Genomic DNA, 55,946 nt, shown 5'->3' with positions numbered 1-55,946 from the left:
GTGGTGAATCGCCCGCAGAGCCTGCGCGATTGCAACGAGAAATTCTTTGCCACCCAGTTTCCGCAATGCACCCCACCGACCCTTGTCAGTCGGCGGTCCGACATTCTGCGGGAGTTTGCTCGCGAGCAGCGTGACATCATTCTCAAACCGCTGGATGAAATGGGTGGCGCATCGATTTTCCGCCACCGCGAAGGCGACCCGAACCTTTCCGTGATTCTCGAAGTACTGACCGAGCACGGTAGTCGCCAGATTATGGCGCAGCGTTACATACCGGCCATCAATGAGGGCGACAAGCGCATCTTGATGATTGATGGCGAGCCGGTGCCCTATTGCCTAGCGCGCATTCCAGCAGCGGGCGAAACACGGGGCAATCTTGCCGCCGGCGGACGCGGCGTCGCCCAGCCACTTTCTGAGCGTGACAAGGAGATCGCCGCGATTGTCGGGCCAGAGCTACGCAAACGCGGGCTGCTTTTCGTCGGACTGGACGTGATCGGTGATTTCCTTACCGAGATCAACATTACCAGCCCGACCTGCATTCGTGAGATCGACAATGCGTTCGATACCCGCATCGGCGAGCGCCTGATGGACGCTATCGCTGCAAAATTGAGCAGACCCAACGTTTAGTGGCAATGCGGTTGGCCTAGCCGACCGCCTCTCCACCGAACGCCCCCTGTGTTTGGGGCGACCCATCGCCACGCCTACCCACCAAAGCTGCCGCCTGGTTCATAGACTTTTACGGTCACGCTGGGCAGACTGCGCGCACTTCAAGCCGACTGAAATGCGATGAACGCCGCTACCCGCCAGCCCTCTCTTGCCGCTACCGGTGTCCGTCCGGCAGACCGTCTCGGCTTTACGATATTTCTCGCAGCCGCGCTTCATGGTGCCCTCATTCTAGGGCTCGGCTTCACGCTCTCCGAACCGAAGCAGACCAGCAAATCGCTGGAAATCACCTTGTCCACGTTTAAAAGCGAAGACAAGCCAAAGGAAGCAGATTTCCTGGCTCAGGACAATCAGCAAGGCAGCGGCACGCTGGAGCATAAGGCCTCGCCGAAAACAACCGAGCAAGCACCGTTCCAGGATACCCAGGTGCGCAAGGTGTCGCCCGCTTCGTCGCCACCGCCTAGCAGCCCTAGCGAGGCGCCAAAGACAGCCGTAGCAACCCGCGCACCCCAGCCGGACAAGACACCGGCAAAACCACAAAAGAACAAGCCGCAGCCGCAGGCGCAGCCGGCTCCCGTCTATGACAGTTCGCAGCTCAGCGCGGAAATCGCCAGCCTTGAAGCCGAACTCGCCCAACAGGTCGAGCAATATGCCAAGCGGCCTCGCGTCAGTCGTCAGAACAGTGCAGCCACCATGCGCGACATCAGCGCCTGGTACCGGGACGAATGGCGCAAGAAAGTCGAACGCATCGGCAATCTGAACTACCCCGACGAGGCGCGCCGTCAACGTATCTACGGCAGCCTGCGCATGCTGGTGGTCGTTGACCGAAACGGTGCGGTACAGGAGCTTCGAGTACTCGAATCGTCAGGCCAGCCGATGCTCGACCAGGCCGCTATGCGCATTGTCAGGCTTGCCGCACCTTTTGCCCCTTTTTCCGGTGAGCTGGCGCAGAACTTCGATCAGGTCGAGATCATCAGAACCTGGCGGTTCGAGCGCGGCGACCGTCTGTCAAGCCGCTGACAAGAGACGTCCGCGCCGCATCGGCCACGGTATCTAGCGCGGCTGCTTCACGGCCCAGCCCGCAACGCTTAAGCTAGCACCCATGAACGCGACCTCACCCAGCTACCTCAAGCATCACTTTCTGATCGCCATGCCGCATATGGCGGACCCCAATTTTGCCCAGACATTGATCTATCTGGTGGAGCACAACCGGGACGGCGCGATGGGGCTTATTGTTAATCGTCCGAGCGGATTGAACCTGACGGACATCCTTGAGCAACTCCGCCCGGATCAGCCAGGCGATGTCAGCACCCAGCATCTGACGATTTTTTCGGGCGGCCCGGTCCAGACCGATCGAGGCTTCGTGCTGCATCCGGCCGACGCCCAATTCCAGGCAACGCTCGATCTAGGCCCGCTCGGAGTGACGACGTCCCAGGACGTCCTCTTCGCCATCGCCGACGGCTACGGCCCCAAGCAGCATCTGATTGCCCTCGGCTATGCGGGCTGGGAACCTGGCCAACTGGAAGCGGAGCTGGCCGAAAACGCCTGGCTCAGCTGCCAGGCGCAGCCAGAGATTCTTTTCGACCTGCCCTATGATCAGCGTTTGACTGCCGCTGCCGCATCGCTAGGGGTCGACCTTAGATTGCTCAGCAGCCAGGTCGGCCACGCATGAGCGCGCTGCGTCTGCTGCTCGGCTTCGACTACGGCACCAAGCAGATCGGTGTCGCCGTTGGACAGGCGATCACCGGTCAGGCACGCGAGCTTTGCGTGCTCAAAGCGCAAAATGGCATACCCGACTGGTCACAAATCGAGGCACTGCTGCGTGAGTGGCAACCGGATGCACTAGTGGTCGGCCTGCCTTTAAACATGGACGGCAGTGCCAGTGAGATGAGCGCTCGTGCTGAGAAGTTTGCCCGCCGCCTCAACGGTCGCTTCAACCTGCCAGTGCATACCCATGACGAGCGCCTCACGACATACGAAGCCAAAGGCGAACGCCTGCGTGGCGGTCAGAGCGGCGGTTACCGTGAACGCCCTGTCGATGCGCTGGCCGCCGCTCTTTTACTCGAAGGCTGGCTGAGTGCCCAGCAAACCGCCTGAAGCGGTCCCAGGAGAAATCATGACCCTGCCCAACCCCGACCAGCTGCTCCCGGAAATGGCTTCCGCTCTGGACCGACACCTGAACAGCCGCGCCGTCAGCGAACCTCGCTTCATCGGCATCCGCACGGGCGGCGTCTGGGTCGCCCAGGCGCTGCTTGAACGGCGGAACAAGAACGAGGCGCTGGGAATTCTGGATGTCTCCTTCTACCGCGACGATTTCACCCAGAATGGCCTGCATCCCCAGGTCCGCCCCTCGGAGCTGCCGTTCGAAATCGAAGGGCAACATCTGGTACTGGTCGATGATGTACTGATGAGTGGTCGCACCATTCGCGCCGCGCTCAACGAGCTGTTCGATTATGGTCGACCCGCCAGCGTCAGCCTGGTATGCCTGCTCGACCTCAACGCCCGCGAGCTGCCAATCCGGCCAGACGTAGTTGGCGCGACACTCTCACTGGCGCCTGACCAACGGGTGAAATTGCTTGGCCCAACCCCGCTAACGCTCGAGTTCCAGACCCTCGCCTCCGCCAATTGAGACCCTCGCGATGACGCCAACCGACGCCAAGCGCCCACTCCAGCTGAACGACCATGGACAGTTGCGCCATTTTCTCTCGCTGGATGGACTACCCCGCGCGCTACTTACCGAAATCCTCGACACCGCCGACTCGTTCCTCGAGGTCGGCGCCAGAGCGGTGAAGAAAGTCCCGCTATTGCGAGGCAAAACCGTTTGCAACGTATTCTTCGAAAACTCCACACGCACTCGCACCACCTTCGAGCTGGCGGCCAAGCGGCTGTCGGCGGACGTGATCACCCTGAACGTCTCGACCTCCTCGACCAGTAAGGGCGAAACACTCACCGATACCCTGCGCAACCTCGAGGCGATGGCCGCCGACATGTTCGTCGTCCGTCACGCGGATTCCGGCGCCGCGCACTTCATTGCAGAACACGTCTGCCCGGATGTAGCGGTCATAAACGGCGGCGATGGGCGCCATGCGCACCCGACCCAGGGCATGCTCGACATGCTCACCATTCGCCGGCATAAGGGCGACTTCGAAAAGCTTTCAGTGGCCATCGTCGGCGACATTCTGCATTCGCGGGTAGCCCGCTCCAATATGCTCGCGCTGAAAACACTGGGCTGCCCGGACATTCGTGTCATCGGCCCAAAGACACTGCTACCCGTCGGCCTGGAGCAGTATGGCGTGAGCGTTTACCACGATATGAACGAAGGCCTGCGCGACGTCGACGTGGTGATCATGCTGCGCTTGCAACGTGAACGCATGCAGGGAGGGCTGCTGCCCAGCGAAGGCGAGTTCTATCGGCTCTATGGACTCACTACTCAGCGTATGGGGCTGGCCAAGCCGGACGCCATCGTCATGCATCCCGGCCCGATCAACCGCGGCGTTGAGATCGAGTCCGCGGTGGCGGATGGTGCCCAGTCGGTCATTCTCAACCAGGTCACCTATGGCATCGCGATTCGAATGGCGGTGCTGTCCATGGCGATGAGCGGACAGACCGCACAGCGGCAACTTGAACAGGAATATGCAGCCGAGGAGCAGAATTGATGCCTACCCACATCCTCGGTGCTCGCCTGATCGACCCGGCCAGCGGGCGCGACGAAGTCACTGATATTTACTGCCAGGACGGCAAGATTGCTGCGTTCGGCCAAGCCCCGGCAGGCTTCAACGCCGCCCAAACCATTGACGCACGAGGCCTGGTCGCAGCGCCTGGCCTGGTCGACCTATCGGTAGCGCTTCGTGAGCCTGGCTACAGCCGCAAGGGCAGCATCGCCAGCGAAACGCTCGCGGCAACGGCCGGCGGCATCACCAGCCTGTGCTGCCCACCGCAGACCAAGCCTGTACTGGACACTGCAGCAGTAGCTGAACTGATCCTCGATCGCGCCCGCGAGTCCGGTCATGCCAAGGTCTTTCCAGTCGGCGCGTTGACGCGCAATCTGGCCGGCGAGCAGCTGTCGGAACTGGTCGCGCTACGAGACGCGGGCTGCGTCGCCTTCGGCAACGGCCTGGCCAACTTCACCAGCAATCGCAACCTGGGCCGAGCACTGGAATACGCCGCCACATTTGACCTCACGGTCGTCATCCATTCACAGGACAGCGATCTGGCAGAGGGTGGTTTGGCCCATGAAGGCCCGGCGGCGGCCTTTCTCGGCCTGGCCGGAATTCCCGAAACAGCGGAAACCATTGCCCTGGCGCGTAACCTGCTGCTGGTGGAGCAAGCCGGTGTGCGTGCACACTTCAGCCAACTCACCACTGCCCGCGGCGCGCAGATGATTGCCGATGCGCAGGCTCGCGGCCTACCAGTCACCGCTGATGTGGCGATGTATCAGCTGATCCTCACCGACGAAGCGCTGCACGGCTTTTCCAGTCTCTACCATGTACAGCCGCCTCTGCGCAGTGCCGCTGACCGTGAAGGCCTTCGCCAGGCGGTCAAGAGTGGCGTCATCTCGGTGATCTCGAGCCACCATCAACCGCATGAAGCCGACGCCAAGCAGGCCCCTTTCGGCGAGACCGAGGCGGGCATCAGCAGCGCCGAAATTCTCCTGCCTCTCGCACTGACGCTGGTCGAAGATGGCCTACTGGATCTACCGACCCTGCTGGCTCGCCTGAGCAGCGGCCCGGCCACGGCGCTGCGGCTGCCAGCCGGCCGGCTGTCGATTGGCGGAGCCGCAGATCTGGTCCTTTTCGACCCGAGCAGTTCGACCCTGGCCGGCGAGCGCTGGCACTCTAAAGGCCGGAATTGCCCGTTCATCGGGCATTGCCTGCCCGGAGCTGTGCGCTACACCCTGGTTGACGGGCGAGTTGCCTTCCTCGGCTAGATCGCTCACCCAGCCTTTCGCAGCCGAGCAGGGCTGCGAACGGTCAGCGCACGATCTCAACGATCAAAGCGCTTTTCCATATTCTGCATCGACACCTGGCTATTGAGCGTCCAGAAGTCATAAAGGATGCCGATGAAAAACAGCCCACCCGTACAAAGATAGATCAGCCCGGTAATCCACTTGCCCTGGTACATCCGGTGTACGCCGAATACACCCAGGAATGTCAGCAGAATCCAGGCGACGGTGTAGTCGATCGGGCCAGGCTGAAAGCGCAGGTCGGCTTCACGGTCCATCGACGGGATCAGAAACAGGTCGATGATCCAACCGACGAAAAACAACCCGAGCGTGAAGAACCAGATGGTGCCGGTGATCGGCTTGCCGTAGTAGAAGCGGTGCGATCCTAGAAAGCCGAAAATCCACAGAAGATAGCCAATCAGGGTGCTATGGGTGTTTTGACGCATCTGAGCCTCGCTGTCCGATAGTGGAATTCCTTGAGCTTATCTGATTACCACTCATTGCAGCGCCTGCCGGGCGGACATGATTCAACTGAGTCACCATGATACTGTATATGCAACCAGCATCATGGTGATTGTTATGCAGTTGATCGAGAAGCTCAGCGTCCTGGCCGACGCCGCAAAATACGACGTGTCTTGTGCCAGCAGCGGTGCGCCCAAACGCAGTTCGAAGGGACGCAGTGGGCTCGGCGCCACGGATGGCATGGGCATCTGTCACAGCTTTACCCCGGATGGTCGCTGTGTGGCGCTGCTGAAAATCCTGTTGACCAACTTTTGCCTGTACGACTGCCAGTATTGTGTCAACCGGCGTTCCAGCGATGTTCCGCGCGCACGCTTCACCCCAGAAGAAGTGGTGACGCTGACACTGGACTTCTATCGCCGCAACTGCATCAGCGGCCTGTTTCTCAGCTCGGGAATTATCCGCTCGGCTGACTACACCATGGAGCAGCTTAATCGCGTGGCCAAGCTGCTACGCGAAGAGCACGAGTTTCGCGGTTACATTCATCTGAAGACGATCCCAGATGCCGACCCGCAACTCATTGCAGAGGCGGGGCGTTACGCCGACCGCCTCAGCGTCAACATCGAACTTCCGACCGAGGCCAGCCTGATTCGCCTGGCGCCGGAAAAACAGGTAGCGACCATCAAGCAAGCGATGCACGCCATTCATGAGGGCGAGACCGAAGCGAAAGCGGAACAGCGAGCGCCACGCTTCGCACCGGCAGGTCAGAGTACGCAGATGATCGTCGGGGCGGACGCCACCGATGACAGCACCATTCTGCATACCGCCCAATCACTGTATGGCGACTTCAGACTGCGCCGCGTCTATTACTCGGCATTCAGCCCCATTCCGCACAGTCCGAAGACAGTACCCTTCGAAGCACCGCCGCTGCTGCGCGAGCATCGCCTATACCAGGCCGACTTCCTGATGCGCAGCTATGGCTTCAAGGCGGGCGAATTGTTGACGGGCCCGGGCAACTTGCCGCTGGACATCGATCCGAAGCTGGCATGGGCACTGTCCAATCGCGAGCATTTCCCGGTTGATCTGAATAGCGCCGAACCTGCATTGATTGCGCGCATCCCCGGCATCGGCATTCTCAGCGCCAAACGGCTGGTCGCCCTGCGCCGACAGAAGCGAATCCGCTTTGAAGATCTAACCCGCCTTCGCTGCTCGCTGGAAAAAGCCAAGCCCTTCATCATCACTCAGGATTACCGCCCCAGCCTGGCCTACCGAGAATCGTCCGCCTTGCGCCAGCAGCTCAGCGAAGGCCCGGTGCAGATGGGGCTCTGGTAATGCTTCAGGTTCGTTTCGACGGTCGTTTCGATGGCTGGCGCCAGGCGGCTCGCGATTTGCTCCACCGCGGAATCGCCCCACATCACGTGGAATGGCTTGCTGGCGACGAGGCGGGTGGCTTGTTCGGCGGCCACGTTGCACCGGAGCCGATCGAGCCCAGCTCGCCGGTACGCATCCCTCGGCAGTTGCTCGCCGAACTGGAAACTGCGGCGCGCTTTCGAACAGCTGACCGCTGGAGCCTGCTGTATCGCATCCTTTGGCGGGTCGCGAAGGGCGACCAGACGGCCAGGCTGGTTGGCGATGCTGACGGCAGCGAACTGCACGCGCGAATCAAGACAATCCGCCGCGAAATGCACCATCTGCACGCCTTTCTCCGGTTCAGCCCGATTACGTGCCCGAGCGGCCCCGACTATGCGGCCTGGTTCGAGCCCGCGCACGACATCCTAACCGGCGCCGCGCCGCATTTCGCCGAGCGGATGGGCCTGCACTCTTGGTTGATCGCGACACCGGATGATGCAGTGTTGTGGGACGGGGACGTCATGCACTACGCCAATCCCTGTCCGGCCATCTGGCGCCGGTTGGCACAGACCGCCCAGGAGTCTGGCGCTGAGTTGTGGAAGACTTATTACGAAAGCACGTTCAACCCGGCGCGGCTCAACCGCGACGTGCTGCAGAACAATCTGCCGGTGCGCTTCTGGAAAAACCTGCCGGAAGGGCCGCTGATCCCGCAACTGATGAGCCATGCCCGGGCTGGAGCGCAACGTGACGGCCAGGCAGAGCGTGTCGCCACCCGTCCGGGCAAGCGCATCGAACGGACCGGACAGGCATGATCAGCGGAAGCTGCGACCCGTATCGTCGTCACTGACTTCCAGCGTCAACCCCTGAGATACGCTGGTGAGATGTTCACCGTCGGTTTCCGAACCCAGCTTGATCATCAACCGCAGATCGTTGGAGGAGTCGGCATGCGCCAGGGCGTCTTCATAAGTGATTTCGCCTTGCACGTAGAGGCTGTACAGCGCCTGGTCGAAGGTCTGCATGCCAAGGTCGGTGGAGCGCTTCATCAGCGATTTGAGCTCGTGAACCTCTCCTTTACGGATCAGATCAGCTGCAAGGGGGGTATTGATCAGCACTTCGATCACCGCGCGGCGGCCTTTGCCGTCGGGCGTCGGGATCAGCTGCTGAGCGACGATGGCTTTGAGGTTCAGCGACAGATCCATCCAGACCTGCTGGTGCCGATCAGCCGGGAAGAAGTTGATGATTCGGTCCAGCGCCTGGTTAGCGTTGTTGGCGTGAAGGGTCGCCAGGCATAGGTGGCCGGTTTCGGCGAATGCAACGGCGTAGTCCATGGTTTCCCGCGTCCGCACTTCACCGATGAGGATCACATCCGGCGCCTGGCGCAGGGTGTTTTTCAGCGCTACATCGAAGGAGTCCGTATCGATCCCGACTTCACGCTGGGTGACGATGCAGCTCTGATGCTGGTGAATGAACTCAATCGGATCTTCGATCGAGATGATATGGCCGCTGGAGTTCTTGTTGCGGTAGCCGATCATCGCAGCCAACGAGGTCGATTTGCCGGTACCGGTCGCACCGACGAACAGCACCAACCCCCGCTTGGTCATTGCCAGCTTTTTCAGCACTTCGGGGAGTTTCAGGTCTTCCAGCGTTGGTATGTTGGTCTCGATACGGCGCAATACCATGCCCGCGAGGTTGCGCTGATAGAAGGCGCTGACCCGAAAACGACCAATGCCGCGCGCGCTGATGGCGAAGTTGCATTCGTGGTTTTCCGTGAACTCGCGACGCTGCTGCTCGTTCATCACCGCGTGAACCGTTTCGCGGGTCATTTCCGGTGACATCGGTGTCTTGTTGACTGGCAGGATCTTGCCGTTGACCTTCATCGACGGCGGCACGCCAGCGGTAATGAACAGGTCGGAACCGCCTTTTTCCACCATCAGGCGCAACAGTTTCTCGAATTCCATCGTCGTTCTCGTAGTCCGGCGTAGCCGCGCTATAGCAAAGCGAAGAACCAGGCTTAGCGCCAGGCCCCGGTAGGTTTAGAAGTTTTCCGGCTGTTTGGCTTTTTCTTTGGCACTGTCACGCGAGACCAGCCCCTTGGCGAGCAGCCCTTTGAGGCAGGAATCGAGCGTTTGCATGCCCAGCGAACCGCCGGTCTGGATCGAGGAATACATCTGCGCCACCTTGTCCTCGCGGATCAGGTTACGGATCGCAGGGGTGCCAATCATGATCTCGTGCGCCGCCACCCGACCGCCACCGACCTTTTTCAACAGGGTCTGGGAAATCACAGCCTGCAGAGATTCGGACAGCATCGAGCGGACCATGGACTTCTCTTCAGCCGGGAACACGTCTACGACCCGGTCGATGGTCTTGGCCGCCGAGGTGGTGTGCAAGGTGCCAAACACCAGGTGGCCGGTTTCCGCGGCAGTCAGCGCCAGGCGGATGGTCTCCAAGTCGCGCATTTCGCCGACGAGAATGATGTCCGGGTCTTCACGCAGCGCCGAACGCAGTGCTTCGGAGAAGCCGAGCGTGTCTCGATGCACTTCACGCTGGTTGACCAGGCACTTCTTCGATTCATGAACGAATTCGATCGGGTCCTCGATGGTGAGGATGTGGTGGTACTTAGTGCTGTTCAGGTAGTCCAGCATCGCCGCCAGGGTGGTCGACTTGCCCGAACCGGTCGGCCCGGTCACCAGCACCAGCCCGCGAGGTACGTCGGTGATCTTGCGGAAGACCTCACCCATTCCAAGGTCTTCCATGGTCAGCACCTTGGACGGAATGGTCCGGAATACTGCACCAGCGCCGCGGTTCTGGTTGAAGGCGTTGACCCGGAAACGCGCCACGCCCGGTACTTCGAACGAGAAGTCAGTCTCGAGGAACTCTTCGAAATCCTTGCGCTGCTTGTCATTCATGATGTCGTAGATCAGCGCGTGTACCTGCTTGTGGTCCATCGCTGGGAGGTTGATCCGGCGCACGTCGCCATCAACGCGGATCATCGGCGGCAAGCCGGAAGACAGGTGCAAATCCGACGCACCCTGCTTGGCACTGAAGGCCAGCAGCTCTGTGATATCCATGGGACTCCCCAATTACAAGCAAGCAGGTAGAATGCCGCGCAGACCCTAAGGTGGCAGGCGCAGGTAATGTCCACGATAGCGACGAATATTGCAAAGGTCGGAACGCGCATCCGTGAGGCGGCGCAAGCTGCAGGGCGTGATCCCGACGGAGTGCTCCTACTTGCGGTGAGCAAGACCCAACCGGCCGAGGCCATCCGTGAGGCCAGCGAAGCAGGCCTGCGCGATTTCGGTGAAAACTATCTACAGGAAGCGCTGGAGAAACAGGCCAAACTCGCCGACCTTCCATTGGTCTGGCATTTCATTGGCCCCATCCAGTCGAACAAGACCAAGCTGATCGCCGAGCATTTCGACTGGGTGCACTCGGTGGACCGGTTGAAAATCGCTCAACGTCTTTCGGATCAGCGTCCCGAGCACCTGGCTCCGTTGAACCTCTGCCTGCAGGTCAACGTCAGCGGTGAGGCCAGCAAGTCCGGCTGCGAGCCGCAAGATGTTCACGAACTGGCTCAGGCCATCTCCGCATTGCCCCGTCTGCGTCTACGCGGCCTGATGGCGATACCCGAACCGACCGATGACCCAGCCGAGCAGCGCGCTGCCTTCGCCCGCCTGCGCCAGCTGCAAACCGAACTTCGGTTGAACCTGGACACTCTTTCCATGGGCATGAGCCAGGACCTCGAAGCTGCCATCGCCGAAGGGGCAACCTGGGTTCGGATCGGCACTGCACTGTTCGGTGCCCGCGCTTATCCTTCGAAAGCAGCCGCAGACGCCCCAACGCATGAATAAAGGAACCGTACTTTGAGCACTCCCCGTATCGCCTTCATCGGCGGCGGCAACATGGCCGCAAGCCTAATCGGCGGTTTACGCGCCCAGGGCGTTGCCGCCTCCTCGATTTGTGCCAGTGATCCCGGCGCGGATAAACGTAGCGAACTCGAAGCAGCCCATGGCATCGACGCTTTTGCCGACAACGCCCAGGCCATCGCAGGCGCAGACGTAGTCGTATTGGCAGTTAAGCCGCAGGTGATGCAAGCAGTCTGCCGTGATCTGGCCGCAAGCCTGCAAGCGAATCAGTTGGTTGTCTCGATCGCAGCGGGTATCGATTGCGCCAGTCTGCAGGCGTGGTTAGGTGAACAAACCCCGCGCGCGATCGTGCGCTGCATGCCTAATACCCCATCCTTGCTGCGCCAGGGTGTGAGCGGGCTGTTCGCCAACGATCAAGTGACCGACACGCAAAAACAGCAGGCCGAACAACTGCTTTCAGCGGTTGGGCTGGCGCTCTGGCTGGACAAGGAATCGCTGATTGATGCGGTGACCGCTGTGTCGGGCAGTGGCCCGGCGTATTTCTTCCTGATGATCGAAGCCATGACCGCGGCGGGTGAGCGAATGGGTTTGCCAGGTGACACCGCGGCACAACTGACCATGCACACCGCTTTGGGCGCCGCGCGAATGGCCTGCGAAAGCGATGTCGGCGCCGCTGAACTGCGACGCCGCGTCACCTCGCCGAACGGAACCACCGAAGCGGCGATCAAAGCCTTCCAGGCGGGCGGTTTCGAAAGCCTGGTCGAGCAAGCGATGGCTGCAGCCGCACGACGCTCGGCCGAACTCGCTGAACAATTGGGCAACTAAGGAGCCTTCATGTCGCAACTCTCGCAAGCCCTGATCCTGATCGTTCAAACGCTAGGCAGCCTGTACCTGCTGATCGTCTTGCTGCGCTTCATCCTGCAGCTGGTCCGGGCAGACTTTTACAACCCACTGAGCCAGTTCATCGTCCGCGCCACTCATCCGCTACTCAAACCATTGCGTCGCGTAATCCCCAGCATCGGCGGGCTCGACCTGTCGTCGTTGGTATTGGCGATCATCGTCCAGGTCCTGCTAATGGCAGCTATCCTGATGATCGCGTTCGGCACCATCGGCAATCCGCTGCAGCTGCTGGTCTGGGCGATCATTGGCGTGACCGGGCTGTTCATCAACATCTTTTTCTATGCGCTGATCATCAGCGTGATCCTGTCCTGGGTCGCACCTGGCAGCCACAACCCCGGCGCCCAATTGATCAGCCAGATTTGCGAACCGGCACTGGCACCGTTCCGCCGCCTGCTGCCGAACCTGGGTGGGTTGGATATCTCGCCGATTTTTGCGTTTCTGGCAATCAAACTGATCGACATGCTGGTCATCAACAACCTGGCGATGATGACGCACATGCCCAACATCCTGCGTTCGCTCATCTAAAACCGAAACCGCCCATAGCCTCGTTTAGCCTTTTGGGCGGTGGATCACAAAAGGCTCGATTGACCCGTACCCGGCGGCAGGGATAATCGCCCCCTACGCCATCAGGAAGCACCATGCTCATGGAACGACTCGACCGGCAGGTGGATGCCTATGTCTCCTGGAAACGCGACCTGATCCGCGAAATCACGCGTTATCGCAGCTGGCTGGCGCACAACCGACTGAACTCCGATGTGGTTGAAGCCAGACTGGACCGTGCACTCAAACTGTTGCGCACTGACCACATCACCCTTGCGTTTGTCGGCGAGTTTTCCCGCGGCAAGACGGAGCTGATCAACAGCTTGTTTTTCGCTGGCTATGGCCAGCGCATCCTGCCATCGCGTGCCGGCCGCACCACCATGTGCCCGACTGAGCTGTTCTTCGATCCACGTGCGGAACGTTCCTACATTCGCCTGCTGCCGATCGAGTCCCGCCTGGAAGACACCAGCATCGCGCAGCTCAAACGCACCCCGCACCTTTGGACCAACATTGCACTGGGTCCCGCTAACCCTGACGCCATGGTCGAAGCGTTCGGCCAGGTTGCCTCTACCCGGTCGCTGCCCGTGGAGCAAGCCATTCAGCTGGGCTTCCATCCCGACGCGCTGGAGGCGTCCGATGCCGACGGGGAAGTGATGGTGCCGGCCTGGCGACACGCCATGGTCAACTTCGATCATCCGCTGCTGCGCCAAGGCTTGCGCATTCTAGACACACCTGGCCTCAATGCCCTCGGCAGCGAGCCAGAGCTCACCCTGTCGATGCTGCCTAACGCCCAGGCGGTGATTTTTTTGCTGTCAGCCGATGCCGGGGTGACGGCAAGCGACATGGGCATCTGGGAACAGCACATTCGCCAACTCAACGACGGTGGACGAAACCGTCTGTTTGCCGTGTTGAACAAGATCGATGTTCTGTGGGACGACGTCTCCGGTGAGACCTTTGTCAGTGAGGCGATTCAACGGATGCAGGCCGCTACGGCGCAACAGTTGGGCATCGCCGTGGAGGATGTGCTTCCTCTCTCAGCCAAGCAGGCCCTACTGGCCAAGATTCGCGGCGATCAAAGCCTGCTTGAGCGCAGTCAACTGGTTGCACTGGAACATCTGCTCAGCGAGCGCATCCTTGCTCAGAAGGAGCATCTGCTGGAACAACAGGTGGTGCGCCAGGTACTCGCCTTGCTGCAAAACAGCCAGCACATCCTGACCCAGCGGCTGGCCAAGGTTCGCGAGCAATGCCAACTGCTCGATAGCCATCGCCAGGACAGCGGCCAGATGCTCCTCGAGCTGACGGCCCGTACCCGCCATGACCATAACCAGCACCACAAGCGCCTGCTGCAGCTGAAAACCAACCAGCGTCTACTGCAACGCCAGGGCGAGCTTCTGCGTTCGACGGTGCGCCCAGAACGTCTCGAGGAGCACCTTGCCCGACTGCGTCGCAGCCTCACAGGTAGCCTGACCACACTGGGCATCAACCTGAGCATCGTGCATTTCTTCCGCTCCGTAGAGCAGGATCTCGGTGCGCTTGAGCACGAGGCGGCATTGGCAAACAAGATGGTCTCGGCCATCTACCGGCGCCATAACGACGAAAACCCGCTGCACGGGGTAGACGCCCCGCTGTTCCGTCTGGCGCGATACCAGAACGAACTTAAAAGCCTGCAAAGCAAGGCCGACCAATTTCGCCTGCAGCTCAAGACTCTGCTCACCGAGCAGCGCACCTTGACCCGACGTTTCTTCGCCACCCTTGTACAAGAGGTGGTCATCATGCATCAACGGCTGCGCCAGGAAGCCGAGCATTGGGCCAACGAAGCGCTGCTTCCGCTGATGCAGCATTCGCTGGAACACAAGCAGCAGCTGGAAGCGCATATGCTGCGCCTCAAGAGCTTGGCGCAGGACAGTCAGCAAAGCAGCCAGCGCGGCCGCCTGCTGACGCGTTACAGCCTTGAGCTGGAGCAACAACTGGCCCAGGCCTGCGAAATGCTGCGACTGCTGCGAAAACCCGCACCGATCCGCCGCCAGGGCAAAGTCGTCAGTCTCACCAGGGCCAGCATCGGCTGACACCGAAGTTGCGATTGAGGATGAATTGAGGCGCGCTAACCTTTAGACTTTGCCGCCTTCTTCCAGTACGAGCCAGGGTCGATGCCCACAGCTATTCCAGCCGATTCCGTTGGTCTGGTGAGTCCGAAGGTCGCGCATTTCGCCGAGCCGCTGGCACTCGCCTGCGGCCGCACGCTGAACGCTTACCAGCTGATCTACGAAACCTACGGCGAGCTCAACGCCTCGTGCAGCAATGCCGTGCTCATCTGCCACGCACTTTCAGGCCATCATCATGCGGCCGGCTTCCATGACGCCGAAGACCGCAAGCCCGGCTGGTGGGATAGCTGCATCGGCCCGGGCAAAGCCATCGATACGAACCGCTTCTTTGTGGTCAGCCTGAACAATCTCGGCGGCTGCAATGGCTCGACCGGCCCCAGCAGCACCAATCCAGTAACGGGCAAGCCTTATGGCGCGGATTTCCCGGTCGTCACCGTGGAAGACTGGGTCAACAGCCAGGCACGCCTGGCCGACATGCTGGGCATCGAGCAGTGGGCCGCAGTGGTGGGCGGCAGCCTCGGTGGCATGCAGGCTATGCAATGGACCATGAGCTACCCGGAGCGCGTCCGCCATTGTGTGGCGATCGCCTCGGCACCCAAGCTGTCAGCCCAAAACATTGCGTTCAACGAGGTGGCGCGCCAGGCCATCTTGTCGGACCCGGAGTTTCACGGCGGGCATTTTCAAGAGAAGGGTGTAATCCCCAAGCGGGGCCTGATGCTGGCGCGGATGGTCGGGCACATCACCTACCTGTCCAACGACGCCATGGGCACCAAGTTCGGCCGTGGACTCAAGAGCGAAAAGCTGAATTACGATTTCAACAGCGTCGAATTTCAAGTCGAAAGCTATCTTCGCTACCAGGGCGAAGAGTTCTCCGGCCGCTTCGATGCCAATACCTATCTGCTGATGACCAAGGCGCTGGATTATTTCGACCCGGCGGCGACGCACGACGATGATCTGGCCAAGGCCCTGTCCACGGTGAAAGCGGACTTCTGCGTAATATCGTTCACAACCGACTGGCGCTTCTCACCGGAGCGCTCGCACGAAATCGTCGACGCGCTGATGGCGGCGCGCAAGAACGTTTGTTATCTGGAGATCGACGCCCCTCAAGGCCACGACGCCTTCCTGATTCCGATCCCTCGATATCTACAGGCCTTTCGCGGTTACATGAACCGCATCGCCGTATAAGGAACCTATATGCGCGCCGACCTGGAAATCATCCAAAACTGGATACCGGCGGGAAGCCGCGTGCTCGACCTGGGCTGCGGTAATGGTGACTTGCTGGCATGGCTGCGGGACAACAAGCAGGTGAGCGGCTATGGTCTGGAAATCGATCCAGACAACATTGCCGCCTGCGTCGAAAAAGGCGTCAACGTCATCGAGCAGGACCTCGACAAGGGCCTCGGCAACTTCGCCAGTGACAGTTTCGACATGGTGGTCATGACCCAGGCACTGCAAGCGGTCCACTACCCGGACAAGCTGCTCAAGGAGATGCTGCGAGTCGGACGCGAGTGCATCATCACTTTTCCCAATTTCGGTCATTGGCGCTGCCGCTGGTACCTGGCCAGCAAAGGCCGCATGCCGGTGTCGGATTTCTTGCCTTACACCTGGTACAACACGCCGAACATTCACTTCTGCACATTCGAGGATTTCGAGCGGTTGTCCCACGAACTTGGCGCCCGGGTGCTCGAGCGCCTAGCCGTGGACCGCCATCACAAGCACGGTGTGACGAGCCGCTTGTGGCCTAATCTGATTGGTGAAATTGGTATCTATCGTGTCACCGGAGCCGTCCGCTGACCGCTCATTGCTGGAGGTAATCCATGAGATCTCGTTTGATATGCCTGCTCGCCCTGCTCTTTGCGCTACCCGCCGTGGCTGAGCGCAAACATAGTGTCGGCGAATACGACGTGCACTACATTGCGTTCAATTCCGGCTTCCTGCAGCCTGACATCGCCGCCGCAGCTGGCCTCGTGCGCAGCAAGACTCAAGGCGTGGTCAACCTATCGGTGCTCAAGTCCGGCAAACCGACTGCAGCTCAGGTCAGTGGCACGGTGAAGAACCTGCTCGGTCAGGATTACCCGCTGGACTTCAAGCAACTAAAAGAAGGCGACCAGGCCATCTACTACTTGGCACAGTTCCCCTTCGGCTCGCGAGAAACCCTGCGCTTCAACCTGAATGTGCAGCCTGCCGGCGCCCCGGCGATCAATTTCGACTTCAGCCAAGAATTCTTCCCGGACGAATGATGCTCTTCAAAGAACTGGTGCTGGCCAGCCACAACGCCGGCAAGCTAAAGGAACTGCAGGCCATGCTTGGCGACGCCGTACGCGTACGTTCGATTGGCGAGTTCAGCGACATCGAACCGGAGGAAACCGGGCTTTCCTTTGTCGAGAACGCCATCCTCAAGGCACGCAATGCTGCGCGTATATCCGGCTTGCCTGCGCTGGCCGACGACTCGGGGCTGGCGGTTGATCACCTGGGTGGTGCGCCGGGCATCTACTCGGCGCGCTACGCAGGCGGCCAGGGCGACGCGGCGAACAATGCCAAACTGCTCGACGCCCTGAAGGACGTGCCGGACGCCGAGCGCGGCGCTCAGTTCGTCTGCGCCCTGGCATTACTGCGGCATGCCGACGATCCGCTGCCAATCCTCTGCGAAGGACTGTGGCAGGGCCGCATTCTGCACAGTGCTCAGGGGGAGCATGGCTTCGGCTACGACCCTCTGTTCTGGGTGCCGGAACGTGACTGCTCCAGCGCTGAGCTGGCGCCAAAGGACAAGAACCAGCTCAGCCACCGCGCCCGCGCCATGGCCTTGCTCAAGCAGCGCCTGGGGATCGCATGACCGCTGCTTCCAACGGCGGCGCTCCCGAGCCGCCTGCGGTATCGCGCCTGGAACTGCCGCCACTGGCGGCCTACGTTCATATCCCTTGGTGTGTGCGCAAATGCCCGTACTGCGACTTCAACTCCCATGCTGCCGGCGCCTCGCTACCCGAAGACGCTTATGTGCAAGCGCTGCTGGCGGATCTGGATGCCGATCGGGAGCAGATACAGAGCCGCAGGCTGACCTCCATCTTCTTCGGCGGCGGCACGCCGAGCCTGTTCTCCGCCAGTGCGTTGGAACGAATCCTCGAAGGCATGCGGCAGCGCGTCGGGTTCGCCGATGACATCGAAATCACCCTGGAAGCCAACCCTGGCACGTTCGAACAGGCGAAATTCCGCGACTACCGCAGCCTCGGCATCAACCGCTTGTCGATTGGCGTGCAAAGCTTCCAGCCCGCCAAGCTGAAGGCTCTTGGCCGCATTCACGATGGTGACGAAGCGATCCGGGCCGCCGATATGGCGCGCGCGGCGGGCTTCGATAATTTCAACCTCGACCTGATGCATGGTCTGCCTGAGCAGAGCCTGGAAGACGCGCTGAGTGATCTGCGCATCGCCATTGACCAGCAACCGACGCACCTATCTTGGTATCAGCTCACGGTCGAGCCGAACACCGAGTTCTGGAGCAAACCACCCCAGCTGCCGGAAGACGAGACCCTGTGGGACATTCAGGAAGCCGGACAGGCGCTGCTCGCCGCACACGGCTATGGTCAGTACGAAACCTCGGCTTATGCTCAACCCGGCAGGCAGGCGCGGCACAACCTCAATTACTGGACCTTTGGCGACTTCCTTGGGCTGGGCGCGGGTGCCCATGGCAAGTGGACCGCACCGAATGGCCAGATCCGCCGGCACTGGAAGACCCGCCTGCCGAAAGACTATCTCGATCCGGCGAAACGCTTCCGCGCGGGCAACAAGCAACTCGCGCGGGACGAATTGCCCTTCGAATTCCTGATGAACGTGCTGCGCCTCACCGACGGTGTCCCATCATTGTTGTTCACTCAGCGCACCGGTCTATCGTTGGACTTGCTGGCCGAGGGACGACGAGACGCGGAAGCACGCGGCTTGCTTGAACCCGACCCGCAGCGGCTGGTTGCGACCCCCAAAGGCCAGCTTTTTCTCAATGACCTGCTGCAACTCTTCCTGCCTTAAGGACCCTGCATGGATCTCGTACTCGACCTCATCGCCACCCTGTCGCGCTGGAGCCGCCACCACCTGTTCGATATTTCCCTGGCGATCATGGCGACCCTGTTTGTCCTGTTCGGCCCGGCATTGAACGCCTGGGTGCAGAAGAACATCGGCGGGCTCAATTTCGTCCTTCGCACCCTGGCGTTCGTGGTCTTCTGTGCACTGGTCTACGGCCTTGGCATCATCTATCTCAGCCCCTGGCTGGCCAAGGGGTTGGCGCAGTTCAACAACTACACCCTGGCGCCGGTACTTCTGCTCGTGCTGTTCATCATCGGCGTGGTCGCTGACCGAAACTGAACTAGTCTTCCCGCAAAAAACGGTCGAGGTCCACAGGCTCGCCGGGCATTCCGTGCAGCTGGTCGCGCAGATCCTCGAACATTGGATCGTAATCCGCGTGAAAGGCGAACAGCACATCCGTGTGCAAGTGCAAACCGCGCTTGCGCAGGCATTGACGGATGCGCTGCAGGAAATTGAAAGCCACGTCGCGGTGCATCTCAAACCGTTCGTCAATCGGTGTCTGATCGACCTTCCCATGCAGGTGGAACGAGGCCCATTCTGGCTTTTGCTGTGGCCCTTCGACGTGGTATTCGAGTATCAAGTGATACCCGGGAAAGCCGTCCGATGGCAATCGGCTGACTTCCACATGACCTGGTCTGAACACGACATCCCCCTTCATTCGATTCTTGACTCGCAACAGCTCTAGCTCGGCATCTTCCGTGCGTTATGCACAACCTTCACCGCCGAGCGCATCCTTGCACCCCCACCTCAGCGCTTTGTTGACCACTGTCATGACCATGTCGTGCAGATAGGCATTCAATGGCCTCGACTAAGCACGTTCCTTGAAGGAGACAGGTATGGTCACGGCCTCGAAACAATTGAAACTCAGTGCGCTGATCGCATTGGTGGTGGGCTCGATGATTGGCGGCGGAATCTTTTCGCTGCCGCAGAACATGGCCGCGAGCGCCAGCGCTGGCGCGATCCTCATCGGCTGGGGCATCACAGCCATCGGCATGCTCACCCTCGCCTTCGTCTTCCAGACTCTTGCCAACCGCAAGCCAGACCTTGATGCAGGCGTTTATGCCTACGCCAAGGCGGGCTTTGGCGACTATATGGGTTTCTCGTCGGCCTGGGGCTACTGGATCAGTGCCTGGATCGGCAACGTCAGCTATTTCGTCCTGCTGTTCAGCACCTTAGGCTATTTCTTCCCGATCTTTGGGGAGGGCAACACCTTGCCGGCTGTGATCGGCGCATCACTGGTGCTTTGGGGTGTGCACCTGTTGGTTCTACGTGGCATTCAGCAGGCCGCGTTCATCAATCTGGTCAGCACTATCGCCAAGATCGTGCCGCTGATCATGTTCATCGTCATTGCCGCCATCGCCTTTCGCCTGGAGGTATTCACGGCGGATTTCTGGGGCCGCGGCAATCTGGAGCTGGGCAGCGTCATGCAGCAGGTGCGCAACATGATGCTGGTGACCGTATGGGTCTTCATCGGCATCGAGGGCGCCAGCGTCTACTCTGCACGTGCCGAGCGACGCAGCGATGTCGGCAAGGCAACCGTGATCGGCTTCATTGGCGTGCTCGCGCTACTCGTGCTGGTCAACGTCCTGTCCATGGGAATCATGAGCCAGGCCGAGCTTGCGGGCTTGAAAAACCCTTCAATGGCCGGGGTACTGGAGCACGTAGTTGGACGCTGGGGCGCAGTGCTGATCAGTGTCGGGCTGGTGGTGTCACTGGCCGGTGCCCTGCTCTCCTGGACCCTGCTATGCGCGGAGATCCTCTTTGCCGGGGCACGCGACCACACCATGCCGAGCTTCCTGCGCAAGGAAAATGCGAATCACGTTCCCGTCAACGCGCTCTGGCTGTCCAACGGGCTGATTCAATTCTTTCTGATCATCACCCTGTTCAGCGCTTCGACCTATCTGAGCCTGCTCTACCTCGCCACTTCAATGATCCTTGTGCCCTATTTCTGGTCCGCGGCCTACGCGCTGCTGATCAGCATTCGGGGGGAAGGCTACGAGAATGCGCCTGGTGAGCGGCGGAAGGATCTGCTGGTGGCCGCCATTGCCACGCTGTATGCACTCTGGCTCGTTTACGCCGGTGGCGTGCAATACCTGCTGCTTTCTGCGCTGCTTTACGCGCCAGGCGCGCTGCTGTTCGCCAAAGCCAAGCATGAACGCGGCGAGCCGGTGTTCACCACGGTCGAGAAGCTGATATTCGCCGCGGTCGTGATAGGCGCGGGCATCGCGGCCTACGGTTTGTACGACGGTTTCCTTTCGCTTTAATCCTTTAGGCGCCAACTGCGCCTACTCCTCGACCATTGCCACGAGCGATGGCGAACCACTGAGCACCTACCGGTGCGAAGACCTGCAAGGAGAACTGCTATGACCCCGCAACCCCAGAAACTGGGTGTTCATTCCGAAGCCGGAAAACTGCGCAAGGTACTGGTCTGCTCACCAGGCCTGGCCCACCAGCGACTGACCCCAACCAACTGCGACGAATTGCTGTTCGATGATGTGATGTGGGTGAATCAGGCCAAGCGCGATCACTTCGATTTCGTCACCAAGATGCGTGAGCGAGGCGTTGAAGTCCTCGAAATGCATAACTTGCTGACCGAGACGGTAAGCAATCCTGAGGCGCTGAAATGGATCCTCGACCGCAAGATCACCGCCAACCAGGTCGGCATTGGCCTGCAGAATGAAGTACGCAGCTGGCTTGAGGAGCAACAGCCCCGGCTCCTCGCTGAGTACCTTATCGGCGGCGTCTCGGGCAGCGACCTGCCGGGCACGGAAAGCGGCGAAATCGTCAGCATGTTCCGCGACTATCTCGGCCATTCGAGCTTTATCCTGCCGCCGCTGCCCAACACGATATTCACCCGCGACACCAGTTGCTGGATCTACGGGGGCGTATCGCTCAACCCCATGCACTGGACAGCACGGCGTCAGGAAACCCTGCTCACCGCGGCGATCTATCGCTTCCACCCACAATTTGCCGACCAGGACTTCAAGGTCTGGTATGGCGGCCCGGAACTTGATCACGGCCTGGCCACATTGGAGGGCGGCGACGTGATGCCCATCGGCAATGGCGTGGTCCTGATCGGGATGGGTGAGCGCAGCTCCCGCCAGGCGATTGGCCAATTGGCCCAATCACTGTTTCGCGAGGGTGCAGCCGAACGAGTGATCGTCGCCGGCCTGCCTCGCTCGCGCTCGGCAATGCATCTGGACACGGTGTTCAGCTTCTGCGACCGGGATCTGGTCACCGTCTATCCCGACGTAGTGCAAGGCATCGTCGCCTTCAGCCTGCGCCCGGACGAAAGCAAGACCGGCGGCATTGATGTGCGCCGCGAAAGTTCGAGCTTTCTTCAGGTGGTGGCCGAGGCCCTCGGGTTACCCGCTCTACGCGTAGTCGAAACGGGCGGCGACAGCTATGAAGTCGAGCGCGAGCAATGGGACGACGGCAACAACGTCGTCGCGCTGGAGCCCGGCGTAGTCATCGGCTACGACCGCAACACCTTCACCAATACCATGCTGCGCAAAGCCGGTGTCGAAGTCATCACCATCAGCGCCAGCGAGCTGGGCCGAGGCCGCGGCGGTGGCCACTGCATGACCTGCCCGATCGTTCGCGACGCCATCGACTATTGATCACGGCGCCGGGCCTGGGCCCGGCAAGCCCCCGAAACACGAGGAATTCCACCATGCCCTTCAATATCCACAACCGTAGCCTGCTCAGCCTGATGCACCACAGCGAACGCGAGCTGCGCCACCTGCTCGACCTGTCCCGTGATCTGAAACGCGCCAAATACACAGGTACCGAGCGCCAGCATCTGAAAGGCAAGAACATCGCGCTGATCTTTGAAAAAACCTCTACCCGCACCCGTTGCGCCTTCGAGGTGGCGGCCTACGACCAGGGAGCGAACGTCACCTACATCGACCCCAACTCCTCGCAGATCGGCCACAAGGAAAGCATGAAGGACACCGCGCGCGTGCTGGGGCGCATGTATGACGCGATCGAGTACCGCGGCTTCAAGCAGGAGATCGTCGAAGAGCTGGCCCGCTATGCCGGTGTGCCGGTTTACAACGGCCTGACGGATGAATATCACCCCACCCAAATGATCGCCGACGTGATGACCATGCGCGAGCACAGCGACAAGGCGCTGCATCAGATCAGCTATGCCTACCTCGGCGATGCGCGCAACAACATGGGTAATTCCCTGCTGTTGATCGGTGCCAAGCTGGGCATGGACGTACGCATCGCTGCACCCCGCGCACTCTGGCCAAGCGAAGCGCACATCAAGGCCTGTCAGGATTTTGCCGCACAGAGTGGCGCGCGACTGACGCTTACCGAGGACCCGATCGCAGCCGTAGAAGGCGTCGACTTCGTGCACACCGATGTGTGGGTGTCCATGGGTGAGCCGGTCGAGGCCTGGGCCGAACGCATCGAGCAGCTGCTCCCCTATCAGGTGAACACCGCGCTGATGCAGGCCACCGGTAACCCGCGCAGCAAGTTCATGCACTGTCTGCCTGCGTTCCATAACAGCGAGACCAAGGTGGGCAAGGAGATTGCGGCCAAGTACCCGCACCTGGCCAACGGCATCGAGGTCACCGAGGACGTGTTCGAGTCGCCCTACAACATTGCCTTCGAGCAAGCGGAAAACCGCATGCACACCATCAAGGCAATCCTGGTTTCGACTCTGGCCGACGTCTGAACCTGCACCGCCCCTCTTCGACCGAAGAGGGGCCAAGGGCGAGGCGGTTCAGAGCCGCCTAACCCGTATGAGGAAGAACACACCATGCGACTAGTCATTGCTCTGGGCGGCAACGCCCTCCTGCGCCGCGGTGAGCCCATGACCGCGGAGAACCAGCGCGACAACGTCCGTATCGCTTGCGAACAGATAGCCAAGGTGGCGCCGGGAAACGAGTTGGTGATCGCCCACGGCAACGGCCCGCAAGTTGGGCTGCTGGCACTCCAGGGTGCAGCCTATGACGCGGGCAACCCTTTCCCCCTGGACGTGCTCGGCGCCGAAACCGAAGGCATGATCGGCTACATCATCGAGCAAGAGCTGGGCAATCTGCTGCCGTTCGAGGTGCCCTTCGCGACCTTGCTGACTCAGGTCGAGGTAGACGCTGCCGATCCAGCATTCAAGCACCCGAGCAAACCGATCGGCCCCGTCTACAGCCGCGAAGACGCCGACCGCCTGGCGCGGGAAAAAGGCTGGCATATCGCTGCCGATGGCGAACGTTTCCGCCGAGTTGTTCCAAGTCCGCGACCGAAACGAATTTTCGAGATCCGGCCGATCCGCTGGCTGCTGGAAAAAGGCAGCGTGGTGATCTGCGCCGGCGGAGGCGGCATTCCCACGGTTTACAAACAGGGGGGTCGGCTTGAGGGCGTCGAGGCAGTGATCGACAAGGACCTCTGCTCGGCGCTACTGGCCGAGCAGCTCGAAGCCGATCTGCTGGTGATCGCCACGGATGTCGACGGGGTCTACCTGGACTGGGGCACGCCGCAGCAGCACCGCATCAACGAGGCCCATCCCGACCAGCTGGAACTGTTGGGCTTTGCCGCAGGGTCGATGGGGCCGAAGGTTCAGGCAGCATGTGAGTTTGCCCGCAACACCGGAAAAGCTGCGGTGATCGGCTCGCTAGCCGACATCGAAGCGATCGTGCAGGGCCGCGCCGGAAGCCGCGTCAGCCTGTCGGCACAAGGCGTGTCATAGCCAAAAACCACAAGGGCGCCCGCGGGCGCCCTTGCTGCTCTCAGCCAGTGCTGCTTAGTTGCCGCGACGCAGCGCTGCCGGTGAGAAGTCACGCGGGCCGAGCCGGGCACTGAAGTCATACATCGGCTCGTTGTTATCCAGACCGTCAACAAAGTAGTTGTCGTCTTTCAGGTGATAGAGCGTTTCGACGGTGCTGTTGAACATCGGCACGTCGTAATAGCTGATTGGATGGCTTTCCTGCAGCCCGATCAGCTCGCCCTTTTCATCAAACAGGTCCACAGCCAAAATTGACCAGCTGTCCTCATCGACATAGAACCGGCGCTTGTCGTAGGGGTGACTGAAGCCCTTGCGCAGTGTGGCGTCGACGACCCAGACCCGATGCAACTCATAACGCAACAGGTCCGGATTCAAGGTTCGCGGACCGACGATTTTATCGTAGGGAATGCCCTTCTGATGCACCGCGTAGCTGTTGTAGGGCACCAGCATTTCGCGCTTGGCGACCAGCTGCCACTCATAGCGATCCGGTGCGCCATTGAAGGAGTCCACCACGTCCGCGGTGGCCAGGCCGCTGGTGTCGGGCTGCAGCGAATCGTAGGCGAGCGACGGCAAACGACGTACGCGGCGATCAGCCGGGCTGTAGCGCCAGGCCTTGCGTACCGCCAGCACTTGGTCGAGCGGATCCTGGACCACCAGGGCGGTACCTGACAGTTTGGCCGGCGCAGTGACACGGTACTTGTAGTACAGCGAGGTGTTGTCCAGGTCGGCCTGGCTCATGCCCTCACGGTTATAAACGTAATAGATCTGCCGATCCCGTTTGATATAGCTCGGGTTGCCGTTGATCACCACGGCCTGATTGTTCACGAAGTGAGTCTGGTCGCCCTTGTAATGCAGAACATGGTTCCAGATCACCTCCATCCCGTCCTGCGGGATGGAAAATGGAATACCCGCTGAGGCGCCCTTGATCCCGTTGCCATTGGCGATCAGCTCGGCATTGACCGCGTTCAGCCGCGTGGCGTCATAGATGCGCTGTGGGTTGCTGGCGCTGCGACGGGTTGGAAATACCCGCATATGAAAGTCAGGATGCCGCTCGACCAGCGCTCGCAGCCCCTCCGGTAACAACGCGGCGTACTGGGCCACATTGCTCTGGTCCACCCGGTAGAGCATCGGGTCGGCCGCGAAAGGGTCCGGATGGTGCATGCCGGCTTCGTAGCCTGCAGGTGGTTGCACACCTCCGGTCCAAGCGGGAATGGTTCCGGCGGCGTTACCGGCGCGCTCGGCACCCAGCGGGGTCAGGTCCTGACCCAGGCGCACGGCCTGTATCTCGTCGACCTTGGCATGAGCCTGGCTGGCACAGGCCGCCAGCAGCAGAATTCCAAATTTCCTGTACATCTGTTTGCTCCTTGCAGCGCGGCTGGCGCGGCAGATGACGGCTCTTGCCCGCAGGCAGAGCGCTCGTTGATGCGTTGGGATCGTGCCGTCCTGGCATTTTTCGTTATTGGATCGTCCCTGGGCCGCTTGGTCGCGGCTTTGGTGGATGTAGCGGTGGCACGTATTTCTTTTCAGCGAGTCAGTCGATGCGTTCGAACTTAAGGTCCCAGACGCCGTGGCCGAGGCGCTCACCGCGCCGTTCGAACTTGGTGGTCGGGCGCTCCTGCGGACGATCAACGTACTGCCCGTTTACGGCCTGGTTACGGTAACCAGGTGCGACGTTCATAACCTCGACCATGTGCTCGGCATAGGCCTCCCAGTCGGTCGCCATATGCAACACGCCGCCAACCTTGAGCTTCTGCCGGACCAACTCGGCGAATGCCGGTTGGACGATGCGCCGTTTGTGATGACGACTCTTGTGCCAGGGATCAGGGAAAAACAGCAGGACCCGGTCCAGGCTCGCATCGGGGACGCATTCACGCAGCACTTCGAGCGCATCGCAACTGTAGATCCGCACGTTATTCAGATTTTGTGACAGAAGTCCGTTTAACAGGGCCCCGACGCCCGGCGAGTGCACTTCGACCGCTATGAAGTCCTGTTCGGGAGCCGCCGCGGCCATTTCCAGGGTGGAGTGGCCCATGCCAAAGCCGATCTCGAACGTGCGTGGTGCCTGCCGAGCAAAGACCTGATCGAAATCGCGCAACCCATCTGCCAGTTCCAGGCCGAACCGGGGCCAGCCCTGATCCAGACCTCGCTGCTGTCCTTCGGTCATGCGACCGGCACGCATCACAAAGCTTTTGATGGTGCGCATGCGCCGTTGGCCCTCGGCCGGGATTGGAGTGTCACTCATGAACGAACCTACAGATAAAAGGGACCGGCCGCGCGATCGAGCACGCGGCCTGCGACGGGAGGAGAAGGATTAGCGGATCAGGCCTTCCAGAGGCGAGGAGGCGCTGGCATAGAGTTTTTTCGGCATGCGGCCGGCCAGGTAGGCTAAGCGGCCGGCGTCGATCGCATACTTCATGGCCTCAGCCATCAGCACGGGGTTCTGCGCATGAGCGATGGCGCTGTTCATCAGCACCGCCTCACAGCCCAGCTCCATCGCGATGGTTGCGTCGGATGCCGTGCCGACGCCTGCGTCCACAAGTACCGGCACCTTGGCCTCCTCGAGGATGATGCGTAGGTTGTATGGGTTGCAGATACCCAAACCCGTGCCGATCAGGCCGGCCAACGGCATCACCGCAATGCAGCCCATGTCGGCCAGCTGGCGGGCAATGATCGGATCGTCGCTGGTGTACACCATCACGTCGAAGCCATCCTTGACCAATACTTCAGCGGCCTTGAGGGTTTCGATGACATTGGGAAACAGGGTTTTCTGGTCGGCCAGTACCTCCAGCTTGACCAGTTTGTGCCCATCGAGCAGCTCGCGGGCCAGGCGGCAGGTGCGCACGGCCTCATCGGCGTCAAAGCAGCCCGCAGTGTTCGGCAGGATCGTGTAGCGGTCCGGCGAGATCACATCCAGCAGGTTAGGCTCGCCCGGGTTCTGGCCGATGTTGGTACGGCGCACTGCAACGGTGACGATCTCCGCGCCAGAGGCCTCGATGGCCGCGCGGGTTTCCTCGATATCCTTGTATTTACCGGTGCCCACCAGCAGACGCGATTGATAGGTGCGGCCGGCAAGCGTGAAGGGTTTGTCGTGCGGAACTGGGCTCATGCGACCATCCTGTTCAGACCTAATGAAGCGAGAAGTACGCCGCTGCACGGGCGGCGACCGGGAATATCGATGCGGCGAGTGGCTCAGCCACCGCCAATGGCATGCACGATTTCGATCTGATCGCCTTCGACCAGAACCGTCGCGGCATGCTGGCTGCGTGGCACAATGTCGCGATTGAGTTCGACCGCTAGCCGGCGCCCGGTCAGCTCCAAGCGCTGCAGCAGATCAGCCACCGACTGGCCGTCCGGGAGCTCGTAGCGCTCACCGTTCAACTGGATATGCATAGTGATCGCCACCATTGCAAAAGGGCCAGCATTCTAGCCCGATCGACTCGGTCCACCAAGGCAACAGCTGTCACCATTCATCTCCACCCGAACCGCTCCGTCAATCAGCCACGCAGATTCCAGGCGGCCAGCATCAGACAGATCCAGCCGGCCAGGAACGCCGTGCCGCCAATCGGAGTGATGATGCCGAGCTTGCCGACACCGGTCAGGGTCAGCAGGTAGAGACTGCCGGAGAACAGCAGGACACCCAGCGTAAACAAGCTGCCTGCTGCGACCAGCAGACGGCTCGGCGCATGCAACGCCAGCAAGGCGATGCCGAATAATGCCAGCGCGTGAATCAGTTGATAGTGCACGCCGGTCTGAAACACAGCGAGATAGTCGGCAGCCAGGCGGCTCTTCAAACCATGGGCTGCGAACGCGCCGAGGGCGACGCCGGTCAAGCCGAAGAATCCGGCGAGCATAAGAAACGGGCGAATCATTCGGGGGCCTTCCGGTCAGGGACTGTATGCACCGTTATAATGCCCGTTCTCCCCGGTTGCGACCACGCCCCATGCTTCGAGCCCTGCTACGCCGACTGACCAAACTGCTGCTATGGCTGACGGCACTGTCCGTGTTGCTGGTGCTGGTACTGCGCTGGGTGCCGCCACCCGTCACTGCGCTGATGACCGAACGCAAGGTCGAATCCTGGACCGGTGGTGAAAGCATTGACCTGCAACGTAGCTGGCGGCCTTGGAAACAACTGCCGGACGACTTGAAGATGTCCGTCATTGCAGCCGAAGACCAGAAGTTCGCCGATCATTGGGGTTTCGATATTGCGGCAATTCGAGCCGCATTCGAACATAACGAACGCGGCGGCTCGCTGCGTGGCGCCAGCACTCTGAGCCAACAAGTGGCGAAGAACCTGTTTCTCTGGTCGGGGCGTAGCTGGCTGCGCAAGGGCCTTGAAGTCTGGTTCACCGGCTGGATCGAGCTGCTCTGGCCGAAACAACGGATTCTGGAGGTCTACCTGAACAGTGTCGAATGGGGCAGTGGGATATTCGGTGCCGAAGCAGCTGCACAACATCACTTCGGGATTGGCGCGCCCTACCTATCTGTCAATCAGGCTAGCCAGCTGGCCGCTGTACTGCCCAACCCACGGGAGTGGGATGCGGGCCAACCCGGTCCGCACGTGCGCAGTCGCGCCGCCTGGATTCGAAAGCAGGTGAGGCAATTGGGCGGCAGCGGTTACCTGAACAAACTACAGGCGAGCGAGGCACGCTGAAGGCAAACCGGAATGATACGGCGACGGGTCGGCTCCAGCGCCTCAGCGCCCTCTCACGCGCAAGATCACTAGCCGGTACGCTCTGTCGGGGCGTTATGGCAGTGCGCCATCTCAGCGAGTAAGCTGCGATGAATATGTGGCGAATGCCGGGCCACGACCCGCATGTAAGAGCGGTCGCCAGACAGGCGTCCGATATTCTCGCCACTCGTCACTAACGCACGGCAGACAGCATGAGCGAAACCAGTGCACCTTTCGGCAAGGTGCGGCAGTTCTTTCACTGGCGTAACAGCATCGCCTGGCTTGTACTGGCGTTAGCGCTGTTGGTACAGCTTGCGCTCCTCAATCATCTTCAGATGAAAGAAGAGCGGGCCGCGCTCAAGCAATTCGACTTGCTGGTGAACACGACCATTGAAGCCATTCAAAAACGCATGACCGACCACGAGCAGATTCTGCTCGGAGCGGCCGGGCTGTTCGATGCCGCTGGTGACGTGTCACGAGAACAGTGGCGTGAATACAACGACCGGCTGCAACTGGCCGAACGCTACCCAGGCATTCAAGGTGTCGGTTTTGCCAAGGCCCTATTGCCGTCGGACCTCGAAGCGCATGTGCAGAACGTTCGGGCTGAGGGATATAGCGACTACGATGTTTACCCGCAAGCGGCGGACCGCTCGCTCTATACGCCAATCGTCTTCCTCGAGCCCTTCCGCGATCGCAACCTGGCCGCTTTCGGCTTTGACATGTTCTCCGAGCCGGTTCGCCGACAGGCCATGCTCAGCGCTGCCGAGACTGGGAAAACCCAGATTACCGGGAAAGTGACCTTACGCCAGGAAACCCACGGCAAAGTACAAGCAGGCGTCCTCATGTACGTGCCGCTGTACAGTGATGGGGAGCCGTTAACTGCCGTGACACAACGCCTGCAAGCGCTAAAGGGCTTCGTCTACAGTCCTTATCGGCTCGACGACCTGATGCGAGGCATTCTCGGCGCAGCTAATCCGAACCTCAGCTTGCGCATTTACGCAGGCGATACCGAGCAAACCGAGCAGCTTATCTTTGCCAGTCGAGATGCACCTATGACCGGGCAAGCCCAGTACAGCAAGGAGCTGCAGCTGGGTCTATATGGCCAGACTTGGACGCTGCGCCTGGAGAGTCGGCCGGCCTTCGAGCAGTTCTTTCACACCAACAAAGGGCTGATAGCGGGCCTTGGTACCGGCCTGAGCGCACTATTGTTTCTCCTGACGTTTTCGTTATCGCTCAGACGCCGCCGTGCTGAGGCGCTGGCCCAGCAGATGACCGAAGACATCCGGGAAAACAAACGCGCCCTTCAGCTCAGTGAAGAGCGCCTAAGCCTTGCGCTCAAAGGCAGCAATGACGGGCTGTGGGACATGAACCTGGATGCCGGGACCTTCTATGCATCGCCGCGAGCCTGGCACATGCTCGGCTACCGTCCCGGCGAGCTCAGTTCGGATCTCAAGCTCTGGGAGCGACTCGTCGTATCCGAGGACCTGCCTCAAGCGCGGACTCAGCTGGCCCGGACCATGCTTTCCCCAGTCGATCACTTCACCACCGAGCTACGCCTGCAGCACAAAAGCGGCAAAATCACGCCTGTGCTGATCCGCGGCTACATCCAGCGCGACCGCAACGGCCAGCCGCTGCGCATCAGCGGCACCAGCATGGACCTGACCGAACACAAGCGCATCGAACAGATGAAAGACGAGTTCGTCTCGACGGTAAGCCATGAGCTGCGCACCCCGCTGACATCCATCAGCGGCGCCCTGGGGCTGATCACCGGCGGCGCTCTGGGCGAGGCACCTCCCGCCATCCAGCAGATGCTCGAAATCGCGCACCGCAACAGCTTGCGGTTGGGTTACTTGATCAATGACCTGTTGGACATGGAAAAAATCACCGCAGGCAAGATGACCTTCGATATGCGCGAGCACTCGCTGCGCCAACTGCTGGATGAGGCGCTGACCAGCAACCAGGCTTTCGCCTCGCATTTCGGGGTGAGCTGCATACTCCGCGACCCGATCAATGTGCACGTATGGGTCGACGGGTTGCGTCTGCAGCAGGTGTTGAGCAACTTTCTATCGAACGCCATCAAGTACACGCCGGAAGGTGGTCAGGTCACGCTGCATTGCAGCCAGCCCAATGCCGGCCATGTCCGCATCAGCGTCACCGATCAGGGGCCGGGCATCCCGCCAAGCTTCCAGAACCGTGTATTCGAAAAATTTGCTCAAGCGGATGCGTCTGACAGTCGCCAGAAAGGGGGCACCGGCCTGGGGCTTGCCATCACCAAGGAATTCATCGAGAGGATGGGCGGTCGTGTCGGCTTTGATACAGCCGAGGGCCAAGGTACAACGTTCTGGTGTGAGCTGCCCATAGTCGAATCGGCCACTGTGGCACCAGACCAGGGCCAGCCTCGCCTGCTGGTAATCGAAGACGAGCCGGACACCGGCCGGTTACTGTTGCTGATGCTACGCGATGCCGGTTACGCGGTTGACCGCGTTCAAAGTCTGCACGCGGCACGAGGCAAGCTTGCCAGTACCCGTTACGAGGCGATGACACTCGATTTGCATCTGCCCGACGGCAGCGGACGTGAGCTGATTGACGAAGTACGCAGCAACCCTGACACGCGAGATCTACCGATCATCGTGATATCTGCCGCCAGCCATTTCGAGCAGAACGCTGAAGACACGAGCATCACCTGGCTACACAAACCCATCAGCGCGGCACAACTGCTGATCGCTCTGACCGACACCTTGGAACACTCCAGGCATTGCCGCTAATCCCGGCGACCATCCAGCTGCAGTCACCCTTCGCCGGCCAACGGCATAAAAAAAGGCGCTGCAGTTGCAGCGCCTTTGGGCTCTGGACTAGAAAGCTCAGGCTTCGGCTATCAAGCCTGGATTGAACCCTTGAGCTTGTTCATCGCATTCTTTTCAAGCTGACGAATCCGCTCCGCAGAAACCCCATACTTGGCGGCGAGATCATGCAGCGTCGCTTTGGTATCACTCAGCCAACGCTGCTGGAGGATATCGCGGCTACGCTCATCCAGCGTGTCCAGCGCCTCGTGCAGATTCGTATTTGAGTTATCGCTCCAGTCGGCATCTTCGAGCTGCCGCGCCGGGTCGTAACGATGATCTTCGAGATAATGCGCTGGTGACTGATAGGCGCTGTCATCATCCGCGTCGGCAGATGGATCGAAAGCCATGTCATGCCCGGTGAGACGGCTTTCCATCTCGCGGACTTCGCGGGCTTCAACGCCGAGGCTGTCGGCAACCCGCTCGACCTCGTCATTGTTCAGCCAGGCCAGACGCTTCTTCTGACTACGCAGATTGAAGAACAGCTTGCGTTGCGCTTTGGTCGTGGCAACTTTTACGATGCGCCAGTTGCGCAGGATGAACTCGTGGATTTCGGCCTTGATCCAATGCACGGCAAAGGAAACCAAGCGCACGCCCATTTCAGGGTTGAAGCGTTTAACCGCCTTCATCAGGCCGACATTGCCTTCCTGGATCAGATCGGCCTGTGCCAGACCGTAGCCGGAATAGCTACGGGCGATATGTACAACGAAACGCAGGTGGGCCAACACCATCTGACGGGCGGCCTCAAGGTCCTGTTGGTAGAACAGACGTCCAGCCAAGTCGCGTTCCTGCTCGACCGTGAGCAGCGGAATGCTGTTGACCGTCTGCACGTAGGCCTCGAGATTGCCTCCCGGGACCAGGGCTTGAACAGGTTGGAGATTAGATGTCATGCAGGTCCTCCAAAAATGAAGCTGCAGCAGTTTAGCACTGCCGCATGAGACTGCAAGCCTGTGGAAAAGTTTCCTTACAGCAATCGAAAACCATATAAATCAATAAGTTAGCGCGGAGAAAGCTCGCTCAAATGCCTAGCAACCGCAAGCCAAGCGCCTATGTAACCCAGCAGCACGGCTCCTAGCACAAGTGACAGCCCATCGTCGGCTGGTACGCCCGCCAAACCGAAATCACTGCCATACAAGCCAGCCAATCCAATGACCGCCTCGTTCAACCAGGCGAGCCCATAGGCGAGCAAACCCCAGGCAATCAGGCCCGCCCCCAGCCCGTACAAAGCACCCATGTAGAGAAACGGACGCCGCACGTAGCCGTCGGTTCCGCCGACTAGTTTGACCACCTCAATCTCGGTGCGGCGGTTTTCGATGTGCAGGCGAATGGTATTGCCAATCACCAGTAGCAGCGTGGCGATCAGCAACAGGCTAAGGCCGAACACGAACCGATCACCCAGTTTGAGAATGGCGGTTAACCGTTCGACCCATAGCAGGTCCAACTGGGCCTGCTCGACCTCGGGCAACTCCGACAAGCGTTGGCGCAGCGCCTCGAGGTTATCGCGATCAACTTCGTTAGGCGTCACCAGGATCACACCGGGCAACGGGTTTTCCGGCAGTTCTCGCAAGGCCTCGCCAAGCCCCGACAGCTGCTGAAATTCCTCCAGCGCCTGTTCTCGGCTGATCCAGCTGGCTTCGGACACGTCCGGCATCGCCAGGATCTGCTCGCGAAGCGCTTGCCCCTGCGTCGCATCCACATCCAGCTGCATGAACAGCGAAATCTGGGCTGCCCGCTGCCAGGAGCCACCGAGCCGCTCGACATTGTCCAGCAACAGCGCCAAGCCCATCGGCAAGCTCAACGCGACCGCCATGACCAGACAGGTAAAAAAGCTACCGATCGGTTGTTTGATCAGCCTGCCGACACTATCGACCACGCTGGCCCGGTGGCTTTCCACCCAGGCATGAAACAAGGCTTTGAAGTCCGGTTCGTCGCTTCTGGGCTGCTCGGGCTTGTTGCGTACACCGCCCGCGCGTTCAGCTGGGTTCGGATTCTGCTCGGGTGCGCTCATCGGGTGGCCTCTCCATCGCCGATCAATCGACCACGCTGCAGTGTGAGCATGCGATGACGCATACGGGCGATCAGCGCCAGATCGTGACTGGCAATCAGCACGGTGGTACCGAGACGGTTGATGTCTTCGAATACGCCCATGATTTCGGCTGCCAGCCGCGGATCGAGGTTACCGGTCGGCTCGTCGGCCAGCAGCAACGCCGGGCGGTGCACCACGGCGCGGGCGATACCGACGCGCTGCTGCTGGCCCGTAGAGAGATCGGAAGGGTACTGCAGTGCTTTGTCCTTGAGACTGACACGCTCCAGCGCGGTCATTACGCGTTGGCCAATTTCGCGCTTGTTCAACCCGAGGATTTGCAAGGGCAATGCGGCGTTGTCGAAAACGGTGCGATCAAACAGCAGCTGATGGTTCTGAAATACCACACCGATCTGCCGGCGGAGAAAGGGAATCTGCGCATTGCTGATTCGCGAAAGGTCCTGGCCGGCCAACAGCAGCTTGCCACTGCTAGGTCTTTCCATCGCCAGCAGCAAGCGCAACAAGGTGCTCTTGCCAGCTCCGGAGTGACCGGTGACGAAGAGGAACTCACCGCGCTTCACGTGAAAGGAAAGTTCGTGCAATCCGACGTGGCCGTTGGGATAGCGCTTGCCCACCTGTTCAAAACGAATCATGACGAGGCTCCGCCCGTCCCTTTCTCGGCGAACAAGGCATTGACGAAGGCATCCGCCTCGAAGGTCCGCAGATCATCAATGCCTTCGCCGACGCCGATATAGCGGATAGGGGTGCCGAACTGCTTGGCCAACGCAAAGATCACACCACCTTTGGCGGTACCGTCGAGTTTGGTCAGCGCCAGGCCTGTCAGCTCGACCGACTGATTGAACTGTTTGGTCTGATTGATAGCGTTCTGACCGGTTCCGGCGTCGAGCACCAGCAGCACTTCGTGCGGCGCAGAATCGTCAAGCTTGCCCATCACGCGACGGACCTTTTTCAGCTCCTCCATCAAATTGTCCTTGGTATGCAGGCGCCCGGCGGTATCCGCGATGAGCACGTCAATGCCTCGGGCCTTGGCAGCCTGCACTGCGTCGAAGATCACCGAAGCGGAATCCGCACCCGTGTGCTGAGCAATCACCGCAATGTTGTTGCGCTCACCCCAAATCTGCAGCTGCTCGACTGCCGCCGCACGGAAGGTATCGCCTGCGGCCAGCATGACTTTCTTGCCTTCCAGCTGCAGTTTCTTCGCCAACTTGCCAATGGTCGTGGTCTTGCCAACGCCGTTTACACCTACCACCAGGATCACGAACGGCTGCTTGCTGCTGTCGATCAGCAACGGTTGCTCGACAGGCTTGAGCAAGCTGGCCAGTTCTTCCTGCAAAGCCTTGTACAACGCGCCGCTGTCGGCCAGCTCCTTACGCGAGACTCGGCGCGCCAGGTTCTGCATGATGGCAGTGGTGGCCTCTACGCCGACATCCGCAGTCAGCAGGCGAGTTTCCAGCTCGTCGAGCAGGTCATCATCGATGGCCTTCTTGCCCAGAAACAGACTGGCCATGCCTTCGCCAATGCTGGCGCTGGTCTTCGACAAGCCTTGTTTGAGCCGGGCAAAGAAGCCCAATTTGGCGGGCGCTTCTTGTGCGGCTGGTGCAGGTGCAGGTGCAGGTGCAGGTTCGACGGCAATCTCAGCGAGGATTGGCGACTCGGGCACTTCTTCAGGATGGACAAGCTCCGGCGCAGGCTCGGGCTCTGCCTCCGGCTCAATCTGCAATTCAACGTCCGGTTTAACGTGCGCAGGCTCGGGCTCCGCTTCGGTAGCCTCAGGCTCAGAACGCAAGGGCTCTTCGGCCGTCTCTACCTCGTCGGGCAAGGCAGTATCGGGCTCATCGGCGAACGGCTGGCTGTCTTCCAGCGGCTCGGCAGGCGGCGGTTCGGCCCCTGGGGTCTGCGGTTTCTTGCGAAACCAGCCAAACAAGCCTTTTTTCTCGCCAGCCTCGGCCGGCGCCTTCTTATCGTCGTTGGAACCAAACATGGAGAAGATTTTCTCAAGAGGGCGATACGCCGGCGGCCATGCCACCAGCCAGACGGGCGCTATCCTAGCACTGCGCATCGGCCTGCGCTAAGCGTGGCCATCCGCCCAGTCTTCTGCGTTGGCAAAGCGAGCTTTATATGCCTTTGCCCTGACACAAGGGCACCAGTACCATGGCCCGCGTGTCCTCACCAGCCGGCATTATCGCGGGCGGGATCGATCACTGAACGAGCCTTTCTCCTATGCCTTTGATGCTACGCCGCGCCGCAGCCCTGCTACTCGGCACTTTATACCTTCCGCTGGTGATGGCTGCCGAAGCCCAGCCCACCCACGAATTCTTTCTGGATAACGGCCTTAAAGTGATCGTGCGCGAGGACCACCGGGCGCCGATTGTGGTCTCCCAGCTCTGGTACAAGGTCGGCTCCAGCTATGAGTCACCGGGGCAGACAGGCCTGTCCCACGCGCTCGAACACATGATGTTCAAGGGTAGCCGCAAGCTTGGCCCAGGCGAGGCCTCTCGCATCCTTCGCGAACTGGGTGCCGAGGAAAACGCTTTTACCAGCGACGATTACACCGCTTATTACCAGGTCCTGGCGCGCGATCGCCTGGCCGTGGCGTTCGAATTGGAAGCCGATCGTCTGGCGAGCCTCAAGTTACCGCCTGAAGAATTCGAGCGCGAAATCGAAGTGATCATGGAAGAACGCCGGCTGCGCACCGATGACAAGCCTAGCGCGCTGGCCTTCGAGCGCTTCGAGGCCATGGCCTACCCTGCCAGCGGCTATCACATCCCGACCATTGGCTGGATGGCCGACCTCAAGCGGATGACCATCGAAGATCTGCGCACTTGGTACGAGCGCTGGTATGCGCCCAACAATGCGACCCTGGTGGTGGTCGGTGACGTCACGGTGGACGAAGTCAGGACCTTGGCCGAACGCTACTTCGGGCCGATCGAGAAACAGGACGTGCCGAACGCTAAACGTCCCCTGGAACTGGACGAGCCCGGCGAGCGCCGGCTGCGCCTGCATGTGCAGACTCAGGTACCCAGCCTGATCATGGCCTTCAACACACCGAGTCTGGCCACCAGCGAGGAGCCGAGTCAGATCCATGCGCTGCGGCTGATCAGCGCGCTGCTCGACGGCGGCTACAGCGCACGTCTTCCCCAGCAGCTTGAGCGCGGCGAGGAGCTGGTGACCAGCGCCTCGGCTTGGTACAACGCCTACGCCCGCGGCGACACACTGTTTGTTCTGAGTGCTGCACCAAACATGCAGAAAGGCCGAACGCTGGAAGAAGTCGAGGCGGGCCTCTGGAAGCAGCTGGAACAGCTCAAGCAAACCGCGCCGTCCACCGAAGAGCTGGAGCGGGTCCGCGCGCAGGTCATCGCCGGATTGGTCTACGAGCGCGACTCCATTACCCAGCAAGCCACCACCATTGGCCAATTGGAAACCGTTGGCCTCTCCTGGCGGCTGATGGACGAAGAGCTCAGCGCTCTGGAAGCCGTTACCCCAGAGGACATTCAGGAAGCCGCCCGTACCTATTTCACCCGCTCTCGCCTGAGCGTTGCCCATGTTCTACCCGAGGAGTCCAGCGATGAGTGATCGCCACCTGTTGCGTCGCGGCCTGCTCGGCCTGGCGCTGGCGTCCTGCCTCGGCCTGGCCGCCTGCACCGAAGAAGCCAGCCACGCCGCCGCATCGATCCCGGTTCCCACCGAGGAAACCGTCGCCACACCGTCCGAATCCGGACAGGCGATCGCCAAAGAGGCTGAAGAAGCTGAAGAAGCTGAAGCAGCCAGCACTCAGCTCGAGTCCTTGGCCGAGCTCGGCGACAAACCCTTGGCCCGGCGCGAATTGGACATCCAGAGCTGGCAGACCGATGGTGGCGCCAAGGTGCTGTTCGTCGAGGCGCACCAGCTGCCCATGTTCGACCTGCGTCTGACCTTTGCCGCCGGCAGCAGCCATGATGATGGGGTGCCCGGCCTGGCAATGCTGACCAATGCCATGCTCAATGAGGGCGTCGAGGGCAAGGATGTCAGCGCTATCGCCGAGGGCTTCGAAGGCCTTGGCGCGAATTTTGGCAACGGTTCATACCGCGACATGGCGGTCGCCAGCCTGCGCAGCCTCAGCGAGCCGGCCAAGCGCGAGCAAGCGCTACGTCTGTTCAGCCAGGTCGTGGGCAAACCGACCTTTCCCGAAGACTCGTTGCAGCGAATCAAGAACCAGGTCCTGGCCGGCTTCGAATTCCAGAAACAGAACCCAGGCAAGCTGGCCAGCATCGAACTATTCGAACAGCTGTATGGCGATCATCCCTATGCCCACTCCAGCGAAGGTACGCCCGAGTCGATCCCAGGCATCAGCGTTGCGGAGCTGCGCGCGTTCCATCAACAGGGTTATACGGCCGGTAATGCAATAATCGCGCTGGTTGGCGACCTCAGCCGCGAGGAGGCCGAAGCCATCGCCGCGCAGGTTTCCGCAGCGTTGCCTCAGGGCCCGGCCCTGCCGCCTCCGCCCTCGCCAAGCGAGCCAACCGCCGGCACCCAGCACATCGAGTTCCCCTCCAACCAGACTCATCTGATGCTGGCGCAGCTGGGGATTCCGCGTGGCCATCCGGATTACGCCGCGCTGTATCTAGGTAACCAAATCCTCGGCGGCGGTGGCTTCGGCACTCGCCTGATGGAGGAAATCCGCGAAAAGCGCGGCCTGACCTACGGTATCTATTCAGGCTTCAGCCCGATGCAAGTCGCTGGTCCCTTCATGATCAACCTGCAGACCCGCGCTGAGCTGGCTGAAGGTACGCTGGAGCTGGTTCAGCGACTGGTTGCCGACTTCCTGCAGAACGGCCCGACCAGCGCTGAGCTTGAGCGCAGCAAACGCGAAGTCGCCGGCAGCTTCCCGCTGTCCACAGCCAGCAACAGTGACATCGTCGGCCAGCTGGGCAGCATCGGCTTCTATGGCCTGCCGCTGACCTACCTTGAAGACTTCATGCAACAGGTCCAGGCGTTGTCGGTCGAAGACGTCAAGGCTGCGATGAACAAGCATCTGAGCCCGAACGACTTCGTGATCGTCACCGCGGGCCCGCAGGTTGAGCAGAAGCCGCTGCCACCGCCCAGCACGAAGCCCCTCGAACAACCCAGCAGCGTTCCGGAGCATTGATGGCCAATCCACCCCTCCGTCCCTCCGCCCATGGGGGCCAGGGCCAGCTGCGTATCATCGGCGGTGAGTGGCGCAGCCGACGCTTCGCTTTCCCCGACGCCGAAGGCCTGCGACCGACCCCTGATCGCGTCCGCGAAACGCTGTTCAACTGGCTCGCACCTTATCTTTCAGGCGCACGGGTATTCGACCCCTACACCGGAAGTGGCGCACTTTATCTTGAGGCCCTGTCGCGCGGTGCCAGCATGGCCCTCGCGCTGGATGTAAACGCCAATGCCATCGCCAATCTGCGCAAGCACCTGGACACGCTCAAGTGCGGCCAGGGCCAGTTGCTGCAAAGCGACGCCCTGCGCTATCTGGAAACCCAGAACCCGACCCCATTCGACTTGGTGTTCCTGGACCCGCCGTTCAACAAGAACCTGTTGCAGCCCACCTGCGAGCTGCTTGAAAACAGGGGCTGGCTGGCCAAGCATGCCTGGGTCTATACCGAGAGCGAAGCCGCCCCCTCCAGTCTTGGCCTACCTTGCAACTGGCGCCTGCACCGTGAAAAGCAGGCGGGCAAAGTGAACTATGCGTTGTGGGAGCGCAGCGGCGCAGACTAAGCCTCAGAGCAGCGCTCTTCTGGCCGGGCAAAGCCGGCCAATGATACGGACCCGCATTGCAATCGAGCCTGGGTGACCATGCCCACCATTCCTGATACCAGCGCCGCACTCGAAATGGATCGCCCCTTCGCCCCGGCCAGGTGGCTGCCCGGCGGCCATCTGCAAACGCTATGGAACCCGTTCTGCCGCCGTACGCCTCTGCTGCAACGCCGCCGTGAGCGGCTGTGGCTCGCTGACGGCGATTTCATCGATCTCGATTGGCATGGGCCGCATGAAGCGGACGCACCGCTCGTACTGGTATTGCACGGCCTGACCGGCTCATCGAGCTCACTCTACGTGCTCGGCCTGCAACAGGAGCTGGCGAACCGGAACTGGGCAAGCATCGCGATCAACTGGCGAGGCTGCTCGGGCGAGCCAAACCTGCTGCCGCGCGCCTATCACTCCGGTGCAAGCGATGATCTGAGCGAAGTCATAGCTCATCTACAAGCCTCGCGGCCACTGGCCCCGCTGTATGCCGTGGGCTACTCGCTCGGTGGCAACGTGCTGCTCAAATACCTCGGCGAAACCGGCCAGGCAGCACCGCTGCAAAAAGCCGTGGCGGTGTCCGTGCCGTTTCGCCTGGACCAGTGCGCCGACCGTATCGGCGTCGGCTTTTCGCGGGTGTACCAGGCGCACTTCATGCGCGAGATGGTGGCCTACGTGAAAGACAAGCAGCGCCTCTTCGCGAGCAACGGCGATGATCTCCATCTCTCGGCACTGCAGCGTCTGGGCTCGTTGGAAGGCATGCGAACCTTCTGGGATTTCGACGGCCGCTTCACCGCCCCACTGCATGGCTATGCCGATGCAACCGATTACTACCGCCGCGCCTCAAGCCGCTACTTCCTGCCCGACATCCGCATCCCAACGCTGCTGATCCAGGCCGAAGACGACCCCTTCGTCTTCCGCCACAGCGTGCCCGAGCCTGATGTGCTATCCGCAACCACCATTCTGGAACTGCACAGGACCGGCGGGCACGTTGGCTTCGTCGAAGGCTCGCCGCTCAAACCTTGCTATTACCTGGAGCGGCGAATACCGGAGTGGCTGGCAGGCGCTACCGGCTAGCCCTTGGGAAAGCAGCGCCCCACGGCATATAGCGCAACGAAAAAACTGCTGACGGGTGGCACGACGAATAACGCTGTGGATCAGCCGGAACGGCTGTAAACGGCTCATTACCGACACTAGTTCGTCTGAACGCTTCACTAACGATTCCCGTCTCGCAGGACAAGGCCTGCACGTACGCCGTTCTCACCAGCGTTGGCAATTCCGCGACCCCAACGCCATCCTGCCACCAGACCATCGCTCCGACGCTATGCAGCTCATCCAACCACCGGGCGTTTGCGGCAGGGGCCAGCTGGCCGGTGCTATATGCGCTTAGTTGTAACGGCTGCTGCAGGTGCTGCATTAGGCCGTTTAGTTGTTCGAGTAGATCCTTGCGACGATCCTGATCGTTAAACGTCCGGTCAGACAGTTCGGCAGGGAGGTACCACGCATCGGCGACCACGCCCTCGCTTAACAATAGACGCTGCTGTAAAAGTACTTGATCGAACAGCTCTATCCAGTAGCGCGATAGCCCAGAGAGGTCGTTGAGGCGAGAAAAATAGTCAGGGTCTTGATAGAGCCCCACCACAAGCCCAAGCCCTGCCTGTCGTGCCTGGCGCAACGCGTTGCGCAGCCAACCATGATCACCACCGAAATCCTCGTCGCCATAACGAGTCCATTGAACGATAACTCGATCAAATCCGTGCGCTTTGCTCTGCCGCCAGATTTCAGTCCACTGATCCGGCTCAACAACCGCATCGTTGGTCTGGGGTTGGTAGAAAAGTGCATCAGCAGCCACGCCGCGCATTACACAACTCAGCAGAATGCCAATGAGCAACCGCCTCACAATGCCAGCTCGATGCCGATCTGCAGGCCGTTGGCACGCTCGTATAGGTTCCCGCCCAGAGCCTGCTGATACTCCACGCTCATGCTCAGCCGGCGACGGTAGGCGTTATAGCGGTCATCATCGAACCAAAGCTGCCAACGCAGGCCCGCGCCGACTCGCAGATCCTGTTGGCGGTCCTGCTCGGTGCCTTGGCCGACCAAATAGGGGCCAAGCGTCTGGGCTGAGGAGGTGGGCAACTTGAATGCATGACCACGAGTGAACCTCGTGACCAGCAAGCGCTCCGACTCGTCCACCCACCAAGCGGCGTCCATGTACAACGAACGCTCCGGCCAGTGGCTCTGGTCCACGCGCCAATCATTGCGATACTCACCCTCATCGAGGAAGGAAGCACTGGCGCGAAGCATCAGATCATTGTCAGCCACGCGTTTGTCTTCCCTAAAGAGTTCGCCGTAGAGATTCAGATTGATCGACTGGAACGGCATATAGCGCAACCCTACCCCTCCGCCAATCGTATCCAGCGCATCACCGTCCTTCCCGGCCCCCATGATTCGACCGTAAGCCGAGAGCCTATTCGCAAACGGGCTGTCTAGGGGGTGATCCAGAAGGACGCCATGGGAAAACTCATCGTTCCGACGCTGTCCTGCGCTGCGTCTTACGCCATCTGGCGACCAGCTGGTAGCGAGACTGATGCGATTGCGGCGCTCCAGGCTCTCGTGTTGCCGCCGCGCTGCGAAACGCTGAGTTTCCTCTGAAGCCTCGACAGACAACAAGTCGATGCTACGGCGCAGTTGCGCGCGCGCTTCTTCGAGTTCTCCCGTCTCGATGAGGCGAAAGGCAAGCGCCTGCGCCAGATCGGTATTCTCCGGCAACAACATGGCAGCCTTGCTAAGCGGAGCAACCGCCTGGGCACGTTCCGCGGGTGTAGCTGCGGCGGCCAGGCGCATCCCATATTCCTGCAGAAACAGGCCGTTCTCCGGGGCGAGTTCGGTCTCGCGACGCAGCCATTGCATCCCGAGCTCTTCCCGGCCAGCGCGGAATGCAACCACAGCACCCTGATAGTAATCTGCTGGCTGCTCACCCAACGCCTGCGCCTGACGGTATCGCTCCAGAGCTTGGTCGTCACGTCCACGGGCTTCGGAGATCAAAGCGCCCATTCTCCAGCCTTCCAACGTGCGCGATCGCGCGTCTTGCCAATGCTGCTCCGCGGCATCCAGATGACCGAGTGTCAAAGCGACACGAGACAACGCGAGACGCGCTTCGATGTCGAGTTCGTCAGCCGGCATGGAGCTCCACTGAGCATAGGCATCCTCAGGAAGCCCAGCCGCGGCTAACGCATAGGCCAGTTGTCCCCGGCTCTGAATGTCCCCTGCGCCGGCCGCGAGCTGGAGATAGACCACAGCCTGCCCAGGCTGCTGGGGAAGCGAACAAACACCCAGCGCACGCAATTCTTCGACGTCGGTCGGCGCGTTGACCGTCAACTGCGCAAGAACGCCACAACGCGCTTGCGCCGCAAGCGCCCCGTACAGTCGACCACGAGCCGAAGGCGGCAACTGCCTGGCGAACTCATCGAGCTGCGAAACTTTCAGATCGGGGGCCTGCACGTAGAGGTCAACCAAGCGACTCAACAGGGGCTCCGGCAATTCGCCGCGACGCTGCCAAACATCCGCGAGAAAAGCACGTGCTTCTGCCGGTCGATCCGCCTGCAGCCACAGGAAACTGGCCAGATCGGCCGAACGGATCTCTCCTGTCGCGCGGTAGTGCTCTCGCCATTCGCTTGCCGCGGCATTCTTGTCACCGATGGACTGAGCAATCTGCGCCAGTCGAGCAGTGCGTCGTGGTGACGGTGCCTGCTGCTGCAACCAGTCGCGGGCCTTCGCAAACTCGTTACGGGCCAGCCACCGTGCCAGCAGGTAGTCCTGCCGCTGCGTGTTCCACGGCTCGGGCAGGATCGCCGACATCAGTGTATGTTCCGCCTCAAGGCGCTGAGCCAGAATGAGCCAATGGCGCGGATCTATTGCTGGGGAACAGTCACCAAGCGCCTCGCGGGCCAGCTGTGGCGCCGCAACCGATAGCCACTCGATCGATTCCAGACATGGCCGATCCAAACGGACGGCCAGCTCCGTGGCCAAGGCCACGTCACCGTCGTCACGAGCAGCCTGTAGCAGCAGCGCCCGCTGCGGCATCGAGAGTGCTTGGGCTCTTTCCAATGGCAGGAGCAGCTGTTTGGCCTGCTTGGCCTGGCCTTGCCCTATCGCCCGCTCGGCAGCCGATACCCTTAGGCCAGCTTCATCCTCGCTCGACGGAGCGGACTGCAGATAAGCGGGCAATCTGTCGTTGTCGGTCAATACATAGGCGAGGCCAAGACGACGCCAGCTTTCGGCCGGCAACACCCCATCCGCAGCCAACGGCTCCAAGTCGCTAATTACCGCCATCCATTGCTCTGCCTGCTCGGCGAAGACCGATCTCTCTAGCAGAGCGGTAACGGTCAGCTCGCTGGCCGGTCGCCCCTGCAGCCAACGAAGGGCAGCAATGGGACCGTGCAGTTCATGCAACCGCTGTGCATAGCTTCGCAACACCTGCTCGCGCTGAGCTGCATCTGCTCCCTCAGCCAACCACCCTTCCACAATCGCGGCCGAGAGATCTCCCTGGTTGATCCAGTTCAAACGCAATGACTGCACAAGCGCAGCCTGATCCCCTGGTGGCAAGGAAGCCGCCATATCCAGCGCTTCTTTGTACAGCCCTTGCTGGTCAAGCGCTTGCACAACTATCACACGCGCTTCGATGACATGCGGAGAGATCTCATCGAGTACGTGGCGCGAAAGCTTCTCTGCCTCGACAGGCTCATCGTTACGAAGCGCCTGATAGGCCTTGTCGATGAACGGGTAGCTGCGAAAGCGCTGAACCTCGCTAACCAAATTGCCTTGCCCAGCTAGAGCTGAAATCGGCCCGAGCAGCAGCGCCATCGCAATACTCTTCACTACTGATTGAGATACCCTCATCACGCATGCTCCATCAGCAATTCAAACCCGGCCCGCTGCTCCGCCCGCTGCTCTTTCAGAGCGCTCTGGATTACCGCCTCGCTGACCAGACCACGTCGGACAAGAGAAGCGCCCAAGCTCTCCTCCTCCGGTTCGAAGTCGATCAGCGCTTGAGCCATAAGCGTACTCGACAGCATGCCTACTTCTTGGATCACGTCACCGAGCAGGACTTGATGTCGACATACTTGCTCGATGAGCTCCGGGTCGTTGCGGCGTTCGGCGAGCTGTTCGATCAGCTCGCGAGAGCTGTCCGTTGTATGGCGCAAGTACCAATAGCGCAGCCCGACGGTCACCCTTCCCTGGGGAGCAATCTTGCAGATGATCTTCCGGCCCAGCTGGCGTGACATGGCGCCGAGGCTCACCTGACTCAGCTCGCGCTCGGAGGCGATGACAAGCTTTCCATCAAGCTCCGCGATCGGTAGAACCGAGTAGCGCAACGCTAATCTTGCAGGCAGCTGCTCGATGAGTTGCGCGTCGATAGTGAAAGGGTTTAGCGGTATCCATTCAAGATCAGCCTGCGCGGCCAGGGCCTGCGCAAGTTGGAGGCTATCAATCCATCCGCGCGCCAGCAGCTCCCGGCCGATTCGCCGATGCCGGGTAGATATCAATGCCTCCTCAAGCTGCTCGGCCGTGATAGCGCCAGCACTGAGCAAGCGACGACCGATAGGCTCGCGGCGCGGCGAGTCCACCAATGCGGGGAACTCATGCAACGTTTTGTCCCAGGCGACTCTCCTGGAATCGCCCATCGCCAGCACCTGCTTGAGCGCTCGAAGGTTGGCAAAGAAGTTGACCCAATTACTCCAAAGCGTCCTTGGCGCTGCGAGCGCGCCTTGCATAACCCCATAGAACGATCCTGCGAAGTAGCAACGCTGGATCAGCCGATTGAGCAGCAGTACGCCATTGACCACAAGGAGCACATGCAAGGCGGCGCTATCCCCCAAAACCGAAGGGAAATGCCACGCGTCCGGCAACATCAGGCTCACAGACCAAACAAGCAGCAGTTGCACAAAGACCAGCGAGCCCAGCAGGCCGACCGCGTTGCTGATCGCACCGCGACGGTCTCGCCACAGGAAATAATTGAGGAAAGGATGGCTGCTCCAACCCAGCGTGCGGGTTCCCTGATAAACGATACCGGTTATCCAGCGGGCTTTTTGCCGTATGGCAGTCTCCATGGTTTCCGGAAAGTGCTCTCGAACACAGATGACGCCTGCTGATCGCTTGCTAACGCCGATGTTGCGTTCGCCCAGCGGCGATAGGCGCTCATCCCGGACACTGAAGCGCGCAAATATCTCGGTCATCCCCTTGTTCTTGAGACGAAAACCGATGTCATAGTCCTCTGTCAGACTCTGTACGTCGAAGGCAATACCGTCGCCGTCCTCAAGCAACGCAACGACAGCCCGACGACTGAAGCAGGTTCCCACCCCAGCGCTCGGCACCTGGCCGACCAGCGCCTCACGCACAACAACATCCTTGCCATGGAGTTCGGCAAACTCGTCCGCATAGTGGCCAGTGGTGAAATTCCACCACCGTTTGACGTATGGATAGACCGGGACCTGGATGAGATCTTTGCGCGGTAGCAGGTAATTGAACAAACGCAGCTCGAGCGGAGAGATGACGTCTTCTGCGTCGTGCAGGATAAAACCGGCGAAATTGAGCTTGGCCTGGTTTTCAAAGCGCAATATCGCGTCGATGATGTTGTTAAGGCAATCGGCCTTGCTGGTGGGGCCAGGTCGTGCGCAGACAACCTTGTGCACGTTGGGGTAACGCATGCACACCGCGTCCACATCGGCCTGGGTTTCGGGATCGTTGGGGTAAGTACCAACGAATATCTGGTAGTTCTCGTAATCCAGTGTAGAAGCCGCCAGATGGGCCATGGCTCCAACTACTCCCACCTCGCGCCAGGCGGGAACCATGATCGCCAGCGGCTTCTCAGGTACCGAATAGAGCAGAGACTCGTCCGCTCGCTCGACGCGGCGGAAAAGACCAAGATTGCGCCACGTGGTGCGGCCCCAGTAAACGAGGTCGATGAACAGGTCATCCAGCCCCAGCACAAGCATCAAGGAGGCCAGAACCAGCGTGACCCATTTCAATGCATACAAGTAATAAGAAACAGCTTCGATTAGCAGATAGACGTAATCCGGCGTCATTCTGCGCATCCTGAGATAAGCCGCTTCCGCAACCGATCAAGGATACGTGCGCAAGCGTTGCCATCCCCATAGGGATTGTGGGCGTGCTGCATCTTTGCGTATGCCGCAGGGTCAAGCAGCAGACGCGACACTTCCTCGACTATCCGGCCCTCATCCGTACCGACGAGCCGCACAGTCCCTGCGGCCACGGCTTCGGGCCGCTCCGTGGTATCCCTCATTACCAATACGGGCTTGCCAAGTGAGGGTGCTTCCTCCTGCACGCCTCCCGAGTCGGTCAGGATTACTGCCGCCCGATCCATCAGATAAACGAACGCCTGATAGCCCAGCGGGGGAACCAGAATCAGGTTGGGCAGCCCATCCAATAGCCGATAGACCGGTTCTTGAACGTTCGGATTGAGATGCACGGGATAGATGAAGCGAACACTCGGATGACGCAGAGCAAGGTCACGAAGCGCACTACAAATACGCAAAAAGCCGTCACCAAAATTCTCCCTCCGATGGCCGGTGATCAGGACGATCCGGGCACCTTCGGGCAATGCCGCCAGTACAGGGTCTTCGGGCTTCCAGGCATGTTCACGAAGCGTCTGCCGCATCCAGAGCAGCGCATCGATCACCGTGTTGCCGGTAACGTCAACCCGAAGCGCCGATACTCCCTCGCCAAGCAGGTTATCGCGTGAAGTGGCGGTGGGGGCAAAGTGCAGCTCTGCAAGAACGCTGGTCAGTCGTCGATTGGCTTCTTCCGGCCAGGGCGCGTAGAGATTGCCGGTGCGTAGTCCTGCTTCCACATGCCCTATTGGTATCGAGCGATGGAATGCGGCCAGCGCCGCGGCGAACGAGGTCGTGGTGTCACCGTGCACGAGCACCATGTTGGGCTGTTCCGCCTCGAGTACCGGATCGAGCCGGGAAACTATTGCAGCACTCAAACCATTAAGAGTTTGCCCTGGCGTCATGACGTCAAGGTCATGATCAGGCGTGAGTGCAAACAGGCGCAGCACATCATCGAGCATCTGCCGATGCTGCCCGGTAACGCACAGACAAAGCTCAAGATCCTCTGCATCACGCAGCGCCTGCGCCAGGGGTGCCATCTTGATTGCCTCGGGCCTTGTGCCAAACACCAGCATGACTTTTGGTCGAAAGGGAGGCCTAGACGGGACCTCGCTAGACACGATCAACGAATTGATGCTCATGGTTTTCTCAGTTGTGCTTGTCTTGCGCGTATTCGGGACGAACGCAGGGAGGGGACGAAGCTCAGCAAATCCTTCGCGACTGCTTGTGACATCACCACGATATCAAACAGCCATCACAAGTGCCAATATATTGGATCTGAGGCGACGAAAGGAATAAGCAGTCAATTAACTGTCACTTGAGGGCGTGCCAGGAAGCTGCCAGCAAGCATTGTCACCTGGCCTTTCACGTCGTCCGCGAGATATCCAAACTCCAACGCGAGCAACTGATAAACACCTTGGCGCAACGCGACGAGATCGAAGTCACGTTCGCCGTTTGTACCGAGAAAGCGAACCCAAGACGTTGCTACGATCCAGGCATTTAAGGTGAGCGCCTCAATCTCCTTTGCTCCCATGCGCAAGATACCCGCATCAACAAATCCTTGATAAATCGCTTGGGCATTTTTCAGACAACGCGCTGAGAACAATCGATAACGCCCGGCCAGTGCCTCGTCACCGCCGAGAAGATGCTCCAGGTCCCGATGTAAAAACCGGTAGTCCCACATTGCCGACAGCAGCGACTCGAGATAGACGGTTTTGTCGTCCATGGTCACGGCCCGCCCTTCGGGGACCTGTAAAAAACCGTCGACCGCCACCTCATAGCGATCAAACAGCTCGGCGATGATCGCCTGCTTGTTACGAAAGTAGTAATAGAGGTTACCCGGCGATATCTCCAGGTGTGCAGCGATGTGGTTGGTGGTCACGCTGCGCTCGCCTTGAGCATTGAACAGCTCCAGGCTCGCTTGCAGGATACGCTCGCGGGTGCTCGGTTTGGGTGACATGCAGAAAGCTACTTTCGTCGTGCTAAAGCCGGAACGCAAAGGTAACCCGGCCATCGTGCTGCGCACAGGTTTGACACTTTAGAGTTTTTACTCTAGAAATCGTCGATCTGTCGCCTTTCCGGAGCGTCTCTAGTGCTTGCCGACGCCGTGTATCCGCATCCCAGCCACTTCGAAGCCGAACATCTGCAGGCGTTATTCGAGCGTCAACGCAGCGCTTTTCAGGCCTATCCCAGCCCTACTGCCGCTGATCGTCTGCAGTGGCTGGAGGCGCTCCACGATTTGCTCGCCAGTCATCAGCAGCCGGTGATCGATGCCATCAGTGAGGATTTCGGTAACCGCTCGGCAGACGAGACGCGGCTAGCCGAGATCATGCCCAGCCTGGATGGCATTCGACACGCCAAACGCCACCTGACGCGCTGGATGAAGCCCTCTAGGCGTCGTGTGGGCATGGCTTTTCAGCCCGCCAGCGCCCGCGTCGTCTACCAGCCACTCGGGTTGGTCGGCATCATCGTGCCGTGGAATTACCCGTTGTATCTGGCCATCGGCCCGCTGATCGGCGCGCTGGCTGCCGGCAACCGGGTGATGCTGAAGATGAGCGAGTCCACGCCAGCCACTGGCCAGCTGCTCAAGGATCTGCTCGCACAAATCTTTCCTGACGATCAGGTCGCGGTTGTCCTCGGCGAGGCAGATGTGGGTATCGCCTTTTCAAAGCTGCCCTTCGATCACCTGTTGTTCACCGGCAGCACCAGCGTTGGCCGGCACGTCATGCGAGCGGCCGCGGAAAACCTGACGCCAGTGACGCTCGAGCTGGGCGGTAAGTCGCCCGCGATCGTCTCGACCGACGTGCCGCTCGCCGATGCGGCCGAGCGGATCGCGTTTGGCAAGACGCTCAATGCCGGGCAAACCTGCGTCGCGCCGGATTACGTGCTGGTACCCCGGCCACGCATCGATGAATTCGTGGAGGCCTATCGAAAGGTGGTTCGACGCTTTTACCCACAGCTGGCAGACAATCCCGACTACACCTCCATCATTAACCGGCGCCAGCATGCCCGGCTGCAGGGCTACCTGGACGACGCCCAGGCCAAGGGCGCACGCCTGCTGCCGCTGTTCGAGCAAGGCCAGGAACGGCGAATGCCGCACTGCCTCCTGCTCGATGTCACCGATGAGATGAAGGTCATGCAGGACGAGATCTTCGGACCGCTGCTGCCGGTGGTGCCTTATGACGACATCGGTCAGGCCCTCGCCTATGTCAACGCACGGCCCCGGCCGCTGGCGCTGTACTACTTCGGGTATGACCGAGCCGAGCAGCGCCATGTGCTGCGCCACACCCATTCCGGTGGGGTCTGCCTCAACGATACGCTGCTGCATGTCGCCCAAGATGACCTGCCATTCGGGGGCGTTGGTCCGTCGGGAATGGGCCATTACCACGGGCACGATGGATTCCTCACCTTCAGCAAGGCCAAAGGCGTCTTTATCAAACAACGTTTCAATGCCGCGCGGATGATTTACCCCCCTTACGGCAAGGCGCTGCAGAAGCTGGTCTACAAGCTCTTCGTGCGCTGAAAAGCGCAGCCGGTGACAACAACAATGATCAATACCGAGCGACCATTTTCCCGCCGCAGCCTTCTCAGGGTCGGCCTGTTTGGCAGCGCGGCCCTCGCCGGCGCTGGCCTGATCGGCAGTTTGTCCGGTTGCAGTGCCGAGCATTCTGCTGCTGGCTTCGTACAGTTGCGCGAAAGCGACCTGCCGGTGCTGCGTCGCCTGACGCCAATCATCCTGAAAGGCGCCGTCCCGGAATCGAGCATGCCCGACGCCGTACGGGGCACCCTGACCAGCCTTGACGAGGGGCTCGCCCACTTGCCACCCGCCGTGTCAAAACAAGTTTCGCAGCTGTTCGATCTGCTGAGCCTGCCGCTCACCCGCGGCCCGCTGACCGGTGTCTGGGGCGGCTGGGAGCAGGCGCAGGACGGCGAGATTCAGGCGTTGCTGCAGCGCTGGGAAAACAGCCCGATTGCATTATTGCGGCAGGGTCATGCCTCGCTTCAGCAGATGATCCTGATGGCGTGGTATGGCCGACCGGAATCCTGGCGCCACTGCGGGTATCCCGGCCCACCGGTCATCTAGCGATGAACACGAAGACCGCTCGCCCGACCTGAGGAACCGAAATGCCTGTCACCGACCCCTTTGCCGAAGGTATCGCCCGCGGCTGGAAAACCCATGACGGTTCACGGCTCGAGAAGGACATCACGCTCGACGCCGATATCGCCATCGTTGGCAGCGGGGCCGGTGGTGCCACCAGCGCCGAGTTCCTCAGCGCGGCCGGTTACAAGGTGCTGTTGATCGAGGAAGGCCCGTTGCGCAGCAGCCAAGACTTCGACATGCAAGAACCCGCCGCCTACGCCTCGCTCTACCAGGAAGCGATCGGACGAACCAGCAAGGACGGCGCCATCACCATTCTGCAAGGCCGCGCTGTCGGCGGCTCGACCCTGGTGAATTGGACGTCGAGCTTTCGCACGCCAGCCGCCACACTGGAGCACTGGGCCGACGAGCACGACGTCCAGAACCTCTCCGAACAGAGCATGGCGCCCTGGTTCGAGCGCATGGAGCAGCGGCTGGGCATCGAGCCCTGGCCGCTCCCACCCAACGCCAACAATCAGGTGATCCGCGACGGCTGCGCCGCACTCGGCTACAGCTGGGCGGTGATCCCGCGCAACGTGCGAGGCTGCTGGAATCTGGGCTATTGCGGCATGGGCTGCCCGACCAATGCCAAGCAATCAATGCTGGTGACAACCATCCCGGCCACACTGGATGCCGGCGGCGAGCTGCTCTACCTCGCCCGCGCCGACCGTCTTGTGGTGGACAAGGGGCGCGTCACCGCACTGGAGTGCCTCGCCATGGATGCGCGCAGCGTTGCGCCGACCGGGCACAAGATTCGGGTGCGTGCTCGTCACTACATCCTCGCCGGCGGCGGTATCAACACGCCCGCCATCCTGCTGCGCTCCGATGCACCCGACCCACACCAGCGCGTCGGAAAACGCACCTTTCTTCATCTGGTGAATTTTTCCGCCGCCCAGTTTGAGCAGGTGATCAACCCGTTCTACGGCGCGCCCCAGTCGATCTATTCCGACCATTTCCAATGGGACGATGGCACCCGCGGGCGTATGTCCTACAAGCTTGAAGTACCGCCCATCCATCCGGCCCTGGCCGCGACGCTGCTTGGCCGCGCCGGTATCGACAACGCCAGGCGCATGGAGCAGCTGCCACATACCAACGCGATGATTGCGCTGATGCGCGACGGTTTTCACCCGGAGAGCGCCGAAGGGCAGGTCCAGCTGCGCAGCGACGGCACGCCCACACTCGACTACCGGATGACTCCCTACACCTGGGATGGCATTCGCCGTGCCTACCACAGCATGGCGGAAATCCAGTTTGCCGCCGGCGCCAGAACGGTCCTGCCACTGCACAACGACGCCAGCCATGCGACCAGCCTCGGACAAGCGCGCCAGATGATCGACGGGCTGAATCTCGCGCTATATCGCACCCGGCTCGGCAGTGCTCACGTGATGGGCGGTTGCGCCATGGGCGAAGACCCGCGTCAGGCGGTCACCGACAGCCTTGGCCGGCACCATCAGTTGGAAAACCTGTCGATCCACGACGGCTCGCTGTTTCCCACCAGCATCGGGGCCAATCCGCAGTTATCCATCTACAGCCTCGCCGCGAAACTCTCGAGTCAATTGGCCGAACGATTGAAAAATGCGTGAACGGCTTCGTTGTGCTGACATTCGGCAGCCATCCGCTTTGATGCTTTACGCTGCCGACGCCGAGCCGCTACCATCCACCCCCCACGCATGCGTCAGGACGCCGCGATGAATCGAGTGCTGTATCCGGGTACCTTCGACCCGATCACCATGGGCCACACCGACCTGGTCGAGCGCGCCTCGCGCCTGTTCGACGAAGTCATCATTGCCGTCGCTGCCAGCCCCAACAAGAATCCATTGTTCCCGCTCGAGCAGCGCGTCGCATTGGCCAAGGAAGTGACCTCGCATCTGCCGAACGTCAAGGTCATGGGCTTCTCCACGCTGCTGGCGCACTTCGTCACCGAGCAGAAGGCCAACGTGCTGCTGCGCGGCCTGCGGGCAGTATCGGACTTCGAATACGAATTCCAGCTGGCCAACATGAACCGCCAGCTCGTCCCGGACGTGGAAAGCCTGTTTCTGACCCCGTCTGAAAAGTTCTCTTATATTTCCTCGACCCTGGTCCGCGAAATCGCCCGTCTTGGTGGCGATGTCAGCAAATTCGTCCACCCCTCGGTGATGAAGGCGCTGACCGAGCGCTACGCCTCGCGCTGAAGCACCCAGCCTTCGCGCGGCGGATGATTGCCGACAGAAGGGTGAGCACTGCCGCGTGCACCGGGCGAGTCGATGCGGCAAAATTGGCGCGTCGTTTTTACCTGTGCTGCGGTCGATGCTGCAGCTGGAGTTAGCTGGATGTCCCTGATAATCACCGATGACTGCATCAACTGCGACGTGTGCGAGCCCGAGTGCCCGAACAGCGCGATTTCCCAGGGTGAGGAAATCTACGTCATCGATCCCAACCTCTGCACCGAGTGCGTCGGCCATTACGACGAGCCGCAGTGCCAACAGGTCTGCCCGGTGGATTGCATCCCGCTCGATGAAAGCAATGTCGAGAGCAAGGATGAGCTGATGCAGAAGTACATGATCATCACTGGCAAAGCCTGATCGACCTTCCGACCTCGCCCTGAAGGTGAGGTCCGCCCCCAAACAGACGCCCGTTTTTCCACGCCGTTGCAAGAGCCGCCTAACCACCATGGGTGAGGCTTCAAGTCGACCACGACTGCTGAGCTGTTGCTGCCACAACGTGGCTGCTGGCTGCGCAGCACGTTAGATACACAACAGCCGAAAACGACACGGCCCCGCACGCGATGAAGCGGCGAGGCCGTAGAGCGAGTCGGATAAACCGCCGACCCGGTAAAGCTGAACCGCTGGGATCAATCCTGGCGGTTGTAACCGACGCGGGTGCAGCCCAGGCAGCGAGCAAAGGCCGCAGCACCGGGCTCAACAACCAGCGCATGCCCCGTCTCCTTGATGCCGCCGCCCATGGCGCTGAACGGCAGGCTCACGACGAACAGGCCGGCTCCGACGACAGTGGCCGCGATCAGCAGCGGACGGGCAATCAGCAAATCGCCAACGATGGAAAAGGCTTTTGGGGCCTCGACGGTGTACATCGGATCGCCGCTGGCGTTCTGCTGTACCGATTGCGCCTGCACAGGCATCGTCAGCAGACCTGTGGTCAGGGCCAAGACAACAGCAGTGGAGCGAAACAGATTCATGGTGTGGTCCTTCAGCTGGGCGAAACGAGGCAGATGATTGTAGTGAGCGTCACTATAGCAGTGGCCGCCGGTTGTTGATCGTGAACACCGTCAATGCCTGCGCAGTGCATGGCTGATCGGTTTTTCATCGCTGGCAGCGTCCGCAATAGACACTGGCACGCTGGCCGAGGCGAATTTCTCGCAGGGTCGAACCACAGGTTTTGCAAAAATCCCCGCCCCGACCGTAGACGAACAGCTCTTGCTGGAAGTAACCCGGCTTGCCATCGCCCCCCACGAAGTCGCGAAGCGTGGTGCCGCCGCGCTCGATGGCATAGGCCAGGATCCGTTTGATCTCGACGGCCAGCTTCAGGTACCGCGCCCGCGACACCGCGCCGGCCGCTCGCCGCGGATCGATTCCGGCAGCGAACAGCGCCTCGCTCGCATAAATATTACCGACGCCGACCACCACCGCGTTATCCATGATGAACGGCTTGATCGCCATGCTGCGTCCACGTGACATCTGATACAGACGCTCTCCGTCGAACCCATCGCTGAGCGGCTCCGGGCCCAGGCTGGCGAGCAGTACATGGCTCAGCGGATCATCGCTCCACAGCAGGGCGCCGAAGCGGCGAGGGTCGGTGTAACGCAGCGCCATGCCGGATTCCAGCACGATGTCGACATGTTCGTGCTTACCCACCGGAAGATCAGCCGGCACCAGCCGCAGACTGCCGGACATTCCCAGGTGCGCGATCAGGGTGCCGACCTCGGCCTTGATCAGCAGGTACTTGGCGCGCCGGTCGACCGACTCGATCAGCTGACCGGACAGCCGTACGTCCAGATCCTCTGGAATCGGCCAGCGCAACCGTCGCTCGCGCACGATGACCTGGCGGACACGTTGGCCGACAAGATGCGGAGCGATGCCGCGGCGGGTGGTTTCGACTTCTGGGAGTTCGGGCATACAGGCAAATCGAGAAGGGAACGGCAGGCGACCTTAGCAGCTAACGCACGGCCCGGTCAGCCAACACCCAGCTCACGAATGATGTCGCGCTGGCATTCGAAATCGTATTCCGAGAGGCCAACGTATTCGAGCACCAGCTGCGCCACGGCATCCCACTCATGGTCCTCCGGCTGATCGCCCAGTACACGATGGCAGGCGCAGATGTGCTCAGCCATCTTCAGGATCGCCAGCAACGTTTTGACTTGAGGGTCGCTCCATTCATCGTTGAACAGCGCCAGCGCGTTATGGTGATTGGCGATGGCCTCGCAAAGATGTTGCGGCAGCTTCCACGAGCGTGCGACGAAATACCCGACCACCGCATGATTGGTGTTGAGCACCCGATTTTCGACATCGGTGATGCGCGTTTCGGCACCGACACTGGCGTAGGCCTCCTCCAGCACCCTCATATAGCCAGGAAAGCGGGTCAGCATCAGCGGGATGCCACAGTTGTGGAACAGTCCGAGGGTATAGGCCTCGTCAGGCGCCGGATGACCGATGCGCTTGGCCAACGCCAGACAGGTGCTGGCCACATCCTGCGCCGAATCCCAGAAACGGTTGAGCGTGACGATCGCCGCATCGGTCAGCTCGCCGCGGATCGATTGCGCATTGATCAG

The 55,946-nt window shown here is 60.6% G+C and carries 55 protein-coding genes (2 of these 55 cut by a window edge); 34 read left to right on the top strand and 21 right to left on the bottom strand.

Annotated features, from left to right (window positions below):
- From gshB to ACIGHL_RS14615, 7 genes are all read left to right on the top strand, one after another.
- Positions 1-624, top strand: the 3' portion of a protein-coding gene (gene gshB, locus ACIGHL_RS14645) for a glutathione synthase (protein WP_128120385.1). It extends 336 nt beyond the left edge of the window; only the last 624 of its 960 coding nucleotides appear in the window; its start codon lies beyond the left edge, outside the window; its stop codon occupies positions 622-624.
- A 159-nt stretch (positions 625-783) separates the two neighbouring features.
- Positions 784-1,680, top strand: a complete 897-nt coding sequence (locus ACIGHL_RS14640) for an energy transducer TonB (protein ID WP_128120386.1) — start codon at positions 784-786, stop codon at positions 1,678-1,680.
- A gap of 82 nt (positions 1,681-1,762) precedes the next feature.
- Positions 1,763-2,332 (top strand): YqgE/AlgH family protein, encoded by a 570-nt coding sequence (locus tag ACIGHL_RS14635; protein WP_128120387.1) that lies wholly within the window; start codon positions 1,763-1,765, stop codon positions 2,330-2,332.
- Positions 2,329-2,757 carry a Holliday junction resolvase RuvX gene (gene ruvX / locus ACIGHL_RS14630; protein WP_128120388.1) on the top strand — a complete coding sequence of 143 codons (429 nt, stop codon included), beginning with the start codon at positions 2,329-2,331 and terminating at the stop codon, positions 2,755-2,757. The genes ACIGHL_RS14635 and ruvX overlap by 4 nt, the downstream gene beginning before the upstream one ends.
- A gap of 19 nt (positions 2,758-2,776) precedes the next feature.
- Complete coding sequence (gene pyrR, locus ACIGHL_RS14625; protein ID WP_128120389.1) at positions 2,777-3,289, top strand: bifunctional pyr operon transcriptional regulator/uracil phosphoribosyltransferase PyrR; 513 nt, start codon at positions 2,777-2,779, stop codon at positions 3,287-3,289.
- Between the two features lie 10 nt (positions 3,290-3,299).
- Positions 3,300-4,316 carry an aspartate carbamoyltransferase catalytic subunit gene (locus ACIGHL_RS14620; RefSeq protein ID WP_045423712.1) on the top strand — a complete coding sequence of 339 codons (1,017 nt, stop codon included), beginning with the start codon at positions 3,300-3,302 and terminating at the stop codon, positions 4,314-4,316.
- Positions 4,316-5,587, top strand: a complete 1,272-nt coding sequence (locus tag ACIGHL_RS14615) for a dihydroorotase (RefSeq protein ID WP_128120390.1) — start codon at positions 4,316-4,318, stop codon at positions 5,585-5,587. Before ACIGHL_RS14620 ends, ACIGHL_RS14615 begins: the two co-directional genes overlap by 1 nt.
- Positions 5,588-5,643: 56 nt before the next feature.
- Here the strand turns inward: ACIGHL_RS14615 and ACIGHL_RS14610 are convergent, their stop codons facing one another.
- A complete protein-coding gene (locus ACIGHL_RS14610) occupies positions 5,644-6,048 on the bottom strand; it encodes an NINE protein (RefSeq protein ID WP_128120391.1) in 405 nt (134 codons plus the stop codon).
- A gap of 133 nt (positions 6,049-6,181) precedes the next feature.
- Between ACIGHL_RS14610 and ACIGHL_RS14605 the strand changes: the two genes are divergently transcribed.
- Both ACIGHL_RS14605 and ACIGHL_RS14600 read left to right on the top strand, forming a co-directional pair.
- Positions 6,182-7,393 (top strand): putative DNA modification/repair radical SAM protein, encoded by a 1,212-nt coding sequence (locus ACIGHL_RS14605; protein ID WP_128120392.1) that lies wholly within the window; start codon positions 6,182-6,184, stop codon positions 7,391-7,393.
- On the top strand, positions 7,393-8,223 hold the full coding sequence (locus ACIGHL_RS14600; protein ID WP_128120393.1) for a TIGR03915 family putative DNA repair protein: 831 nt from the start codon (positions 7,393-7,395) through the stop codon (positions 8,221-8,223). The genes ACIGHL_RS14605 and ACIGHL_RS14600 overlap by 1 nt, the downstream gene beginning before the upstream one ends.
- Here the strand turns inward: ACIGHL_RS14600 and ACIGHL_RS14595 are convergent, their stop codons facing one another.
- Together ACIGHL_RS14595 and ACIGHL_RS14590 are read right to left on the bottom strand one after the other, a co-directional pair.
- The gene (locus ACIGHL_RS14595; protein WP_046161609.1) at positions 8,224-9,369 is read right to left on the bottom strand and encodes a PilT/PilU family type 4a pilus ATPase; all 1,146 of its coding nucleotides are present in this window, start codon (positions 9,367-9,369) and stop codon (positions 8,224-8,226) included.
- 75 nt (positions 9,370-9,444) lie between these two features.
- On the bottom strand, positions 9,445-10,479 hold the full coding sequence (locus tag ACIGHL_RS14590) for a type IV pilus twitching motility protein PilT (RefSeq protein WP_045423701.1): 1,035 nt from the start codon (positions 10,477-10,479) through the stop codon (positions 9,445-9,447).
- 66 nt (positions 10,480-10,545) lie between these two features.
- On the opposite strand from ACIGHL_RS14590, the gene ACIGHL_RS14585 reads away from it, so the two are divergent.
- The 10 genes from ACIGHL_RS14585 to ACIGHL_RS14540 all read left to right on the top strand — a co-directional run bounded on the left by ACIGHL_RS14585 (position 10,546) and on the right by ACIGHL_RS14540 (position 19,166).
- Positions 10,546-11,259, top strand: coding sequence for a YggS family pyridoxal phosphate-dependent enzyme (locus tag ACIGHL_RS14585; protein ID WP_128120394.1), 714 nt, complete (start codon positions 10,546-10,548; stop codon positions 11,257-11,259).
- 12 nt (positions 11,260-11,271) lie between these two features.
- Entirely contained in the window at positions 11,272-12,099 is an 828-nt protein-coding gene (gene proC, locus ACIGHL_RS14580) for a pyrroline-5-carboxylate reductase (protein WP_128120395.1), read from the top strand.
- Positions 12,100-12,108: 9 nt separating this feature from the next.
- Positions 12,109-12,699 (top strand): YggT family protein, encoded by a 591-nt coding sequence (locus tag ACIGHL_RS14575; protein WP_045423695.1) that lies wholly within the window; start codon positions 12,109-12,111, stop codon positions 12,697-12,699.
- Between the two features lie 113 nt (positions 12,700-12,812).
- Positions 12,813-14,780 carry a dynamin family protein gene (locus ACIGHL_RS14570; protein ID WP_128120396.1) on the top strand — a complete coding sequence of 656 codons (1,968 nt, stop codon included), beginning with the start codon at positions 12,813-12,815 and terminating at the stop codon, positions 14,778-14,780.
- 81 nt (positions 14,781-14,861) lie between these two features.
- A complete protein-coding gene (metX, locus tag ACIGHL_RS14565; RefSeq protein ID WP_128120397.1) occupies positions 14,862-16,001 on the top strand; it encodes a homoserine O-succinyltransferase MetX in 1,140 nt (379 codons plus the stop codon).
- Between the two features lie 9 nt (positions 16,002-16,010).
- On the top strand, positions 16,011-16,610 hold the full coding sequence (gene metW / locus ACIGHL_RS14560) for a methionine biosynthesis protein MetW (protein ID WP_128120398.1): 600 nt from the start codon (positions 16,011-16,013) through the stop codon (positions 16,608-16,610).
- 23 nt (positions 16,611-16,633) lie between these two features.
- A complete protein-coding gene (locus ACIGHL_RS14555) occupies positions 16,634-17,056 on the top strand; it encodes a DUF4426 domain-containing protein (protein ID WP_128120399.1) in 423 nt (140 codons plus the stop codon).
- A complete protein-coding gene (gene rdgB, locus ACIGHL_RS14550; RefSeq protein WP_046161602.1) occupies positions 17,053-17,649 on the top strand; it encodes an RdgB/HAM1 family non-canonical purine NTP pyrophosphatase in 597 nt (198 codons plus the stop codon). The genes ACIGHL_RS14555 and rdgB overlap by 4 nt, the downstream gene beginning before the upstream one ends.
- Complete coding sequence (hemW, locus tag ACIGHL_RS14545; protein ID WP_181689997.1) at positions 17,646-18,833, top strand: radical SAM family heme chaperone HemW; 1,188 nt, start codon at positions 17,646-17,648, stop codon at positions 18,831-18,833. The genes rdgB and hemW overlap by 4 nt, the downstream gene beginning before the upstream one ends.
- 9 nt (positions 18,834-18,842) lie before the next feature.
- Positions 18,843-19,166, top strand: a complete 324-nt coding sequence (locus ACIGHL_RS14540; protein WP_046161601.1) for a DUF3392 domain-containing protein — start codon at positions 18,843-18,845, stop codon at positions 19,164-19,166.
- Position 19,167: 1 nt separating this feature from the next.
- Here ACIGHL_RS14540 and ACIGHL_RS14535 read toward each other — a convergent pair whose 3' ends face one another.
- Positions 19,168-19,530 (bottom strand): DUF5064 family protein, encoded by a 363-nt coding sequence (locus tag ACIGHL_RS14535; RefSeq protein ID WP_241509136.1) that lies wholly within the window; start codon positions 19,528-19,530, stop codon positions 19,168-19,170.
- A 193-nt stretch (positions 19,531-19,723) separates the two neighbouring features.
- Here ACIGHL_RS14535 and arcD point away from each other — a divergent pair, with 193 nt between their 5' ends.
- The 4 genes from arcD to arcC all read left to right on the top strand — a co-directional run bounded on the left by arcD (position 19,724) and on the right by arcC (position 24,579).
- Complete coding sequence (gene arcD / locus ACIGHL_RS14530) at positions 19,724-21,151, top strand: arginine-ornithine antiporter (protein WP_128120400.1); 1,428 nt, start codon at positions 19,724-19,726, stop codon at positions 21,149-21,151.
- Positions 21,152-21,250: 99 nt separating this feature from the next.
- Positions 21,251-22,507 (top strand): arginine deiminase, encoded by a 1,257-nt coding sequence (gene arcA, locus ACIGHL_RS14525; RefSeq protein WP_128120401.1) that lies wholly within the window; start codon positions 21,251-21,253, stop codon positions 22,505-22,507.
- A 53-nt stretch (positions 22,508-22,560) separates the two neighbouring features.
- Complete coding sequence (locus ACIGHL_RS14520) at positions 22,561-23,571, top strand: ornithine carbamoyltransferase (protein ID WP_128120402.1); 1,011 nt, start codon at positions 22,561-22,563, stop codon at positions 23,569-23,571.
- A gap of 84 nt (positions 23,572-23,655) precedes the next feature.
- Entirely contained in the window at positions 23,656-24,579 is a 924-nt protein-coding gene (arcC, locus tag ACIGHL_RS14515; protein WP_128120403.1) for a carbamate kinase, read from the top strand.
- A 54-nt stretch (positions 24,580-24,633) separates the two neighbouring features.
- On the opposite strand, the gene ACIGHL_RS14510 is transcribed toward arcC, so the two are convergent.
- From ACIGHL_RS14510 to ACIGHL_RS14490, 5 genes are all read right to left on the bottom strand, one after another.
- The gene (locus ACIGHL_RS14510; protein WP_128120404.1) at positions 24,634-25,968 is read right to left on the bottom strand and encodes a DUF1329 domain-containing protein; all 1,335 of its coding nucleotides are present in this window, start codon (positions 25,966-25,968) and stop codon (positions 24,634-24,636) included.
- Between the two features lie 178 nt (positions 25,969-26,146).
- Positions 26,147-26,818 (bottom strand): tRNA (guanosine(46)-N7)-methyltransferase TrmB, encoded by a 672-nt coding sequence (gene trmB, locus ACIGHL_RS14505; RefSeq protein WP_216707250.1) that lies wholly within the window; start codon positions 26,816-26,818, stop codon positions 26,147-26,149.
- 108 nt (positions 26,819-26,926) lie between these two features.
- Complete coding sequence (locus tag ACIGHL_RS14500; RefSeq protein WP_128120406.1) at positions 26,927-27,721, bottom strand: thiazole synthase; 795 nt, start codon at positions 27,719-27,721, stop codon at positions 26,927-26,929.
- A gap of 83 nt (positions 27,722-27,804) precedes the next feature.
- On the bottom strand, positions 27,805-28,005 hold the full coding sequence (gene thiS, locus ACIGHL_RS14495) for a sulfur carrier protein ThiS (protein ID WP_046161832.1): 201 nt from the start codon (positions 28,003-28,005) through the stop codon (positions 27,805-27,807).
- 104 nt (positions 28,006-28,109) lie between these two features.
- Complete coding sequence (locus ACIGHL_RS14490) at positions 28,110-28,484, bottom strand: DUF423 domain-containing protein (RefSeq protein WP_045423664.1); 375 nt, start codon at positions 28,482-28,484, stop codon at positions 28,110-28,112.
- Between the two features lie 71 nt (positions 28,485-28,555).
- On the opposite strand from ACIGHL_RS14490, the gene mtgA reads away from it, so the two are divergent.
- Together mtgA and ACIGHL_RS14480 are read left to right on the top strand one after the other, a co-directional pair.
- Complete coding sequence (gene mtgA / locus ACIGHL_RS14485; protein ID WP_128120407.1) at positions 28,556-29,266, top strand: monofunctional biosynthetic peptidoglycan transglycosylase; 711 nt, start codon at positions 28,556-28,558, stop codon at positions 29,264-29,266.
- A gap of 230 nt (positions 29,267-29,496) precedes the next feature.
- Complete coding sequence (locus ACIGHL_RS14480) at positions 29,497-32,049, top strand: hybrid sensor histidine kinase/response regulator (RefSeq protein ID WP_128120408.1); 2,553 nt, start codon at positions 29,497-29,499, stop codon at positions 32,047-32,049.
- Positions 32,050-32,159: 110 nt separating this feature from the next.
- Here ACIGHL_RS14480 and rpoH read toward each other — a convergent pair whose 3' ends face one another.
- The 4 genes from rpoH to ftsY form a co-directional block, all read right to left on the bottom strand.
- The gene (gene rpoH / locus ACIGHL_RS14475; RefSeq protein WP_045423658.1) at positions 32,160-33,014 is read right to left on the bottom strand and encodes an RNA polymerase sigma factor RpoH; all 855 of its coding nucleotides are present in this window, start codon (positions 33,012-33,014) and stop codon (positions 32,160-32,162) included.
- A 107-nt stretch (positions 33,015-33,121) separates the two neighbouring features.
- Complete coding sequence (gene ftsX / locus ACIGHL_RS14470; protein ID WP_128120409.1) at positions 33,122-34,132, bottom strand: permease-like cell division protein FtsX; 1,011 nt, start codon at positions 34,130-34,132, stop codon at positions 33,122-33,124.
- Positions 34,129-34,800 (bottom strand): cell division ATP-binding protein FtsE, encoded by a 672-nt coding sequence (gene ftsE, locus ACIGHL_RS14465; RefSeq protein ID WP_045423654.1) that lies wholly within the window; start codon positions 34,798-34,800, stop codon positions 34,129-34,131. The genes ftsX and ftsE overlap by 4 nt, the downstream gene beginning before the upstream one ends.
- Positions 34,797-36,149, bottom strand: coding sequence for a signal recognition particle-docking protein FtsY (ftsY, locus tag ACIGHL_RS14460; RefSeq protein ID WP_128120410.1), 1,353 nt, complete (start codon positions 36,147-36,149; stop codon positions 34,797-34,799). The genes ftsE and ftsY overlap by 4 nt, the downstream gene beginning before the upstream one ends.
- A 239-nt stretch (positions 36,150-36,388) precedes the next feature.
- Between ftsY and ACIGHL_RS14455 the strand changes: the two genes are divergently transcribed.
- The 4 genes from ACIGHL_RS14455 (at position 36,389) to ACIGHL_RS14440 (ending at position 40,993) form a co-directional block, all read left to right on the top strand.
- On the top strand, positions 36,389-37,741 hold the full coding sequence (locus tag ACIGHL_RS14455) for a M16 family metallopeptidase (RefSeq protein WP_128120411.1): 1,353 nt from the start codon (positions 36,389-36,391) through the stop codon (positions 37,739-37,741).
- A complete protein-coding gene (locus ACIGHL_RS14450; RefSeq protein WP_128120412.1) occupies positions 37,734-39,293 on the top strand; it encodes a M16 family metallopeptidase in 1,560 nt (519 codons plus the stop codon). Before ACIGHL_RS14455 ends, ACIGHL_RS14450 begins: the two co-directional genes overlap by 8 nt.
- Entirely contained in the window at positions 39,293-39,892 is a 600-nt protein-coding gene (gene rsmD, locus ACIGHL_RS14445; RefSeq protein ID WP_128120413.1) for a 16S rRNA (guanine(966)-N(2))-methyltransferase RsmD, read from the top strand. The genes ACIGHL_RS14450 and rsmD overlap by 1 nt, the downstream gene beginning before the upstream one ends.
- A gap of 114 nt (positions 39,893-40,006) precedes the next feature.
- Positions 40,007-40,993, top strand: coding sequence for a hydrolase (locus ACIGHL_RS14440; RefSeq protein WP_128120500.1), 987 nt, complete (start codon positions 40,007-40,009; stop codon positions 40,991-40,993).
- Here ACIGHL_RS14440 and ACIGHL_RS14435 read toward each other — a convergent pair.
- From ACIGHL_RS14435 to ACIGHL_RS14415, 5 genes are all read right to left on the bottom strand, one after another.
- The gene (locus ACIGHL_RS14435) at positions 40,983-41,777 is read right to left on the bottom strand and encodes a DUF4434 domain-containing protein (protein ID WP_128120414.1); all 795 of its coding nucleotides are present in this window, start codon (positions 41,775-41,777) and stop codon (positions 40,983-40,985) included. The two genes, ACIGHL_RS14440 and ACIGHL_RS14435, sit on opposite strands and share 11 nt — an antisense overlap.
- A 35-nt stretch (positions 41,778-41,812) precedes the next feature.
- Positions 41,813-44,815 carry an NfrA family protein gene (locus ACIGHL_RS14430; RefSeq protein WP_128120415.1) on the bottom strand — a complete coding sequence of 1,001 codons (3,003 nt, stop codon included), beginning with the start codon at positions 44,813-44,815 and terminating at the stop codon, positions 41,813-41,815.
- Positions 44,815-47,001 carry a glycosyl transferase family protein gene (locus tag ACIGHL_RS14425; protein WP_128120416.1) on the bottom strand — a complete coding sequence of 729 codons (2,187 nt, stop codon included), beginning with the start codon at positions 46,999-47,001 and terminating at the stop codon, positions 44,815-44,817. The genes ACIGHL_RS14430 and ACIGHL_RS14425 overlap by 1 nt, the downstream gene beginning before the upstream one ends.
- Positions 46,998-48,188: a non-hydrolyzing UDP-N-acetylglucosamine 2-epimerase gene (gene wecB, locus ACIGHL_RS14420; RefSeq protein ID WP_128120417.1), complete on the bottom strand. Its 1,191-nt coding sequence runs from the start codon at positions 48,186-48,188 to the stop codon at positions 46,998-47,000. Before wecB ends, ACIGHL_RS14425 begins: the two co-directional genes overlap by 4 nt.
- A 161-nt stretch (positions 48,189-48,349) precedes the next feature.
- A complete protein-coding gene (locus tag ACIGHL_RS14415; protein WP_128120501.1) occupies positions 48,350-49,006 on the bottom strand; it encodes a TetR/AcrR family transcriptional regulator in 657 nt (218 codons plus the stop codon).
- A gap of 132 nt (positions 49,007-49,138) precedes the next feature.
- Here ACIGHL_RS14415 and ACIGHL_RS14410 point away from each other — a divergent pair, with 132 nt between their 5' ends.
- From ACIGHL_RS14410 to ACIGHL_RS14390, 5 genes are all read left to right on the top strand, one after another.
- Entirely contained in the window at positions 49,139-50,569 is a 1,431-nt protein-coding gene (locus ACIGHL_RS14410) for a coniferyl aldehyde dehydrogenase (RefSeq protein WP_128120418.1), read from the top strand.
- A 24-nt stretch (positions 50,570-50,593) separates the two neighbouring features.
- Positions 50,594-51,130 (top strand): twin-arginine translocation pathway signal protein, encoded by a 537-nt coding sequence (locus tag ACIGHL_RS14405; RefSeq protein ID WP_128120419.1) that lies wholly within the window; start codon positions 50,594-50,596, stop codon positions 51,128-51,130.
- A gap of 41 nt (positions 51,131-51,171) precedes the next feature.
- Positions 51,172-52,767 carry a GMC family oxidoreductase gene (locus ACIGHL_RS14400; protein ID WP_128120420.1) on the top strand — a complete coding sequence of 532 codons (1,596 nt, stop codon included), beginning with the start codon at positions 51,172-51,174 and terminating at the stop codon, positions 52,765-52,767.
- A gap of 105 nt (positions 52,768-52,872) precedes the next feature.
- Positions 52,873-53,355, top strand: coding sequence for a pantetheine-phosphate adenylyltransferase (gene coaD, locus ACIGHL_RS14395; protein ID WP_045423625.1), 483 nt, complete (start codon positions 52,873-52,875; stop codon positions 53,353-53,355).
- A 138-nt stretch (positions 53,356-53,493) separates the two neighbouring features.
- Positions 53,494-53,745, top strand: coding sequence for a YfhL family 4Fe-4S dicluster ferredoxin (locus tag ACIGHL_RS14390; RefSeq protein WP_045423623.1), 252 nt, complete (start codon positions 53,494-53,496; stop codon positions 53,743-53,745).
- Positions 53,746-54,014: 269 nt separating this feature from the next.
- Here the strand turns inward: ACIGHL_RS14390 and ACIGHL_RS14385 are convergent, their stop codons facing one another.
- From ACIGHL_RS14385 to ACIGHL_RS14375, 3 genes are all read right to left on the bottom strand, one after another.
- Positions 54,015-54,356: a hypothetical protein gene (locus tag ACIGHL_RS14385; protein WP_045423621.1), complete on the bottom strand. Its 342-nt coding sequence runs from the start codon at positions 54,354-54,356 to the stop codon at positions 54,015-54,017.
- A gap of 124 nt (positions 54,357-54,480) precedes the next feature.
- Positions 54,481-55,293 carry a bifunctional DNA-formamidopyrimidine glycosylase/DNA-(apurinic or apyrimidinic site) lyase gene (gene mutM / locus ACIGHL_RS14380; protein WP_128120421.1) on the bottom strand — a complete coding sequence of 271 codons (813 nt, stop codon included), beginning with the start codon at positions 55,291-55,293 and terminating at the stop codon, positions 54,481-54,483.
- 56 nt (positions 55,294-55,349) lie between these two features.
- Positions 55,350-55,946: the 3' portion of an HDOD domain-containing protein gene (locus ACIGHL_RS14375; protein ID WP_181690000.1), read on the bottom strand. 213 nt of this gene lie beyond the right edge of the window; 597 of the gene's 810 nt are visible here — the last part of the coding sequence; its start codon lies beyond the right edge, outside the window; the stop codon is at positions 55,350-55,352.

Origin of the sequence: Pseudomonas sp. NPDC077451 (genome assembly GCF_044543345.1) — a bacterium.
In the GTDB taxonomy this organism is placed as follows: domain Bacteria; phylum Pseudomonadota; class Gammaproteobacteria; order Pseudomonadales; family Pseudomonadaceae; genus Stutzerimonas.
Note: the sequence above shows the minus strand (reverse complement) of the source record. Positions and strands in the feature narration are given on the sequence as shown.

Bases quoted from the DNA above. Each gene is read 5' to 3' on its own strand.
- mutM (WP_128120421.1), bottom strand. From the start codon at position 55,293: ATGCCCGAACTCCCAGAAGTCGAAACCACCCGCCGCGGCATCGCTCCG.
- ACIGHL_RS14455 (WP_128120411.1), top strand. From the start codon at position 36,389: ATGCCTTTGATGCTACGCCGCGCCGCAGCCCTGCTACTCGGCACTTTA.
- ACIGHL_RS14600 (WP_128120393.1), top strand. From the start codon at position 7,393: ATGCTTCAGGTTCGTTTCGACGGTCGTTTCGATGGCTGGCGCCAGGCG.
- metW (WP_128120398.1), top strand. From the start codon at position 16,011: ATGCGCGCCGACCTGGAAATCATCCAAAACTGGATACCGGCGGGAAGC.
- ftsY (WP_128120410.1), bottom strand. From the start codon at position 36,149: ATGTTTGGTTCCAACGACGATAAGAAGGCGCCGGCCGAGGCTGGCGAG.
- rpoH (WP_045423658.1), bottom strand. From the start codon at position 33,014: ATGACATCTAATCTCCAACCTGTTCAAGCCCTGGTCCCGGGAGGCAAT.
- ACIGHL_RS14385 (WP_045423621.1), bottom strand. From the start codon at position 54,356: ATGAATCTGTTTCGCTCCACTGCTGTTGTCTTGGCCCTGACCACAGGT.
- ACIGHL_RS14480 (WP_128120408.1), top strand. From the start codon at position 29,497: ATGAGCGAAACCAGTGCACCTTTCGGCAAGGTGCGGCAGTTCTTTCAC.
- rsmD (WP_128120413.1), top strand. From the start codon at position 39,293: ATGGCCAATCCACCCCTCCGTCCCTCCGCCCATGGGGGCCAGGGCCAG.
- ACIGHL_RS14520 (WP_128120402.1), top strand. From the start codon at position 22,561: ATGCCCTTCAATATCCACAACCGTAGCCTGCTCAGCCTGATGCACCAC.
- ACIGHL_RS14640 (WP_128120386.1), top strand. From the start codon at position 784: ATGAACGCCGCTACCCGCCAGCCCTCTCTTGCCGCTACCGGTGTCCGT.
- ACIGHL_RS14510 (WP_128120404.1), bottom strand. From the start codon at position 25,968: ATGTACAGGAAATTTGGAATTCTGCTGCTGGCGGCCTGTGCCAGCCAG.
- ruvX (WP_128120388.1), top strand. From the start codon at position 2,329: ATGAGCGCGCTGCGTCTGCTGCTCGGCTTCGACTACGGCACCAAGCAG.
- ACIGHL_RS14390 (WP_045423623.1), top strand. From the start codon at position 53,494: ATGTCCCTGATAATCACCGATGACTGCATCAACTGCGACGTGTGCGAG.
- ACIGHL_RS14425 (WP_128120416.1), bottom strand. From the start codon at position 47,001: ATGACGCCGGATTACGTCTATCTGCTAATCGAAGCTGTTTCTTATTAC.
- ACIGHL_RS14405 (WP_128120419.1), top strand. From the start codon at position 50,594: ATGATCAATACCGAGCGACCATTTTCCCGCCGCAGCCTTCTCAGGGTC.
- ACIGHL_RS14490 (WP_045423664.1), bottom strand. From the start codon at position 28,484: ATGATTCGCCCGTTTCTTATGCTCGCCGGATTCTTCGGCTTGACCGGC.
- thiS (WP_046161832.1), bottom strand. From the start codon at position 28,005: ATGCATATCCAGTTGAACGGTGAGCGCTACGAGCTCCCGGACGGCCAG.
- wecB (WP_128120417.1), bottom strand. From the start codon at position 48,188: ATGAGCATCAATTCGTTGATCGTGTCTAGCGAGGTCCCGTCTAGGCCT.
- ACIGHL_RS14605 (WP_128120392.1), top strand. From the start codon at position 6,182: ATGCAGTTGATCGAGAAGCTCAGCGTCCTGGCCGACGCCGCAAAATAC.
- hemW (WP_181689997.1), top strand. From the start codon at position 17,646: ATGACCGCTGCTTCCAACGGCGGCGCTCCCGAGCCGCCTGCGGTATCG.
- ACIGHL_RS14435 (WP_128120414.1), bottom strand. From the start codon at position 41,777: ATGCGCGGCGTGGCTGCTGATGCACTTTTCTACCAACCCCAGACCAAC.
- ACIGHL_RS14615 (WP_128120390.1), top strand. From the start codon at position 4,316: ATGCCTACCCACATCCTCGGTGCTCGCCTGATCGACCCGGCCAGCGGG.
- ACIGHL_RS14430 (WP_128120415.1), bottom strand. From the start codon at position 44,815: ATGAGGGTATCTCAATCAGTAGTGAAGAGTATTGCGATGGCGCTGCTG.
- mtgA (WP_128120407.1), top strand. From the start codon at position 28,556: ATGCTTCGAGCCCTGCTACGCCGACTGACCAAACTGCTGCTATGGCTG.
- pyrR (WP_128120389.1), top strand. From the start codon at position 2,777: ATGACCCTGCCCAACCCCGACCAGCTGCTCCCGGAAATGGCTTCCGCT.
- ACIGHL_RS14595 (WP_046161609.1), bottom strand. From the start codon at position 9,369: ATGGAATTCGAGAAACTGTTGCGCCTGATGGTGGAAAAAGGCGGTTCC.
- trmB (WP_216707250.1), bottom strand. From the start codon at position 26,818: ATGCGCACCATCAAAAGCTTTGTGATGCGTGCCGGTCGCATGACCGAA.
- ACIGHL_RS14400 (WP_128120420.1), top strand. From the start codon at position 51,172: ATGCCTGTCACCGACCCCTTTGCCGAAGGTATCGCCCGCGGCTGGAAA.
- arcD (WP_128120400.1), top strand. From the start codon at position 19,724: ATGGTCACGGCCTCGAAACAATTGAAACTCAGTGCGCTGATCGCATTG.
- ACIGHL_RS14555 (WP_128120399.1), top strand. From the start codon at position 16,634: ATGAGATCTCGTTTGATATGCCTGCTCGCCCTGCTCTTTGCGCTACCC.
- ACIGHL_RS14585 (WP_128120394.1), top strand. From the start codon at position 10,546: ATGTCCACGATAGCGACGAATATTGCAAAGGTCGGAACGCGCATCCGT.
- rdgB (WP_046161602.1), top strand. From the start codon at position 17,053: ATGATGCTCTTCAAAGAACTGGTGCTGGCCAGCCACAACGCCGGCAAG.
- ACIGHL_RS14440 (WP_128120500.1), top strand. From the start codon at position 40,007: ATGGATCGCCCCTTCGCCCCGGCCAGGTGGCTGCCCGGCGGCCATCTG.
- ACIGHL_RS14610 (WP_128120391.1), bottom strand. From the start codon at position 6,048: ATGCGTCAAAACACCCATAGCACCCTGATTGGCTATCTTCTGTGGATT.
- ACIGHL_RS14635 (WP_128120387.1), top strand. From the start codon at position 1,763: ATGAACGCGACCTCACCCAGCTACCTCAAGCATCACTTTCTGATCGCC.
- ACIGHL_RS14540 (WP_046161601.1), top strand. From the start codon at position 18,843: ATGGATCTCGTACTCGACCTCATCGCCACCCTGTCGCGCTGGAGCCGC.
- ftsE (WP_045423654.1), bottom strand. From the start codon at position 34,800: ATGATTCGTTTTGAACAGGTGGGCAAGCGCTATCCCAACGGCCACGTC.
- ftsX (WP_128120409.1), bottom strand. From the start codon at position 34,132: ATGAGCGCACCCGAGCAGAATCCGAACCCAGCTGAACGCGCGGGCGGT.
- ACIGHL_RS14570 (WP_128120396.1), top strand. From the start codon at position 12,813: ATGCTCATGGAACGACTCGACCGGCAGGTGGATGCCTATGTCTCCTGG.
- ACIGHL_RS14415 (WP_128120501.1), bottom strand. From the start codon at position 49,006: ATGTCACCCAAACCGAGCACCCGCGAGCGTATCCTGCAAGCGAGCCTG.
- ACIGHL_RS14620 (WP_045423712.1), top strand. From the start codon at position 3,300: ATGACGCCAACCGACGCCAAGCGCCCACTCCAGCTGAACGACCATGGA.
- ACIGHL_RS14590 (WP_045423701.1), bottom strand. From the start codon at position 10,479: ATGGATATCACAGAGCTGCTGGCCTTCAGTGCCAAGCAGGGTGCGTCG.
- ACIGHL_RS14500 (WP_128120406.1), bottom strand. From the start codon at position 27,721: ATGAGCCCAGTTCCGCACGACAAACCCTTCACGCTTGCCGGCCGCACC.
- coaD (WP_045423625.1), top strand. From the start codon at position 52,873: ATGAATCGAGTGCTGTATCCGGGTACCTTCGACCCGATCACCATGGGC.
- metX (WP_128120397.1), top strand. From the start codon at position 14,862: ATGCCCACAGCTATTCCAGCCGATTCCGTTGGTCTGGTGAGTCCGAAG.
- ACIGHL_RS14575 (WP_045423695.1), top strand. From the start codon at position 12,109: ATGTCGCAACTCTCGCAAGCCCTGATCCTGATCGTTCAAACGCTAGGC.
- ACIGHL_RS14450 (WP_128120412.1), top strand. From the start codon at position 37,734: ATGAGTGATCGCCACCTGTTGCGTCGCGGCCTGCTCGGCCTGGCGCTG.
- arcA (WP_128120401.1), top strand. From the start codon at position 21,251: ATGACCCCGCAACCCCAGAAACTGGGTGTTCATTCCGAAGCCGGAAAA.
- arcC (WP_128120403.1), top strand. From the start codon at position 23,656: ATGCGACTAGTCATTGCTCTGGGCGGCAACGCCCTCCTGCGCCGCGGT.